Below are 55,787 nucleotides of genomic sequence, written 5' to 3'. Positions count from 1 at the left end.
TGTCGTCGACTACGTCAACCGCACCTACCGATAGTCCCAAGGCATGGCTCCCAACATGGCTCCCAGGCCGACTGCGCACCGGGTTTCGGCTCGATTGGGAAATCCGGCACCGACCGGTGTAGAGTAAAACATGTTGCGGGCGTAGCTCAATGGTAGAGCGCTAGCTTCCCAAGCTCGATACGCGGGTTCGATTCCCGTCGCCCGCTCGCACAGAACCCCGTGTGACCACTGGTCACGCGGGGTTCTTCCATGTCAGGGGTGGCTGCGCTCGCAGTTTGAGCACGACTTGAGCGCGCCCCACCGTGAATAGTCATCCACCCCGGTGCATTGCCCACCATGTGGACAGTGGTAGGGTTTCGCCTTGGCATTGTGCCCGGAACAGTATGAAACCCACATGAAAGAGAAATAATGTCTTCGACCGCATCCGCGGAGCGGACGTCGCGCAAGGGATTCTTCGGCCACCCCTGGGGGCTTGCGAACCTCGCCGGCGTAGAAATGTGGGAGCGTTTCAGCTTCTACGGCATGCAAGGGCTGCTCGCCTACTACATCTACTATGCGACGACCGACGGCGGCCTCGGCATGTCCGAAGCCGTCGCCACTTCCATCGTGGGCGCCTACGGCGGCCTGGTCTACCTCTCCTCCGTCCTCGGCGGCTGGATCGCCGACCGCGTGCTCGGTGCTGAGAAGACCGTCGTATCCGCCGCCGTCATCGTCATGATCGGCCACCTGTCCCTATCGCTGCTGCCCGGCGGCTTGGGCCTGGGCATCGGCCTGGTGTGCATCGCTCTGGGATCGGGTTCCCTCAAGGTATCGACCTCGACCACTCTGGGCGACCTCTACGACCTGAAGGACAACCGGCGCGACGCGGCCTTCTCCATCTACTACATGGGTGTGAACATCGGCGGGCTGATCGGACCGCTGGCCACCTCGGCCCTGTGGGGCTGGAAGGGCTTCCACTGGGGCTTCGGCCTGGCCGCCGTGCTGATGGCCGTCGGCCTGGTCCAGTACCTCGCGATGCGCCGCCACACCCGGACCGAATCCAGCTCGCACCCCACCAGCCCCCTGAGCCGGGCCGAGGCGCTGAAGTGGATTGTGATCGCCGTGGTCGCGATCGCCATCGTCGCCGTAGCCGCGGGACTGGGCTGGCTCAACGCGGGAAACCTGGCCAATGTGGTGGTGGTCGTGACGATCGTGGCCGCCGTCGTCCTGTTCTGCGTGATCGCGGCGAGCAAGAAGATCACCGCGATCGAGCGCAGCCGCGTGTTCGGTTTCATCCCGCTGTTCATCGGTTCGGCAGTGTTCTGGTCGCTGTTCCAGCAGCAGTTCACCGTGCTGGCAATCTACGCCGATCAGCGCCTGGACCGGAATCTGTTCGGGATCGTGCTGCCGCCGTCGATCGTCCAGTCGATCAACCCGTTCTTCATCATCGTCTTCGCCGCCGCCTTCGCCGCCATGTGGACCAAGCTCGGCGACAAGCAGCCCAGCACCCCGGTGAAGTTCTCGATCGGCACGATCGTCATGGGCATCGCGTTCTTCGTGTTCATCCCGCTGGCCGGCGGCGGCGCGAACTCCGTGCCGATGCTCGTCATGGTGCTCGTGTACTTCCTGTTCACCATGGCCGAACTGTGCCTGTCGCCAGTGGGCCAGTCCCTGGCCACCAAGCTGGCCCCGCAGGCCTTCCATTCGCAGATGGTCGCCCTGTTCTTCCTGTCGGTCGCGCTGGGCTCTGCTGCTTCGGGCTCCCTGGCCGGTTTCTACTCCGCCGACGCCGAGGTCCCGTACTTCCTTGTGATCGGCGGTATCTCCGTGATCGTGGGCATCCTGCTGTTCATCTTCCGCCGGCCCATCCTCAAGCTGATGCAGGGCGTGCGCTGAGCGTTCGCAGTTCCTCAACCACTCGATCGAGCCAGGTGCCCACATGGTGCCTGGCTCGCAGTGTGTCCGGGTACCGGCAGCGCAGGTGCAGCCCCTGGTCGTCGACGATGAACCACAGCATGACGCCGTCGGTCGAGACCCTGGCACTGACATACTGGGCGTCCAGTCCCACCGAGTCGATCCGCACGGGCAACCGGCGCAGGTCGAGCCAGCTGATGGCGAACATCTCCGGAGTCCGGGGCATGCCGCCGAACGGCGCCAGGACCTCCGCCAGCGGATGCGAGCCCAGGCCGATCGCCTCTTTCAGCGCGGCGGCTGCCGAAAGGGGGTCGGTTCCCGGCACCTCGATAACGGAATTCGTGATGAACCAGCCCACCGAGTCGTGCCAGCGCTCCTCATAGCGGCTGTGCACCGGGAACACCGCGCGCAACGGCCTGTCCGCCAGCTCCCGCGTCACCTGCGCCATGGCCGCGATGACCAGGGCCAGGGTGGACACGCCCTCGGCACGGGCCCTCTCCGAGAGGGCGGCGGCCTGCTCCCGGTCGAGCACATCGCGCACCTCGACACGTTCGGGGCCCGGCTGTGCCGCGCCCAACGGCAGGGGGAAGGTCGGCATCGCATCGCCGCCGGCGTGCAGGATCTGCGCCCACCGGCGGCGGACCCCGGCCGGGGCGGGCCGGCGCTGCGCCAGCGCCCTGGTGTGCGCGGCGAACTCCTCGGGCAGTGCGCCCCGCGGCCGTGCGGCGTCCCCCGGTTCCCCGAACCCGCGCGCGGCCTCGGTCGCAGACAGCGCCGTCAGCAGGTCGCGGACGATGACGAGCATCGACCACATGTCCACATGCGCATGATCGGCCGCGATGACCACGGTCGGCGCTGTGGCGGTCTCCACCACGCACAGCCGGTGGGAGGGTCGGCTGTAGGGCCGGCAATAGTCGTCGAACACCCGGCCCAGCGCCTCGTTGACGGCCTGCCCGGGTCCCACGGGGTGTTCCGCCCAGCCCCCGGGACCCACCTGAACCCGGTGCAATTCCGGGCCGTCGGGGCCCGGGGTGAAGACCGAGCGCAGGGTCCCGTGCCTGGCGATGACCTCGAGCCAGGCGGCGGCCAGCGCTGCGCGATCACAGGGTGCGGGCAGCGTGAAGCTCAGGGCCATCCACGAGCCCGGCCGATCCCCCTCGCCCACATGGCGCGCCTGGTCGAAGGACACCGGCAGCTCTTCGCCGGGTTCGGAGACACTGACGTCGTAGCCGAACACGCGGCCGAACGGCAGACGCAGCCAGGTGATGTTGCTCAGCCTCATAAATGTATTCTAGATCACATATAGGCATTCGAGTCCCAAGCCCATCACCCCAGGAGCAGCCCATGCCCAGGTTCACCGTCCCCGGCGCCCAGCTCGACTACGAGATCAGCGATGAGGGCGGCCACCCCGTGGTGCAATTGCACGGCCTGACCTCCAGCCGGTCGCGCGACAGGCTGATGGGACTGGACCTGGGGCGCGGACTCAACGGCACCCGCTTATTGCGCTACGATGCCAGGGCCCATGGCCGCTCCACCGGGCGCACAGAGCCCGCCGACTACCGCTGGTCGGTCCTGGCCGAGGACCTGCTCGCCCTACTCGACGCCGTCTTCCCCGGCGAGCGCGTCCACGGGGTCGGGCCCTCGATGGGCGCCGGCACTCTACTGCACGCGGCCCTGGCCGATCCCGGCAGGTTCTCCGGGCTGACCCTCATGCTCCCGCCCACCGCCTGGGAGACCCGCGTCCCACAGGCCCGCCGCTACCGCGAATCAGCCGAACTCGTCACCGCCGGCGGTCTTGCGGCATTCATGGCGGCCGATCGGGACGTGGTGCCGCCCCCGGCCACCGTCGGACGGCCGCCCAGCCCGCCGGACATCCCCGCCACACTGCTGCCCTCGGCACTGCGCGGAGCCGCACTGTCCGATCTACCCGCTCCCCTGCTCATCGCCACGATCGGCATTCCCGTGACGATTCTGGCCTGGACCCACGATCCCGGCCACCCGGTCAGTACCGCCGCAACCCTGGTCGAGGTCCTCCCCCACGCCACCTTGGAAGTCGTCAGCTCGCCCGAGGGAGTGTCCTATTGGCCCGGCGTGCTGCGCGATGACGTGGACCGCGCCGGCACCCGGTCCCTGCGACAGAGCTGAGTCCACGCCCGCCGGGCGTGCGGCCGGACCGGCGGGCGTGCTATGTTGGTCCCGTGCACGCGAAACAGACTCTGCAGAACAACTGGTGGCCCGCCTGACCGGCGGCCCATTCGCGTACTCGAATCCAGACCGCCCCGTCGTGGCGGTCTTTTTCGTTTCCCGTTCGGGGATCGCCCACGGAGCCCAACCTCCCGGAGGCACCCTTGAACCCCAGTCCCGCACCCGCTGACACTCCCACTCCCCTCCAGCGCATCACGGCGCTGCGCAGCGCGACCACTCCCTTCGCCCTCATCTCCCGCGGCAACGGCGTCGAACTCCTGACCGGCACCATCGCCGATGTGCAGCAGTTGGCCGACATCCCCCTGCACGATGACGCGGGAAGCGCCCGCGAGGTCCTGGCGATGGTGCCGTTCAACCGGATCCGCGAGCGCGGATACGCCGCACTCGACGACGGCGCACCCCTGCGCTGTCTGCTGGTCGACGAGCACTCAAGCCTGCCGCTGGCACAGACCCTGGACGCCCTGCCCAAACAGCTGCCGCGCGTACACGACGCGGGCTTCACCACCTCGGATGAGGAGTACGCGCGGATCGCCCGGCAGGTCATCGACCGGGAGATCGGCACCGGCGCAGGGGCGAACTTCGTCATCCGGCGTGATTTCACCGGGCGCGTCGACGCCGACCCGAGGACCACAGCGCTCGCCTGGTTCCGTGCCCTGTTGGAACGCGAGCGCGGGGCCTACTGGACCTTCGCCATCGTGCTGGGCGATCTGGTGGCCGTGGGCGCCAGCCCCGAGGCCCATGTCGTGGCCCGCGGCGGCGCGGTGACGATGAACCCGATCTCCGGGACGTTCCGGCATGTGAACGGCCAACCGGACCCCGCGGCCTTCGCCGAATTCCTCAACTCGACGAAGGAGACCGAGGAGCTGTTCATGGTCGTCGACGAGGAGATGAAGATGATGTCTCAGGTGTGTTCGTCCGGTGGGCGGATCAGCGGGCCCCGGCTCAAGCGGATGTCCCGGCTGACCCATACCGAGTACGTACTGCGCGGCGCCTCGCAGGAAGATCCGCGCCGAGTCCTGCGCCAGACGATGTTCGCCCCGACGGTGACGGGCTCGCCGATGCAGAACGCCTGCTCGGTCATCGCCCGCTACGAAACCTCGCCCCGTGGCTACTATTCCGGGGTTGCGGCCCTGTTCAGCCCGGAGGCCGCCGGCGGCCATGAGCTGGATGCGCCAATCCTGATCCGCACCGCATATCTGCGCGATGGCATGATGAGCGTCTCCGCAGGGGCCACCTTGGTCCGGCACTCCGATCCCCTGAGCGAGGCCGCGGAGACGGCGGCGAAGGTCTCCGGCCTGCTGCGCGCGATCGGCGTGGACATCGCGACTGCGCCGATCGGAGCCACGGCGGCTCCCTCGGCCGGACCCAGTGCTCCGCCCGCCGGCTCAACGGCACCCGGGGAACTCTCCAGCACCGAAGTCGAGGCCCTGCTGCACGCCCGGAATTCCCGACTGGCGGCCTTCTGGTTGCAACGTCAACCAGCTCTGAGCACGCGCAAGGCCCTGCGGGCGCCCTTCACGGGTTTCACCGCGGTGGTGGTCGACGCCGAGGATCGGTTCTCGACCATGTTGGCCCATCAGCTGCGCCATTTGGGGTTGGACGTCGAGGTCGTCGCCTGGGATGCGGTGACCGAGGCCAGGATCACCTCCGCCGACCTGCTCGTCGCAGGCCCCGGCCCTGGCGATCCGCGGGATCGGACCGATCCGCGGATCGCGCGGATGCGTCAGCTGATCGTTCATCGTCGGGCGGCAGGGCGGCCCCTGCTGGCGGTGTGCCTGAGCCATCAACTGCTGGCGCTCGAGTGCGGCCTCGACCTGCGGGCCCTGGACGAACCGCATCAGGGCGTACAGCTGAGTGTGCCGGTGTTCGGCGCCGACGCCCGAATCGGGTTCTACAACACCTTCGCGGCCCGGGTTGCTCCCGGCACCCTGCACGCCGGCGGAGCCGAGGTCGCGGCCGATCCGGTGACAGGGGTGGTGGCGGCACTGCGCGGGCCGGGCTTCGCCTCGGTCCAGGGGCATCTGGAGTCCGTGCTGTCCACGGACGGCTTGACGACGCTGACCCGGCTGGTCGCCCAGGCGCTGGGACACTCCAAGCCCAGATTGGAATCCGCCCCGGTGGCACCCGCGGTTCGTTAGGCTGGAACCCGACATCGGACACACGACTCAGGAGGACAGGATGACGACTCGGAAGACGGCACTGGGCGACGGGGACACGATCGGCTTCATCGGCGTGGGCGAGATCGCCCGGGCCATGGTCGAGGGCCTGGCCGGAGGGCCGGGGGCGCCCGCGATCGTACTCTCCCCCAGGTCGCGGGAGACCTCGGCCGAGCTGACCAAGCGCTATCCGCAGGTGTCCGTGGCCGCCGACAACCAGGCGGTCGTCGAGGCCGCTGGAACCATTGTCCTGGCGGTGCGGCCCGACCAGCTACACGAGGCCATCGCCGAACTGAACTTCGGTGCGGACACGCTCATCATCAGTGTGCTGGCCGGAGTCTCGGCAGCCGAGGTCGCGGCTGCCGCGGGCGGTGGTGTGGAGGTGGTCCGGGCGATTCCGATGCCACCGGTGTCCCACCGCGCAGGGCTGACGGTGGTGTGGCCCGAGCATCCTGTTTCCAATGGTCTGTTCGACCTGCTCGGCGGTGCCCTGGTCGTGGCCGATGAAGCCCAGCTCTCGGTGTTCTCCGCAGCCACCGGGGCGGTCACCGGAGCCCTGGAGTACATCCGACAGGTGGCGGTCTGGACGGCTCAGCAGGGGGTACCCCCACAGGTGGCCGAGCCCTTCATCCGCGCTACCTTCGCGGGATTGGCCCCGGCCCTGTCGGATTCCAGCCGCGATATGGCCGAACTCGTGCGCGATCATGAAACGCACGGAGGGTTGAACGAACAGCTGCGGACCGGATTCTTCGATGAGGAGGGCAGGTCCCGGCTGGTGCGCGAACTCGACGGGCTGCACACCCGTGCGGCGCAGGGCTGAAACCCTGTTCCGCAACCGGTCGTTTCACCCCGCTGCCAGCTTGGCCCCGTAGTATCACAGTATGAGATATGCGATTCTTGTCGATGCAGGTTATTTCTACTCGGGTTTGGCTACGAACATTACCGGTTCGTCGAATCGTGCGGCCGTGAAGGTCCACGAATCGTATTTGATTCAGAAGCTGGTGGAGCAGGCGCACTTCGACTGCGGAGGCGAATTGCTGCGGGTGACATGGTATGACGGTGCAAAGGACGGGATCCCCGACCATCACCAGCAGCACATCGGACAGCTGCCTGGTGTGAAACTGCGGATGGGGCGGATCAACCCCTATGGTGAGCAGAAGGGCGTCGATCTGCGCCTGGGCCTTGATCTGGTGTCGATGGCCGTCAATCGGACGGTGCAGACCGCGTATATCGTATCGGGAGACGACGACCTGTCGGAGGCCGTCGAGGACGCTCAGGATCTGGGTCTACAGGTCAAGGTCATCGGTATTCCCAAACCGGACAATGTGGAACGAGCCCTGGGCGTGGCCTACAACCTGTCGCTGGTGTCCGACGGCGTGCTGACGATCGACCCGAAGACGATCGCCACGGGGGCCCAACGCAGGTTGGCCGATAAGGAACCCGGCGAAGCACTCGAGGCGGCGCTGGATCCCGATTCCACCAGCTCGACTCCGTCATCGCCCAGTCCCAAGGACCTGGCCAAACGGCCCACCCCCGCGATGATCGCCGAACGGCAGGCACAGGCCCAGGCGAAGGCGGCACAGGCCGCGCAGATGGCGCCGACCTCCGTGCTGGCGTATTCCTCCGACGGTGGTGTGATCGAGCACGGCGGTCACGGGTCCATTCCGCTCGAGCAGATCCAGGAGGTCGCCCGGCTGACCGCCAAGGTCTGGTTGGACACCGCGACCGAGACCGAGGTGCGCCAGCTCATGCACGACAAGCCCACCGTGCCCCCGGAACTCGACCGCCTGCTGCTCAACGACCTGGCCAATGCCAGTGGCGTCTACGATGTGCCGTTCTGGGCCAGGTACGAACTGCGCGACGAGTTCTGGGTCGCGATGGATCAGTGGCGGTGACCCGGCGCTCCCCCACCGGGAGCCCCGGGGACCCGCTCCGGGACCGGGCGTGAACCCTGCTCCGGGGACGGGGCCGCCGAGGACTCAGCCGATGGCCTCGGCGATCGGGGTCGATCCCTCATAGAAGTTGACGGTCGCCCTGGAACCGGAGCCGGTGGCGATCACATGGGCGATAACCGCGGCAACGGTATCGCGAGACGTCACGGACTCCTCACGGGTGGGCTTGCGCCCGGCGATATCGCCATTGGCGTCCGCGATGGTCACCGATCCGGTGGCCGGGCTCAGAGTGAGTAGGCCGGGCCCCAGGATCGTGTAGTCCAGGTCCGTGTCCCGCAGGTGGGCGTCCGCCGCGTGCTTGGCCACGACGTACGGATAGAAGGAGTCCGCCGGATCGACCCGGTCCAGATCGATGCCCACCGTCGCATAGGACACGATGACGAATCGCTCGACTCCCGCTTGAGCTGCCGCGTCCATTGCCCGGACGGCCGCCACATGGTCCACGGCCTCCGTGCGGGCCGGGCTACCGCCGCCCGCACCGGCGGAGAACACGATCGCCGCGGCCCCGGCGAACAGTTCGGCCAGCTGATCGACCGAGGCGTCTTCGATATCGAGCACCACGGGATTCCCGCCTGCTGCCTCCACGTCTGTTGCCTGGGCCGGATTGCGGATCACGGAGTCGACCCGGTACCCGGCCGAGACCAGCCTGGGTGCGGCCAGTAGGGCGACCTTGCCGTGTCCGCCCAGGATCACCACGCGCTTTTCGTCTGTCATCTTCGCCTCCCGGCTCTCGCTGATGGGTGTACCCCATTCACCCTACGCCGTGAGTCGGACACGCCTGGCGGCCCGATACGACTCCAAACCGGCCGGACGGCCGCATCCGCCCGCACCGTCATTCGCAGGAGAAGGCCCACATGACTCCGAAGCGGTCGAACACCTGTCCGTACCAGCCGCCCCAGGGCGCCTGCTCGAATGCCATCCCCTCCTGCCCGCCCCCGGCGACGAGTTTGCCGATCAGTTCCCGGGCCTCATCCGGGGTGTCGGTCGTGTACAGCAGCGAATACGCGGTGCCCCGGACCGGGTAGTCCCCCTCGGTGTCCATTGCGTCGCCGCCGGCGATGCTGCCGCCCGGCAGGTCCAGGGTCGCATGGGCGACGGCCTGGGGATCGGGTTCGAAGGGCATTCCCTCGAGTGAGGTGTCACCGTAGCGCAGGATCATCAGCTCACCGCCGAAGACCTCGTGCCAGTGTTCCATTGCCTGCGCTGTGGTCCCAGGCAATGCGATATAGGTTGCAAGCGAGCGTGTCATGGCTCCTCCTCGGCCACACCGGCCCTACGCCACTGTGGCATCGTGCAGTGGATAGTGGAGTCCAAGTATTCCATGCCATTAGCATTCTGCCTATGGGTGATGTGCGGTTAGGACCAGTGGAGCGGGGCGACACGGACGGTCTGGCAGGCACGGAGCCGGAGGTCACGGTAGACGATCAGAACCGGATCACCTGTGGCTGAGGACCTGAGGATTCTGCCTGGGCCGGGCGCCCCCGCCGGTCTGGTGGTGCCCGCTGCCGAGCTGCTCGAACGTTTCACTCATTCGTCCGGACCCGGCGGACAGGGTGTCAATACCGCCGATTCACGGGTCCAGCTGAGCCTCGACCTGGCGACGACCTCGGCGCTGGACGATGAGCAGCGGGCCCGCGTCATGACGCGGCTGTCGACCCGCCTGGCCGGGACCGTTCTGACCGTCGAGGTGCAGGATCAGCGGGCGCAGCGGCAGAATCGAACGGTTGCCCGCGCGCGCCTGGCCGACCTGATCCGGCAGGCGCTCATCCCGCCGGTGGTGCGACGTGCGACCAAACCGACCCGGGGTTCGAAGCGGCGCAGGCTGGCGGCCAAGAAGCGCCGCTCCGAGGTCAAGCAGAACCGCCGCCGGCCCCATGGCGATTAGCCCAGCTGTTCGTCCAGCCAGGCGGAGAACGCATCCGCGTCCATCCAGGACCGGGCCCGTTAGAGGTCTTCGGGGTACTGCGTCCAGTCGGGACGCCGGGCGGAGACTTCATCGTGCATTCTCGACATGCAGCGGACACTAACACCGGAACTGTGGGCGGAATCCTCATCATCGTGCCCGATGCGTACGAGCAGGCCGGGGAACCGCGCGTTCAGGTCGTGGTGGCCGGGACGCGAATACACTTTCTTGGGATAGCCGCAGTCCGATCACACCGACCTCAGGAGATTCCCATGTACGCGACTCCCACCCGCCCCATGACCCAGGACGAACTCGACCTGATCTGCTCGGTCTGGGCCGACGCCGGCAGCGACGATCCCACTGACCAGTGGCTGGAGCTGTGGGACGGCGGCGATGCCGATGACCATGTGGAACAGCGCGATGCCATCATCGCCATCGCCCAGGATGTGGGGATCGAGTCCAGGATCGAACGCGGTGTCCTACAGGTACGCAAGACCCAGCAGCTCCACGATGAGATCGGTGAGAACTGGGCCTGACGACACGTTGGCGGTGCGTCGTTCGTCGGCGCACACGCGCTACAACCGGCCCCAGTTCATTCGATGAACCGGAGCGGCGAATAGCACGGTGTCGGGTCCGTCTGCAATCGACCGTATGTGAGGACGTCGATTCGATGGCCGTCTATCAGGAACTTGCCCCGCTCGGTCCCCTCATAGACGAATCCGGCGGCCCGGGCGACGGCTCCGGACGCCGGATTGTTGACCCTGTGGCCTAATTCCAGTCTTTCAAGTCCCAGCTCCTGCAGTGCCCAATCGGCCACCGTGGCCGCAGCGCGCTTAGCCCACCCCCGGCCTCGGGACCGGTCGGTCATCCAGTACCAGAACCAACCGTTGCGGTTGAGCGCATCGACGTCGACGCAGACCAGTCCCAACACCCCGTGCTGATCCACGATCGCCCAGGGATGATGTGCCCGGGCCGGATCGACCAACCGTTCGATGTAAAGAAGCGCCTCTTCCGCGTTCGTCACCTCGCCCTGCCTGGCCATATCCGGGTTGGAGACGAAAGCCGCGGCCACGTCGGTGGCGTCCTCGGTCCGCAGCGGACGCAGGCTGGGATCGTTGGGCCGCGCCACGGGTTCGGCTGCCTGGACCGTGTCCACGCGTGTTTGTGGGTCGGTATCCATCTGGCGACTCTAACAAAGTGACGCATTCGGAAACCGTGCATTCGGCGACTCGGGGTGAACAAGAGTAGAATGGTAGATCTTGGGCACTCGAATTCGAGTTCCCTGCGTCGTATGAACGCCTCATCATGCGGATCGACCTGCGTCATGGAGCCGGTGCCTTCGGCACCGTGCGGATGACACAGTGTACGACTGCAATTCTGAAGCACCTTCCTTGCGGCGACCGAGAGCACCGAGCGGTGCTCCCGCCCCTTACCAGGCAGCGTGCACACCCTGCACAACACACGTCCGTGTGGCTCCCTGGCGTGAAGAAAGGCTCCACCATAGCTACCTCACCGAACTCCACTGCGCCCGTCACCTTCGCCGAACTGGGAGTTCCCACTCCCCTGGTCAAGGTCCTCGGGAACAATGGGAAGACTCAGGCCTTCCCCATCCAGCAGGACACCCTGCCCGACACCCTGTCCGGCCGTGACGTTCTGGGCAGGGGCAAGACCGGGTCGGGCAAGACCCTGGCCTTCTCCATTCCCATGGTCGCCGAGCTGGCCGCCGAGGACGGTAATCGCAATCTGGCCAAGCGCCCGCGCGGCCTCATCCTCGCGCCCACCCGCGAACTGGCCACCCAGATCGATGCCGTCATCAACCCCCTGGCGGGGGCCTACGGCATGCGCACCACCACCATCTTCGGCGGCGTCAAACCGCACCGCCAGATCGTCGCCCTCAACCGTGGTGTCGACATCATCGTGGCCTGCCCGGGGCGTTTGGAGGATCTGCTCCAGCAGGACGTCCTGACCCTGGACGACATCGAGGTCACCGTCTTGGACGAGGCCGACCATATGGCGGACTTGGGCTTCCTGCCCGCCGTCACCCGGCTTTTGAAGAAGACCCCGGCCCAGGGCCAGCGGATGTTCTTCTCCGCCACCTTGGACAACGGAATCGACAAACTGGTCAAGAAGTTCCTGCACGACCCGGTCCTGCATTCGGTGGACACCCCCGATTCCCACGTGCCGGCGATGACCCACCACGTGTTCGAGGTCGACCGTGAGGATAAGAACGACCTGGTCCGCGCCCTGGCCTCCGGGATGGGCCGCAGGATCCTCTTCACCCGCACCAAGCACCAGGCCAAGCGCCTGGCCAAGCAGCTGACCAAGCGCGGCGTGCCCGCCGTGGATCTGCACGGGGACCTGTCCCAGCCGCAGCGCGATAAGCATCTGGCCGCGTTCAGCGAGGGCTCGGTCCGTGTCCTGGTCGCCACTGACGTCGCGGCACGCGGTGTGCACGTGGACGATATCGAACTGGTCGTCCATGTGGACCCGCCGGCGGAACACAAGGCGTACCTGCACCGCTCGGGGCGCACCGCGCGTGCCGGCAGTTCGGGCGACGTCGTCACGGTCATGCTGCCCGAGCAGCGCGATGACACCCAGCAGTTGCTGCGCAAGGCCAAGGTCAAGGTCAAGCCCGTCAGGGTCACGGCGGAGTCCAAACAGGTCGCCGACCTGGTGGGAGAGACTGCGCCCTATGTGGAACCGGCGGAGCCACAGCCCAAGCAGCAGCCGCGCAAGCAGTCCGGGAAGCCCTCGGGTCGTCAGCAGGGCGGTACCGCGGGCGGCGGACGCGGCGGCGCCGGCCGCAATGACAGGCGGGGTTCGGCCCGAGGCGGATCCGGCGATGCGTCCGGCCGCCGGGGCGGTTCCGGCAGCCGCAGCGGCTCTGGCAACCGTCATGCCTCCGGCAGCCGAGGCGGTTCCCGCCGTGGTTCGGGCAGCGCACTCAAGTACTCCAGCGAGACCGGGGCCCCGGCGGGATCCGGTAGCCGCGGCGGCTCGGGCCGAGGTGGCAGCGGACAGCGCGCCGGAGGGCAGCGTTCGTCCCGTGGCTCCCACAGCCGGGCCCGCTGAGCCTCTGCTGTCGACGGGGCCGGCACTCGTGCATGCGGCCCATCACCATTGCAAGCGCGGATTCACAACGTGTGAGGATATTCCCACACACGATGTGAATCCGCGCTTGCGATGCCGGGAGTACGATTGGCCGCGTGAGCACCCCCACTGCTTCTACCGCCTACCAACAGGACACCACAGCCGTTCTGAGTGATCTGGGCTCCGGCCCGAACGGCCTCACCTCCGACGAGGCCGCACGCCGCCTGACCGCCGACGGCCCCAATCGCATCGCGACGGGAAAGCAGCGCGGCTGGCCCACCATCCTGCTCGCACAGTTCCGCGACATGGTCGTCATCATGCTCTTGATCAGCGCGGTGGTGGTCGGGTTCGCCGGTGAGCTGTCCACGGCCATCGTGTTCGTCCTGCTGGTGCTGGCCAACGCCGGTATCGGATTCGTCCAAGAGCTGCGCGCCCAACGCACCATGGAAAGCCTCCAGCGCCTGGTCCACCCCAGCACCGCTGTGGTCCGCGACGGCAGGACCCAGACGATCGCAACACCGGACCTGGTCGTCGGCGATGTCGTGGAAGTCCAGGAAGGCGATTCCATCCCCGCCGACATCCGGCTCATCCGCGTCGACGGCCTTTCGACCAGCGAATTCGCGCTCACCGGCGAATCAGGATCCTCAAGGAAATCAACGGACCCCGCACACGCCGAGGCCCCACTGGCCGAGCGCCAGTCCATGGCCTTCGCCGGCACACTGGTGGCGGCCGGCGAGGGCACCGGCATCGTCACGGCAACCGCTGCGGATACGGAACTGGGCAAGATCGCGGACCTGTCATCGGGCGTGCGCGAACGCCCGGGTCCCCTGCAAAGGGAAATGGCGGCCATCACGAAGACGGTGGGCATCGGCGTTATCTGCATCACCGCGGTGCTCCTCGCGGTAGCGCTGGCCACGGCTCTGCCATTCCTCAATGCGCTGCTGTTCGCCGTTGGTCTGGCCGCCGCCCTTATCCCACAAGGGCTCCCGGCCGAGGTGAGCACGGCACTGGCGGGGGCCTCGGCCGTCCTGGCCAGGCAGAATGTCCTGGTCAAGCGGCTCAACTCCGTCGAGACACTCGGGTGCACCAGCGTCATCTGCACCGACAAGACCGGTACGCTGACCAAGAACCAGATGACGGTGACCCAGGCTGTGATCGGCGGTGTCACCGTCCAGGTGACCGGTACCGGATACAGCGCGGATGGGGCTCTGCGCCGCGGCGACACGGGAGCCACACTTACCGCCGTCGAGCACGGGCACACCGTCGACCTCGCCGAAGGCCTGGGTGCCTTCCTCGCAACCGGGGTGTTCGCCTCCACCGCCGAGGTCCTGCCACCCGACGATGACCATCCGGACCGCTATGTGCTGGGCGATCCCACCGAAGGCTGCCTGATCCCGCTGGCGGAGAAGGCCGGGCTCGATCCGCAACAGCTGCGCGCCTCGACCGAACAACTGCGGGACCTGCCGTTCGACTCCGAGCGCAAGCGCATGACGTCCGTGCGCGACGTGGACGGTTCGCCGGTGGCCTATGTCAAGGGCGCTCCGGCATCCGTGCTGGAGCGCTGTACCCGCATTCTGGTCGACGGCCCCGCAGGCACAGTGCGCGACATCACCGCCGCCGACCGCTCGCAGTTCCTCCACGAAGTCGACGAACGGGCCGGCCGCGGCCTGCGCAATCTGGCTTTTGCGATCCGTTCCCTGGACCGGGGCGAAGTCGGTGGCGACGCCGAGGCGATCGAAAGTGACCTGACCCTGTTGGGCTTGGTCTCCATGATCGATCCCCTCCACGAGGACATCCCAGCGGCGATGGACGTCACCCACGGCGCGGGGATCGCGGTCAACGTCATTACCGGCGACACCGCGCTGACCGCTGCTGCCATCGCCCAACAGGCTCACCTCAGCGGCACCGGAGTCCCGCGCACCGTCACCGACCATCGATTGCACTCCATGTCCGACGCCGAGGTACTGACGGCTGCCGAATCCGGCGGCACCGTGTTCAGCAGGGTGAATCCCGAAGACAAGATGCGCATCGTCACCCTCCTGCGCAATGCGGGCCACGTCGTGGCGGTGACCGGAGACGGCATCAACGATGCTCCAGCGCTACGCGCAGCCGACATCGGCGTGGCGATGGGCAAGGGCGGGACGGATGTCGCCAAGGACGCCGCCCAGATCGTGCTGCTGGACGATTCGTTCTCATCCTTGGTGGGCGCCGTGCGGCAGGGTCGGCGCATCTACGCGAATATCCGCAAGGGTGTGCTGTCGTGTCTGACGTCCAACGTGGCCGAGTTCGTCGTCAATGGCGTCGGTCTGGCATTGTTGGCCATCCTCGGTGTGCCTCTGCCCATCCCGGTGACGCTGTTGCTGGCCATCGACGTGCTGGGCGAGATCCTGCCGATCGCAGCGTTGGGCTCCGATCCCGAAGAAGACGAGACGCTCAAGGAGAAACCCCGCGATCCGTCCGCTCACATTCTCAACCGCTGGACCCTGCTGGATCTGGCTCTGTCCGGATTGGTCATGGGATGCCTGGCGATCGGCGGATATCTGCTGGCCTGGCGCGCACTGGGGATTCCAATCATGGCAGCAGGTTCAGCGGCCGGACAGGATGCGCAGGCGGCCGCAACGGTGACCTATGTGACCGTGTTGTGCGCCCAACTGGCGGCGATCGTCCAGCGGCGCAGCGCCCACGGGGTGTTCACGCGCTACCAGTTGAGCAATCGGATATTCTGGCTGGCGATTGGTCTGGCCGTCCTCATCATGATCGCGATCGTCTATGTTCCCGTGTTGCAGACATTCTTCAACTCCGCGGCGATTCCGCCGGTGATGTGGGCCTATGTTGCCGGTGCCGTGGTGGTCATGATCGCAGCGCGCACCGTCATCGCACGGCTGGCACGACGCTAGGCCCTGGTGCGTATCCACTCATCGTGTTTGGTCCGTCCACACCCCTCCCCCGGGTTGTAGACCAGGCCGTAGTGCAGCGCCAGTATGTTCACCCGGTGCCGGGATGACATAAGGTCTGCGCGTATGTCCCCGGCGACATGCGCGTCCAGTCCTGCAGGCAATACCGGGCCACTGCTTGCGTCCAGATTAAAAGGAGATATAGCCTGCTGTTTATCCGTGCCGGCAATTTGCCGAGCCCGCAATACCACCATGGTTGCGGCGCGCGGACCATCGAACCATGCAGTGCACGATCAAGGAGGATCACATGCAGGTATTCGGAATCGCGGAGCCGGGCGCCCCCGCCGAGGAAATCGAAATCGCAACGCCAGAGCTCACGGGGGCGTCGGTCCTCGTCAAGATAACCCATTCGGGTATCTGCCACTCCGACGTCCACTGCGCAGAAGGCTATTTCGACTTAGGGGACGCGGGCCAGATGCCCGTCACCGACGCAGGTGCCGAATATCCATTCGTGCTCGGCCATGAGATCGTCGGCGAGGTCGTAGCTGCCGGACCCGAAGCCGGCGTGGAGCCAGGAGACACGAAATACATCGTGTACCCCTGGATCGGCTGCGGTGAGTGCCAGCCCTGCCGCGACGACAACGAGAACTACTGCATCGGGGCCAAGCGAAACCTCTCGATCGCGCTCAAGGGCGGTTTCGCCCGCGAGGTCTGGGTCCCGGACTCGCGCTACCTCATCCCGGTGGGTGACCTGGACCCGGCATGGGCCGCGACACTGGCCTGCTCGGGTGTGACGGGCTACGCTGCGGTTTCCAAAGTGCTGACGGAGGAGGTCGACCGGCCGATCGCGGTCGTCGGCACCGGCGGCGTCGGACTGAGCGCGGTGGCCCTGCTGGCGGCACGCGGACACAAGAACATCGTCGCCGCCGACGTCAACGAGGCCTCACTGGAGAACGCACGGAAGGCCGGCGCGACCGCGACGGTGCTCACCACCGGCGCAGACCCCGTGACCGATCTCGTGACGGCCGGGGGCGGCAAGTTGGCCGGGGCGATCGACTTCGTCAACAACGGCGCTACCTCCGGTCTGGCGCTGGGCGCTATGGGAATCGGCGGGAAGCTCGTCAGCGTCGGCCTGTTCGGCGGTCAGTTGGCGTTCCCCACCACGGTGATGGCTCTCAACCAGCTCAAGATCGAGGGCAACTTCGTCGGCAGCCTCCCCCAGTTGCGCGCCCTGGTGGATCTGGCCAACTCCACCGAGCTGCCGAAACTGCCGATCACCGAGGCACCGTTGGAAGCTCAGACCGTCAACGACACCCTCCAGGGCCTGGCCGAGCGCACCGTCGTCGGGCGCTTTGTTATGGTCTCCTGATATCGCCGGAGCCGGGCCGGGAAAGCACCCGGCCCGGGAGCTTGCGGAAGGGGAGCGTTCTTGTCCGCCTTCACCCGATCGCCTGCGGGCCGGTTCCCGTAGTCGGTCGGGTGGCGGGCCGGGCCGAATCCAGTCGGCCCGGCCACTGATCCCAGTGCAGAATCGCCCCGCCGCAGCGCCCTGTTCCGAGCCGTCGGGGAACCGGGACTCGACCAAGTTCCGACACACTGCAACACTTGCCGTCAGGACCCGAGCACCGTGACGATGTAGTTCCTGATCACCGGAAGATCACCCACGAGGGTGTCCCAGACGGCCCCATAGTCCGTTTCCTCATATTGGTGCGCGAGGCGATCTCGCATTCGCTTGATCGGCGACCAGGGCACCTGCGGATGCTCCTCCACGAGCCCGGCGCTCAATCGTGCCACATTCTCACCGATCTTGATGATCACCGACTCCGAGGCCAGACCCGGGACATTCTCCGCGTCGCCGACGTACCAATCATGGCCGCGCGCCGCCAGCGCTTCACCGACTGAGCACAAACGCACAATCTCTCGTAGAGCGGCCTCGTCCCGCGCAATCACACGGCAACCGCTGTCCGGAGAATCTCGTGGCCCGGTGCAAGACCACCATCACTGACGACATCGACCTCGACTCCGAGCAGTTCGCTCGCCGCATCAGCGAATGAGGCAAGGCCGAGCAAGCCGACGCCCCCGGTACGCGTCACCAATAGGTCGAGGTCGCTTCCCGGATGATCGGAACCACGGGAAGCCGATCCGAACACGCGTACATTGCTGAGTCCGAATCTGCCGGCAAGGCTCTCAAGTGCTGCGGCATGCGCGGCAAGCGCCTCATGCGGCAACGGTTTGGCTGCGCGACGCAGCCGTTCGATCATCTGTGGCGATGCCCGTCGGCTCCCCGACTCATAGGCCGCAATGTTCGGCTGTGCGACGCCCGAGCGCGTTGCCAACTCCGCCTGACTCAGACCGGCGGATTCCCTGATCTCACGAACCACGGTGCTCATTCGTCCATGATATCGCGTGATATAGGTCCCCCGCGAGGACTCCCAATCGCTAGAACCGGAACTCACTCGCGCTACGTCGCTGATGGACATGATGCAGTCCGCCGACGTGGACCCCGTGATTCTATAAGGGCTCATTGCAGATAGGACGAATGTCAGCCGCCGAGGAGCGCTTCGAAACTCAGTGTCAGACGTGGAAACGGAACCCCACCACATCACCGGTTACTTCTCCTCCCGACAACGCCATGTGCAGTAACGGATACGGAAGACCCTGCTGGTCCGCCTCGCTTCGACCAACGACCACGAACCCGTGCCGACGGTAGAACTCGGAGGCCTGCGTGTTCTGCTCGTTGACGTCAACGGTTGTCACACCGTTTCTGGCGACGACGGCCTCCAACAATGCAGAACCGATCCCGCTGGCTCGCTGACAGGCGTCAACAAAGAGCATCTCCAGTCGGCGCTCTCCGACACCTGCGAACCCCGAGACCACACCGCCACGCTCTGCCACGTACACGTCGACTTCTGGCAGGTAGTCCGACTCAAGTTGCGACTGAATCTGGTCACGATGCACCGGAGCCAAGAAGTCGTGCGTCGCATCTACAGCGCTCCGCCAGATCTCGACAAGCCTGGGATACTCCCTCGCGCCGTTCACCGGCCGAATACAGACTGCAGAATCACGGCTGCGCAAACTCACTTCTTTCCTCCTCCAGAGGGGTATTCCGCTATACGTTAAACCGGAACTCCACCGAGTTCCGACACGGAGCAACCTCTACAACGCGATTAATGCTCCCTACCATCAAGGGGATCAGTTTCTAACTCTCCCGCTTCGAACCCAATACTCCAAGGTAAATACGGACCCATACCAAAAAATGTCCATCCGACTCCATTGCGCCACACCAACGTCAGAACCGTCGCACCCCGCGCCCCACAGCGCGTATCTCGATCATCGAGGAGACGAACGTATGCTATGCGAGGCGTCGGATACCAGACGTGCAGCGCTAGGTTAGCAGTTCTAAGTATTTTTCGAATTTCTAACAACTCGTCTTCGGGTGTCTCGTTCCACCCAACTGCTTGGTCAACCAAATACTCGTGAAATTGTTGATCAGCAATACTCTCATCGTTCGCAACTGTAGTAAACGCAAAGACAATTGCAAGTGGATTATATGGATTCTCGACAGGACCGGCCTGAGCCAGAGAAAATTCATCCTCGGCCTCTACCATCGCTGCTGCGATTGGCCCTTTCACTTTTTCTAGCTTTCCATCGAATTCCCGTCTCCACCGACCACCTTCGTGATCGCTGAAAACCACCTCCGCTACGAGCCCTCGGAAAGCATCATGAGCAAATTCACCAAAACCCAGCATCCCCATAGTCACGTCGTAGACAAATTCTCGCTTCGGTGGAAGGACCGGAATCACTCTCGGTGCGGATAGTGGTCCGAGTCGAATCACACCGTCACCAGTCTCGATCCCGCAAGTAACTTCAGCTTTAAAAACTGGCTCATCAGATTCATTTGCGAGATGCAGATAGACTGATCGCTGATAGTAATCTCCATCAGCACTTGGACTATAGCTGTGTTCAAGCCAAGCAGATACCAAGGAGGCGACTTTCCTCCGTGCAAAAATACGCCGGCGTACAGAAATAACAATGGCGACCGTCGCTTGGCAGAGAGCAACGACCAGAGCCACGACAACAGCGCCAACCGTCCCGATCGTAGTCCAATAGTCATAATTGACTTGGTCCATTGTCCCTCTTCACTGCTTCTCAGCGACGAACCCACGAACCCAGGTCGTCAGTGGCGTAGCTGTCATACAAGTATGCGGCCTCGGCTACTCGAAGACACCATACATCTCACTTCGCTCAGCGAGAAGTTACACATTGAACCTAAACTCCACCACATTCCGACACAAATCAATCTCTGGCACTGTCGAGCTATTTGGCACTCGTCCCGAAGGCGTAGTCCCGCCTGATTCCAGCAGTTGCATGTCCCCAGCCGCTCGTCCGCACTCACGCCTGATGAGCGTCAAACCCTGACTCATCAGCTAATCTCTCGGCAACCGACCAAATAAGCGGATCCCCCGTTTGCACAACCTCAAAGAGAAGACAGCCGGCCTCTGCCCGAGTGAGTTCAATATGTCGGGGCTGGTAACGGCAGACGGTCTCCACCTCTGCGTCGTCCGCACACCGGAGGAGACCCGCCAACTCGTTCACGCTCACGCAACCTTCAGTGGGGTAATCTCTGCGATCTGGCCGGCGGCTCGGTCCTCGGCAATTTCCAGATCATAACGAGTCTGCAGATTCAGCCAGAACTGGGGGTCCGTACCAAAGTAGCGCCCCAGCCGAAGTGCAGTGTCAGCGGTTATTGCACGCTTGCCGTGGACGATCTCATTGATTCGACGGGGAGGTACTCCAATGGACACGGCCAGCTTGTGCTGTGTGATCCCGAATCCTCCGATGAAGTCCTCCATCAAGACCTCACCAGGATGGATCGGTGGGTAGAGCTTCTCGGACATCATGCCTCCTCAGTGGTAATCCTCGATCTTCACGTCTTCTGGCCCAGCATCCGTCCAACGGAAGCAGATCCTCCACTGGTCATTGACCCGGACGCTGTACTGTCCCCGCCGGTCGCCCTTCAACGCCTCAAGGCGGTTGCCGGGCGGGACACGCAGAACTTGTAACGTCGTTGCCGCATCCAGAAGATGCAGCTTCCTGTTCTCGGCTTTGTGGATTCGCGGATCAAGTCGCTTGACAGGTTTACGGAACCACACGCGCTCCGTATCCCGGTCGGCGAACGATCTGATCATGACGAAATGCTGCCACACCTAACGCGACACGTCAATAACGCTATACGTTAAACCGGAACTCGACCACGTTCCGTAGCCGAATAACCTTTGACGTAGATTGACTCCATGAGTGCTGAGCCTCGGCGGGTCGCCGTCTACCTGCGGATCTCTCAGTATCGCGAGAACCGTCGCCTGGGCATGGACCGCCACAGGGAGGACGCCGAGGCGCTCATCAAGGCTAGAGGATGGACTCCAGCAGGGGTCTACGAGGACAACGACATCTCCGGCAATGGAGTTCTCCGATGCCGCCATCGCCCCCGCCCTGCTGGGCGAGGACCTGACGGTGGGCCCCACACGACCCCGGCGGGCACGCGCCTGCCGGCCACGCGGTGGGCAATCGCGGCGGCGCCGGCCGGTGCCAGCGGCGGCTCGAACGGCCCGGACGGCTTCCGGGTCACCGGGCGGCGCCCGCCCCCGCCACCACGAGGTCGATGAGCCGGCGGAGCACCACATCGACGTCCTCGCCGTCGATCCGTCTCTGCCGGGAGCGGTTGAGCTCGGCCAGCACCCCGGCGACGATGAGGCGGGCGCCGGCCGCCGCAGCCGCACCGGGCTCGTCGCCAGCAGTGCCTGTCGCACCGTCCCGCGCCGCTCCGATCGCACCGGAAGCGTCGGCCCGGCCGTCCTGCAGGCGCGCGGCGATCTGCTCTTCGAGGCGATCGACGTGGTCGAGGACCCGCCGGCGATGCGGCATATCCGCACCGAAGAGGATCTCGCGGGCGACCCACGTCGTGGGCTCGGGCCAGCGGCGCATCGCGGCGACGAACGGCGAGATCAGCTCCGCGATCTGGGCCGCGGTCTCCCCCGCCGCCGGCGCGGAGCGCGGCGGGGCCGTGTTCGCCTGCTCGTGGGCGCCCCAGAGCGGCTCAGCGACCATCATGAGCAGCTCCGCCTTCGTGGCCGCGTACTGGAAGACGGTCCCCTGCGCCACATCCGCGACGCGCGCGACCTCGCTCATCGACGTGCGCTCGAACCCGCGCTCCTCGAACAGCGCCAGCGCCGCGGCGAGGATGCGGGCGCGCTTGTCCGCCTTCGCCCGCTCGCGCCTGCCCGGCGCCGCCGCTTGCCCGTGCCGCATGGAATCCTGAGTCCTCACACCGCGATTGTAGTCGACTCATTATTGAGTACACTCAATTACGAGGCCGGACGACCGCCGTCCGGCCTCGTCGGGAAGGACGGACCATGGAACACACGGCAGGCAACTACGAGGCATTCGCGCGCCCCCGCCCCGCGCGGCACGCCCAGGAGACGAAGGCGTACATCGTCGGCAGCGGGCTGGCCGGGCTCGCGGCGGCCGTCTTCCTCATCCGCGACGCCGGGGTCCCCGGCGCCAACGTCACGATCCTCGAGAAGGGCGAGACCTCCGGCGGTGCCCTCGACGGCCTCGACGTCCCAGAGAAGGGCTTCGTCATCCGCGGCGGCCGGGAGCTGGAGAACCACATGGAGTGCCTGTGGGACATGATGCGCTCCATCCCCTCCCTGGAGCTCGAGGACGCCTCCGTGCTCGACGAGTTCTACTGGCTCAACAAGGACGACCCCAACTACTCGCTGCGTCGCGCCACCGTGCGCCAGGGCGAGGACGCCGGCCACGAGGGCCGCTTCGACCTGCCGAAGCGGGCGCAGAAGGACCTGTTGAAGATCTTCCTCGCCGAGCGCTCCGAGATGGAGGGCAAGCGCATCGACGAGGTGATGGGCCGCGAGTTCCTCGACTCGCCGTTCTGGATGTACTGGCGGACGATGTTCGCCTTCGAGGAGTGGCACTCCGCGCTCGAGTTCAAGCTCTACCTCCACCGCTTCATCCACCACATCGGCGGGCTGCCCGACTTCACGGCGCTGAAGTTCACGAAGTACAACCAGTACGAGTCCTTCGTCCTGCCGCTCATGCACTACCTCACCGAGCACGGCGTCGTCTTCCGCTCCGGCACCGAGGTCCTCGATGTGGACTTCGCCCACCGCAACGGCGAGATCCGCGCCACCGCGATCCACTGCCGCCGCGACGGCGCCGAGGAGACCATCGAGCTCGGCGAGCACGACCTCGCGCTCATGACGATCGGCTCGCTCGTGGACAACTCCGATGACGGCGACCACCACACGCCCGCAGCCCTCAACGAGGGCCCGGCCCCGGCCTGGGACCTGTGGAAGCGCATCGCGAAGAAGGACACGGCGTTCGGGCGCCCGGAGGTCTTCTGCTCCTCGATCGAGGAGACGAAGTGGGAATCGGCCACCGTCACGACGCTTGATGAGCGCATCCCCGCCTACATCGAGCGCATCGCCCAGCGCGATCCGTTCAGCGGCCGCGTGGTCACCGGCGGCATCGTCACCGCCGAGGACTCCTCCTGGCTGCTGAGCTGGACGGTCAATCGCCAGCCGCACTTCAAGAAGCAGCCGAAGGATCAGATCGTCGTCTGGGTCTACGGTCTGTTCGTCGACGTCGACGGCGACTACGTGAAGAAGCCCCTGGCGCAGTGCACCGGCGAGGAGATCACCCAGGAGTGGCTCTACCACCTGGGCGTGCCCGTCGAGGAGATCCCCGAGCTCGCGGCGACCGGCGCCCGGTGCGTGCCGGTCATGATGCCCTACGTGACGAGCTTCTTCATGCCCCGCCGCGCGGGTGACCGGCCGCAGGTCGTGCCGGAGGGGGCGGCGAACTTCGCGTTCCTCGGGCAGTTCGCGGAGACCGGCCGCGACACGATCTTCACGACCGAGTACTCGGTGCGCACCGGCATGGAGGCCGTTTACGAACTCCTCGACGTGGAGCGCGGCGTGCCGGAGACCTGGGGTTCCACGTACGATGTGCGCGACCTGCTCGAGGCCTCGGCGCGCATGCGCGACGGCAAGAAGGTGGAGATGCCCGGCCCGGCCGCGCTGCGCGGCTACCTGCGCGGCAGGCTCGAGCACGGGGAGATCGGCCAGCTCCTCGAGGAGCACGGGCTCATCTGAGCCCCGCCCACCGCGGGTGCGCCTCGGGCCCGGTCCCGAGGCGCGCCTAGGCTGGTCCCATGTCGCCCACCGCTCCCCTCGGCTCCGAATCCCGCCTGCCCGCCGCCTGGCGGCCCTGGCGCCGGCCCTCGCGATCGGCCTGGAAGACCGGCGAGATGCGCACGGACAGGGCGGTGACGCCCAGGCTCATGGCGGGCGTCAGCGCGCTGAAGACGAGGCCGGCCAAGGTGACCATGGCCCCGGAGATGATGCCCAGCAGCGAGCCCACGGCCCCCCGCGTCGAGCTGCGGGTAGTGCAGCGGCGGCGCGAGCGCGCGGTCGAGGGCAGGCAGCACGGCGCCGATGGCGAGCAGGAAGAGGCGCAGGGGGATGCCCCACATCGTGGGCACGCGGACGTGGCGGCACATGGCGGCCCATTCGCGGCGGTCGGCGGCTGTCTCCCGGCGGGCCGGGCCCGCCTCGGAATCGCCGTCCCTCAGCGCTGCACCCACACGGACCTCCTCGCGACCGGGCCGCCCGGCGGCGCGCCCGCCGCACCCGTGGCGCGGCAGGTCGAGCCTACCGAGCGCGGCCCACCTCCACCACAGAGCGGGCGGGACTCAGCCCTGCGGGTCGTCGTAGAAGCCGCCGCCCGCGCCGGCGCCCATGCGTCCGCGGTCGATATAGTGCTCCTTGAGCCAGGCGGCGAGGCGCTGGCTGTGCTCATCGCCGCTCGACAGGATGTTGTAGGCGGTGCCAAGGCCCACGACGTCGTAGATCTGGAACGGTCCCATGGGCGCGCCCGTGGCGATCCGCCAGACGTTGTCGACGTCCTCTGGCTGTGCGTAGCCGCCCGCCGCCAGGTCGAGGGCCGCATTGAGGAAGGGCACGAGCAGCGAGTTGAGCACGTAGCCGGGGCGCTCCTTGAGCACGGGGATGGGCACCATGCCGATGGCGCGGGCGAACTCCACGACCGTGTCGAAGACCGCGGGGCTCGTCTCCGCTGTGCCCATGACCTCGACGGTGTTGAACTTCCAGATCTGGTTGGCGAAGTGCAGGGCGAGGAAGCGGTCGGGACGCCCCGTGAAGTCCTTCATGTCGCTGGGCAGCAGGGTCGAGGAGTTCGTCGCGAAGATCGTGTGCTCGGGGGCGAGCGCCGCGAGCTTCTCGTAGGTCTCGCGCTTTATGTCGAGGCGCTCCGGGACGGCCTCGATGATGAGATCGGCATTCCCCGCGGCCTGCGCGAGGTCCGTCGTCATCGCCAGGCGCTCGAGCGCTGCCTGCGTGCTGGCCTCGGTGGAGCCCTCGACCTCGGCCCGGTAGGCGGTGACGAGCGCGTCCAGGCGCTTGCGGCCGGCGCTCAGGGCCTCGTCGCCGATGTCGTAGACGGTGACGTCGAAGCCGGAGTAGGCGGTCTGGTAGGCGATCTGGGCGCCGAGCACTCCGGCACCCAGCACGGTGACGCGGGCGATGTCGCTCATGGTGTTCCTCCTCGATGGGCCGCCGGGGCGGCAGCCGCGCAACCTGCGCGCCTATTTTTGAGCTTACTCATTTTTCCGCGCACGGCAAGGGCGCGGCCCGGCGCCCGCTCCCCTGGAACTCGCGCAGGAAGATCTGCGCCCCGGCGGGCCCAATGCCGGGAAAGGCGCGCAGCAGGCGGCTCAGGGCCGCGGGCTCCCCGTGCCCCGTTGCACGCAGCCGACGCAGGTCACCGCCGTAGTCCGCGAGCAGGTGCGCGGGCATGCGGCCCAGGCGGGTCGCAGTGCTCTCGTCGTAGCGGCGGTAGCCGGCGCGGCCCAGCGCGGCGACGCGCTGGCGGTGCGTCGAGGCGCGCATGTGCGCCGGGGGTGGTGAGGCCGGCGTCCCACAGCTCACGCGCGGCGGCCACCGCGATGTCCGCCCCATCGTGGTCCCTTCGCAGTGGAGCAGGTCCATCGGAATCTTAGCTATGGCCACCGACAACGAGAGATGTGTTCGGGCCGCAGAAGGCATCTATGGACCTATCGCCAGACGTTGGATCGGAACACTCAGACCCCTTGCCCGCAGGGCCCAAGCAACACAGCCCCTGGTCAGGCCGGCTCCCTACACATTGAAGCGGAACTCCACCACATTCCGGCACTAAGAACCATCTCGGGCTCTAGCAGATCATTTGTGTGGTGTGCTGGTCTGCCTGAGATGAGCTGTACGCGCGGCAAGTATGGCGGTCACGGCGAGTACCGAGACGCTGAGCAGGATCACCGGCAGCTGATGGTCGAGAAGCACTGCGCCCAGACCAATGAGGGCGAGTACGCCTACAGCGATAAAGCGGGACCGCGCCAATCGACCGAACCTGGAGCGCAGGAACAGGACGTTTCCGATGAGGTAGACGATCGGTCCTGCGACCGTGACGAGGACGATCGCGGGCGTGAGGTGCTCGTGTGAGAGACGCAGCTCAATGGATACCGCGACGAGGATCGCCCCCAGCACCATGAGTGCGTGCGCGTAGGCATATGCGGACCGCAGCGCACCTGTGGAGGAGTCACCCCCCGCGGTCTCCGGCCCGGCGAGGGCGAAGTAGTTCCACCAGAGGACGAACAGGGAGGCGAAGCCCACCAGCACGCTCACCGCCAGAGCGACTGTGAGTTGTCCGTGGGTGACGATTGTGCCGCCCATGAGCAGCACAGACTCGCCGAGGGCGATGATGAAGACGAGGCGGTTGCGTTCGGCGAGGTGGTCAGCGTCGGTGTCCCACGCGCTCATGGGCGCAGCACCGATCCCCGGGATCCTGTAGTCGGCCAGTGGCGCGGCGTAGTCGATGAGGACGGCGATCAACCAGGCCAGCAGCCGCCATTCGGCGGGCAGTGCAGCCCCCATGACCCAGAAGATGCCTGCGAGCAGGGTCCACAGCAGCAGCATCCGGTAGTTCGACGCGAGCTGCTGTCCGCGGTGTGCGATCATCATGAACACCGGCCGTAGGATCCCCATGAACAGGTAGCAGCCGACGAACAGCCATGCGCCGTCGCCGAACGCGCTGGGGATGGCGATGGCCATGCCGAGTGCGGCGAGCATGAGGACCCCGGAGAGCAGTTGCACGGCCGTGCGGGACGGGTCGAGCCAGTTCATCGCCCACGCGGTGTAGTTCCACCCCCACCACACTGCGGCGAAGACGACCATGGTCTGCGCTGCCCCCGTCCACGACAGGTGCTCGATGAGCAGATGTGAGAGCTGGATGATGGCGAAGACGTAGACCAGGTCGAAGAAGAGCTCGACCGGCCCGACTTCGGATCGACGGTTCCCGGGGCGTGCTAGCGGAACGATGGTCATGCGGTGGGTCCTCACAACGTGGCTCGGCACGGCAACAGCGGCAGGCGGGCGTCGACCGGATCGACGTCCGCCTGTCGCGGTCTTCAGCCTTCGCGGATGGTCATCTTGGTGAGCTTGTCGCCATCGATCTCGAAGACAAACGTCGAACGGCCGTTGGCATGGTTGGAACGCCAGTCACCGATGACGGTGACAGTGCTGCCCGTGGTTCCAACCTCTTCGACAGTCAAGGTGCCGCGGGAGCCGATGAACTCTCTATCGCTCCATGCCTTGATCTGCTCCCGGCCGGTGAACGTGCGCCCCCAATCGTCAACAGCCCCGGCGGAGGTGAAGGCGTCGAGGAATGCCTCGTCGTCGTGGGCGTTCACGCGCTCCAGGAATGACGCGACCGGCTCAGGAATCTGTTGCGTGGTCATGATGGAATTCTCCATGGTCTCGTTGTCGGTGCGGAAATGTCGGCTCAGCGGGTGGTGTATCCGCCGTTGGCCAGGATGGTCTGGCCGGTGATCCACCAGCCCTCGGTGGCGAGAAAGCGCACGATCGGGGCGATGTCCTCGATCTTGGTGAGCTGGTTGCCCATCCCCTGGGACTTATGGAACTCGACTCGCTCCGGGGTCTCCTGTCCGTAGAAGAACGGCGTGTCCATCGGGCCCGGCGTGATGGCCGTGACAGAGATCCAGCGGCCCGCGAACTCCTTGGCCGCGGCGCGGGTGAAGTGCTCGACGGGAGACTTGCCGCCGGCGTAGGTCGAGTAACCGTCGGTGAACGCTGCCAGCAGCGAGGTGACGATCGTGATGATCTTTCCACCGTCGGCCAGGTGCTTGCCCGCCTCCTGGATGAAGAAGTAGGCGGCCTTGGAGTTGATGTCGAACATCGAGTCGTACTCGTCCTCGGTGGTCTCGACGATCGGCTTTCGCAGCACCTTGCCCGCGGTGTTCACCGCCACGTCGATCGTGCCGATCGCCGCCTCCGCGTCCGCAAACAGGCGGGCGACGTTAGCCGGCACCGTCAGGTCAGCCTGGATGATCGCACCCTTGACGCCCGATGCCTCGACAGCCGCTAGCGTCTGCTCGGCATCGACCCGACTGGCTTCGGAGTTGAAGTGAATCGCGACATTTGCGCCGACCTGCGCAGCCTGGCGGGCGACGAGGCCGCCGAGGTTCTTCGCCCCGCCTGCGATCAGAACGTTCTTGCCGGAGAGTGTATGGTCCGTCATGTCAGCCCTTCGTATCATTGATATGTAACAGTATGCCACTGCTACATCAGGTACTGTATCAGCATGACAGGTGCAGTCGGAAGCGATACACGAGGACGGCTGATCGCCGCTGCGGCAGACCTGATCGCCGCCGCCCCAGGGGAGGACTTCTCCCTGCGGGCCGTGTGCGACGCCGTCGGCGTGAAAATGCCGACGCTGTATCACTTCTTCGGATCGAAGCAGGGCCTCATCGATGCTGTCGTCGAGCACGGCTTCGACCTGTACCTCGGACAGAAGGCGTCGATGGAGTCCTCCGGCGACCCCATCCAGGACATCCGAGCCGGCTGGGACGCACACGTCTCCTTCGGCCTGGCCAACCCGGGCTTCTACACGCTCATGTACGGGAAGGTGCGCCCCGGCCACTCCCCCGCTGCGCAGTCTCGGCCCAGCGAGATCCTGCGCGGCCTCGCGGCCCGCGCTGCCGCCCAGGGCCGCCTTGTCGTGCCCCCGGATCAGGCCGCTGCGCATGTGCTCGTCACCAACATCGGTGTCACGCTGCGCCAGATCATCCTTGCCCAGCCCGACCCGACGCTCTCAACCGCCGTCCGTGAGGGCACGATCGCGGCGATCACCGGCACGGACGCGCGAGCCGCGACTCCCCTGGCGACCACCATCGAGATTGCTGCCTCCCAGCCCGAGGTGCTCGGGCAGACTCAGACGCAGCTGCTCATCGAGTGGCTCACACGCCTCACCGATCAGAAGCCCTGACGCCATCCCCAGGCGATTCCCGGACAATGAGTCGACGGGGTCGAGCGAAGAGCTCGCTCCAGGATCGGCAGAGACCGCAGTCAGGGTTCCGCGAAGCGCTCCGGCTAGTCGAGCTGCACCGCTTACCGCGGCCCAGAGATCGAGCACGCCGAGCTCGGCAACGACCGTGCAGCGGTTCAGCGCTCGCGAGGGGCGAGAGCCGCGATAGCCTCATCATGAGGAAGCAGCAGATGCGCGACACGAGACCGCTCACCCTCGTCCTCTTCGTCTTCCCAGAGGTCGGTGAGCAGTTCCCGCACAAGCTCTGCGAACGTCGCGAAGACCGCATCCGGCTCATCGCTCTCGGGCCCCCAGATGAGATAACGACCTTGCCCCGCGAACGCGTGCTGCGTGCCGCACGACCACAACGGAACCAGGTCCTCAGCCGTTCCGCGCTGGATCTCCTCTGCAGGCTCGCGAAATACGGCATCGGCACGATAGAACAGTGCCGGACTGACAGACTCGCCGCCCTCAGTCGCAATGCGCGCAACTGCTTCCGGGAGACCGAGCTTGCGGATCCGTGCGGCGAGGTCAGCACTCGATGTCATACCGCCATCTTCCTCGCTCGACGGCGCACGCATCCATCGCGGAAAGGGCTCGTCGATCGCGGTACTGCGTCACCGTCGAACCACGGAGCTCACACGTTGAAGCGGAACTCCACCACATCCCCATCGACCATGACGTAGTCCTTGCCCTCCATGCGGACCTTGCCGTGGGCCTTCGCCTCGGCCATCGACCCCAGTTCGTCCAGGTCCTCAAACGACACGATCTCGGCCTTGATGAAGCCGCGTTCGAAGTCCGTGTGGATGACGCCGGCGGCCTGCGGGGCGGTGTCGCCCTGGTGGATCGTCCAGGCGCGCGATTCCTTGGGACCGGCGGTCAGGTAGGTCTGCAGACCCAGGGTGGCAAATCCCACCCGGGCCAGCTGGTCCAGGCCGGGCTCGTCCTGCTCGGACAGCTCCAGCATCTCCAGGGCCTCGTCATCGTCGAGCTCCGCCAGTTCGGACTCGAACTTGGCGTCGAGGAAGATCGCCTCGACCGGCGCCACCAGGGCGCGCAGTTCGTCCTTCTTCGCAGGATCGCCCAAGATGTCATCGTCGACGTTGAAGACGTAGAGGAACGGCTTGGCCGTCATCAGCTGCAGTTCGCGGATCGGTTCGGCGTCGAACTTGCCCTGCTGCATCTGCGAGTACAGCGTATGACCGTCCTCCAGGATCGCCTGGGCCTTCTTCATCGCATCCAGGACCTCGGGTTCGGCCTGCTTGCGCTTGACTTCCTTTTCGATCCTGGGGAGCGCCTTCTCCAGGGTCTGCAGATCGGCGATGATCAACTCGGTGTTGATCGTATCCAGGTCGGAGGCAGGACTGACGGCGCCGTCGACGTGGACCACGTCCGGATCGGAGAACCCGCGGACCACTTGGCAGATCGCGTCGGCCTCGCGGATATTGGCCAGGAACTGATTGCCCAGGCCCTCACCCTCCGAGGCACCGCGCACTATGCCGGCGATGTCGACGAAGCTGACGGTGGCCGGCAGGATCTTCTCGGAACCGAAGATCTCGGCCAGGCGGTTCAGGCGCTTGTCCGGGAGTTCGACGACGCCCACGTTCGGCTCGATCGTCGCGAAGGGGTAGTTCGCCGCGAGTACCTGGTTCTTGGTCAGTGCATTAAACATGGTCGACTTGCCGACATTGGGCAGTCCCACGATTCCGATTGTCAAAGCCACGGTCACCAAGTCTACCGGGCCGCAGGCCACACGGCGCCGGGGCCCACTATCGCTTGGGACACGTCACCGCGGGCTCCACGCCCACCGGACATGCACCTCGCTCAATCCCCTGCCTGACGGCGTATCGCCCGTCCTGCGAATTCCAGATCCGGTCATACTGCCGCAGGTCTCCGATTGCATAGTCATACGTGTCGGCATCAAACCCCTGCAGTGGCACACCCGCCGGATAATACTGCCCGAACGGGGCACCGTCCTGGTCGAACTGGAACACTCCCCCGCCCAGGTCCTTGGGCGAACCGTATCGGTCGATCCGGTAGGAGCTGCCGCTGTCGAATACGACCTTGGGCAGTTTCACTTCGAAGCAGGCGTCCGCACTATCGTCCAGATAGACATCGCACCAGTGGCCGTTGATCGCCGCGGCCCCTTCGGACTTCGTCGGGACGGCCGTCTCCCGCCCACCGGTCCTCGGCGCCGAGGACGCAGTCGGGGTGGGGACGGCATCATTGGATTTCGGTGTGGAGGAACAGGCCGAGGTGGTCATCACCACGAGGGCGACCAACGCTGGGAGGACACGGTGGGCCGACATGGCGGCCTTTCGTTTTTCACCTCACCCTAGCAAGCTCGAACCCACCACGATCCGGCCCGCAACAGCCCTGGACACAACGGAGCCGTCGAGGCGCACTCGGGCGAGTGTGCCTCGACGGCTCGGTGCCACATCCGCGACCGGCTAGGAGTTCGCGGGCTCCCAGCCCAGCTCGGGGGCGATGTACTTGGCGAAGGACTCCAGCAGGCGGGCGTTGAAGTCCACGCCCAATTGGCTGGGAATGGTCAGCATGAGCGTATCGGAGTTCATCACGGCCTTGTCCTGGCGCAATTGCTCGACCAGCTGATCGGGTTCGCCCACATAGGACTTGCCGAAGGTGGTCTGCAGCCCGTCGATGATGCCGATCTGATCCTCGGAATCACCGCCCATGGCCGAATACATGAGCCGGTCCTCCTCGGTGACGATGGGGAAGACCGAACGGCTCACGGAGATGCGCGGAGTCCAGTCGTGTCCGGCCTGTGCCCAGGCCTCCTTGTAGACCTCGATCTGGTCGTTCTGCAGATCGCCCAGCGACTGACCGGTGGCCTCTTCCACCAGGGTCGAGCTCATCAGGTTCACTCCCTGCTGCGCGGCCCATTTGGCGGTCTGGAAGCTGCCGGCGCCCCACCAGATGCGGCGGTCCAGGCCCGGCGACTGCGGTTCGACCCGCAACAGCCCGGTGCGTCCGAACTGTGCGGGATCGGCCGGGCCGACCCCGCGGCCGCGGATCGCGTCCATGAACAGTCCGAAGTGGGCTCGGGCGATATCAGTCCCCCGCACGTCCTCGGACCCGGTGTAGCCGAAGGCCTCATAACCGCGCAGGGCGGGTTCTGGTGACCCCCGGCTGACGCCGAGTGCCACTCGGTTATCGGCGATCAGGTCCAGCTGCGCTGCTTCCTCCGCCATGTACAGCGGGTTCTCGTAGCGCATGTCGATCACACCGGTGCCGACCTCGATGCGCTTCGTCGTGGCGGCGATCGCCGCCAGCAGCGGCATGGGCGATGCCGACTGCTTCTGCCAGTGGTGGACGCGGAAATACGCGCCATTGACACCCAGGTCGTCTGCCGCCTGGGCTATGCCGATGGCCTCGTGCAGGGACTGGCGGGCATCGGGGTTGCCCAACCCGCCTCCGGTCCCGTAATGGCCGAAGCTCAAGAATCCGAATTTCTTCATGTCCAGATCAACTTACTTCAACCTTTAACTATTCCGCAAGGGAAGAGATCTCGGACACCATAGAGCGCTCCGCCCGGCGGGCCTTTCCGCAACCCGGCCGAACGGAGCGCTCCTGTCGCTCACTCCTCCACGGAGGAATTCGCCTCGTGTTCGAACTCGGCCACCCGCTGTGCGACATCGTCATGGGGCAGCACCGACTTCTGCGCCCAGAAGAAGATGACGAGGCTGTAGACCAGCAGCACGGGAATCGCCCACCAGAACACCGCCGGGGTCGCATCCGAACCCTCCGGAGTATTGCGCGCGGGGTCCATCAGGAAGCTGATCAGGGCCAGGCCCGCCAGCCACACGATGGCCCAGACGCCGTTGCGCCAGTGCAGTTTGGCGATATGGTCAGCGTTCTTGCCGAAGAGGTACATGCAGGCCAGCACGATCAGGCCCAGGATGATCGCGATGAACAGCTTCTCGTTGGTCTCCCAGCCCGTCCAGTAGACGATGAGGTTGGCGAACCAGAAGGCGACCATGGCGATGAACTGCCCACCGGGAAGTTTGAATGGCCGCGGGTGCTCGGGCAGCCGTTTGCGCAGTGCGGACAGGACCAGGGGGCCGGCGGCGAAGGAGATCACCGAACCGGAGGTGATGAACCCGACCATCTCCTGCCAGGAGGGGAAGGGCATGAGCAGCACACAGCCCACGATGAAGGTGAAGATCAGGCTGCCGGCGGGAACACCGTGCTTGGAGATCTTCCCCAGGAACTTAGGCGCGTTCCCGTTGCGGGAGATCGCATAGGACACCCGTGCAGCCACGCCGACGAAGATGAGGCCGGTGTCGGCCGGCGAGACGATCGCATCGATGTAGAGCAGGGCCGTGAGCACACCCAGGCCGGCCAGCGTCGACAGAGCGGCCAGCGGGCCGAAGTCATCGTCGAAGCTCAGGCCGGTCCACGATCCCGCGCGGTCCAGGATCTCCGCGGGCACACCCACGGTGAAGGCCAACTGCAGCAGCGCGTAGATGATCGCGCACACACCCACCGACAGCAGAATCGCCAGGGGAATGTTCCGTTTCGGGTTCTTCGTCTCGCCGGCCAATTCGATCGGCTGCCGGAAGCCCGTATAGGAGAACACGATTCCCGCGGTCGCCACGGAGGTCAGGACAGCGGCGAAGCCGTGCGGGGCGAAGCCGTGGGAGGTGAAATTCGAGGGCCCGCCCATCTTCATCGTGAAGAAGCCACAGATCAGGAAGACCGCGACCACCAGGACGATCATGAACAGCTTCCACCAGACCATGACGTCGTTGATCCGGGCGAAGAGCCGGATTCCGAAGTAGTTCAGTCCGGTGAACACCGCCATCAGCACGATGCCCACGACGATCCCCATGGGAGTGAGCACATGCGAGGTGGTGCCGCTGCTGCCGACGACCGCGGTGGTGAAGGGCGCGAATTTGGTCCCGTACGTCAAGACGGCCATGACCTCGATCGCCGGCGTGGCCGCTGCGGCGACCCACATGACGAAACCAAGGGCATACGATCCCAGGGACCCCCAGACCAGGTGCGGATAGCGCACCACACCGCCGGAGACGGGGAACATCGGGCCGATTTCGGCGAAGCAGAAGGCGATCGCCAGGATCATCACCCCGCCTATCAGCCAGGAGAACACGGCCGCGGGACCCGCGATCATTGCGGCGTTATAGGCGCCGAACAGCCAGCCGGAGCCGATGATGGATCCGATGCCCATGAAACTCAGGGAAATCAAACCAAGGCGTCTCTTCATCGACGGTTGGCCTTCGAAACCGGTCGTGGGGCCGGGGCTTGCAGTGGTGCTATCAGTCACGGGGGACCTCCTTCTCACTTGAGCGTGAGCCAGATTACCCCGATATATAAAGTGGTTCAAATCACTACATGTGATGGAGTCATCAGCGCAGGTCGTGACGCCGATCCGCCCCGCCCGGCTTGTTCGAAGACGCGATGCCCGCGGCCTTGAGATCCCGGCGCAGTTCCTTGGGCAGGGCGAACATGAGGTCCTCGGTGGTGGTCTCGACCTCCTCGACTTCGTCGAATCCGTACTCGGCCAACAGTCCCAGCACATCACGCACCAGGGCCTCGGGGACGCTGGCCCCGCTCGTCACCCCCACGGTGGCGACATCGTTGAACCACCCCTCATCGATCTCGCCCGCGTTGTCCACGCGTTTGGCAACCCGCGCACCGGAGAGCCGTGCGACCTCGGCCAGGCGCACGGAATTCGAGGAGTTCGCGCTGCCGACCACGATGAGCAGATCCGCCCGCTGCGCGATCGACTTGACTGCGGCCTGGCGGTTGGTCGTGGCATAGCAGATGTCATCGCTGGGCGGATCGACCAGCTCGGGGAACCGACCTCTGAGCACGGCGACGGTCTCCAGCGTCTCGTCCACGCTCAGGGTCGTCTGTGAGATCCACACCAGGGGCACCCCTGCCGGCAGTTCGACACTGCGGGCCTCAGCCGGATTCTGTACCAGGGTGATCAGCCCTGGGGCCTCTCCCATCGTGCCCTCGACCTCCTCGTGCCCGGCGTGGCCGATCATCACCATGTGATAGCCCTGCCTGGCGAACCGCACCGCCTCCCGATGCACCTTCGTGACCAGGGGGCACGTCGCATCGATCGCGTCCAGCTCCTGTTCCCTGGCCTGATCCAACACCGCAGGCGACACCCCATGGGCGGAGAAGACGAGCCTGGCCCCGGTGGGCACTTCGTCCAATTCGTCGACGAACACCGCACCGCGGGCCGCCAGGGTCTCGACCACGTGCCGGTTGTGCACGATCTCCTTGCGCACATAGACGGGTGCGCCGTAGTGTTCCAGCGCGCGTTCGACGGTGATCACGGCGCGGTCGACACCCGCGCAGTAGCCGCGCGGGGCGGCCAACAGGACGCGCTTGCGAATGCCCTGCGGGCTGCGGATCGCCGAGGCGGGGGCCCGGTGTCGCGGCACCGCCGGGGTGGGCAGGAGTACAGTGCTCATCCGGCCATTGTAAAAGGCGTGACAGTGCCTCGGGTTAGTGTTGTCTGGGACAAGCACGGGCCGCGCACCCAGCGGCCGGGATGGAGGAATAACCATGGTCGAACGGATATCGGGCACACCCGGGACCGTCGGTGCACCGCAGACTCCCGCCCTGGCGCCCACCGCAGCCCAGACTTCGCCGGACAATCCCTGGCCCCTGGCCCTGCTGAGCTCCAATATGAAGCGCTACATCGACAAGATGTCAGCGGTGTGGATCGAGGGACAGGTCATCGAGTTCAATCGGCGCGGCAAGGTCTCGTATCTGACCCTGCGCGATTTGAACGATGAGATGTCTCTGCCCGTCCAGGTCTTCAACAACGTCCTCGACAGGATGCCGACGCAGCCGCAGGAAGGCGCCCATGTCATCGTCAACGTCAAGGCGGACTTCTGGCTGCGTGCCGGACGCCTGTCGATGCGGGCCAATGACATCCGCGCCGTGGGATTGGGCGACCTGCTCGCACGCCTGGAACGCCTACGGGGACAACTGCGCAACGAGGGCCTGTTCGCGCCCGAGCACAAGCGCCGCCTGCCCTTCCTCCCCTCCCGCATCGGACTGATCACCGGACGGGATTCCGACGCCCAGAAAGACGTCGTGCGCAATGCCACGCTGCGCTGGCCGGCCGTGGAATTCGAGATCCGCAACGTGGCGGTACAGGGCAATGGCGCGGTGCCCCAGGTGATTGCGGCCATGCAGGAACTCGACGCCGACGAGGCGGTGGACGTCATCGTCATCGCCCGTGGCGGTGGCAGTTTGGAGGACCTGCTGCCCTTCTCCAATGAGGCGATGATCCGTGCGGTGTACCAGGCCACCACGCCGGTGGTATCGGCTATCGGGCACGAGGCGGACAACCCGATCCTCGACGAGGTCGCCGATCTGCGCGCCTCGACGCCCACGGACGCCGCCAAGCGGATCGTGCCGGACTACAACGAGGAACAGCTGGGCATCCTGCAGATGCGGGCGAACCTCGACGGTGCACTGGCCAGGCTGCTCGACCGCGAGGCACAGGGACTCGCATCGGTGCTGAGCCGTCCAGTGTTCGCCCAGCCCTCCAGGTTGATCGACGACCGTGCCGCTGACATGCTCACCTGGCGCGACCGGTCCACGCGCGCCATGTCGGGCCTGGTGGACGGCGCCCGGCTGACGATCGACGGCCTGCGCACCCAGGTCCGATCCCTCTCCCCACTCAACACCCTGGCACGCGGCTATGCCGTGGTCCTGGACCCCAGCGGTGGCGCGGTGCGCGACGCGGCGCACGTCTCCCCGGGTGACGCCCTGTCGATCACCGTGGCCAGGGGCAAGATCTCCGCGGACGTCACGGCGACCAGCCTGCCGGACCCCACCGAACCACCCACCGCCCACTGACATCGTCGAACCAACGCGAAAGGCACTCATCATGAGCGAACCCTCACAGCAGACCACCCCGCAGCCCGTACCGCCCGTGGAAGACGTGGCTTCGTTGAGCTACGAACAGGCGCGCGAACAGCTGGTCAACACCGCTCAGCGATTGGAGGCGGGCAATCTGACCCTGGAGGAATCACTGTCCCTGTGGGAGCGGGGGGAGGCATTGGCCGACCGCTGCCAGGCATGGCTTGACGGCGCCAGGGACCGGCTGGAGAGCGCCCAGGCCGCTCGCCGCTCATCCATGGATTCGCCCGAATAACACCGGGACCGCAGCCGGCCCGGCGGCTACTTCTTCGTCTGTTCCACGGCCTGCTGGGCGAAATCGGTGAAGCTCGTCCAATCGGCGGTACCGAGGAACACCAGGGTGGACTTGGCGACGGTACCCGTGAGGATCTGCTTCTGATCCGGGGTCTCGTACCGGGTGAAGGTCACACCGCCGATCCTGTCCTCGCCGATGGGTGCCATGTTCTCCGCCTGTGACTTCACCCAGCGCTCATCGCCCTTCGCCTGCCTGATCGACACCCACTGGTCATCGGGGCCCAGCATCGAGACGTACCAGGTATCCAGGGTGGGCGAACCCATCTGGCTGACCCCGGCATCATTGGCATGCCAGCCACTCGGAAGTTCGGGGACGAACAGCTTGAAGGGCAGTCCGCTGGACTGCTGCGCCGCCTGCCCGACGTCGACGGTGCGCTCACTGGCGGTGTCCGGTTTGGGCGCCATCATGACCGCGAACAGCACAACGATCATGCACGCTGCCAAGGCGATGACCATGTTCACCCAGTTGTAGGTCCGGCGGATCTCCCGCATTTCGGCCCTGGAACCGGGCTTGGGCTTCTTCTGCTGCTGTGTCGACACCCCTCTATTGTGCCAAGTTCCGCTGGGAACCTACAGCCGACGGCCGGTCATATGTGCCACTCCGGCGGGAAATGAATCATATGGAGGTGGCACAATTGGAATCATGAGCGAATCTCACGCACAGCACACCCCCACGGAGAAGGCCCACCACAACGGAGGTCGTGCAACGGAGGAACCCGTTGCCGTGACCGACGAATGGACCCAGCGCCTGCAGGTGTCCGAAGGCCAACCCGACCGCAACCTGGCACTCGAACTCGTCCGAGTGACCGAAGCCGCCGCCATCGCCGCTTCCCCCTGGGTGGGCCGTGGCAACAAGCTGGCCGCCGATGGCGCCGCCGTCGCCGCGATGCGCAACGTCATCTCCACCGTCCACATGAATGGCACTGTGGTCATCGGAGAGGGCGAAAAGGACGAGGCCCCCATGTTGTTCAACGGCGAGACCGTGGGCGACGGACAGGGTGCCAACTGCGACGTCGCAGTCGACCCGATCGACGGAACCACCCTGACCGCCAAGGGCATGCCCAACGCGGTGTCCGTTATGGCGGTCTCCGACGGCGGATCGATGTACGATCCGTCCGCCGTGTTCTACATGGACAAGCTGGTCGCAGGGCCCCAGGCGCGCGACTACGTCGACCTGCGCCTGCCGGTGGCCGAGAACATCCGGCGTGTCGCCAAGGCCAAGGGATCACCCGACGACATGTCCTCGGTCACCGTCGTGGTGCTGGACCGCCCGCGTCACGACACTCTGATCGAAAAGATCCGCGCCGCCGGGGCCCGGATCAAGCTCATCTCCGACGGCGATGTCGCCGGCGCCATCGCCGCCTGCCGCCCCAATACCGGTATCGACCTGCTGATGGGCACCGGCGGCACCCCCGAGGGCATCATCACCGCCTGTGCCGTCAAAGCCCTCGGCGGTGTGATCCAGGGACGTCTGCACCCCCAGTCCAAGGAGGAGCGCCAGGCCGCCATCGACGCCGGACTCGACGTCGACGCGGTCCTGACCACAGACGACCTGGTGACCGGCGACAACACCTACTTCGTCGCCACCGGCATCACAGACGGCGACCTGCTCGACGGCCTGCGCTACGAAGACGGCCGGGTGCTCACGCACTCGCTGGTGATGCGCTCGAAGTCGGGGACCGTGCGCAGCGTCTACGCCGAACACCGCCTGGACAAGACCCATTCCTACGTCGAAGCGGCCAGGGAAGCGGCACGCCGCGGCCTGGTCTGAGGAAACAGCCGTGTCGACCATCCCCCCTCTCAAGTCCGACCACAATACGCCGCGCAAGGTCCTGGAGCGCCTGCTCCAGGGCAATGAGCGCTTCGTCAACAACACCCCGGAGCACCCCAATCAGGACGCCGCCCGCAAGCATGCCCTGACCGGGGGGCAGCACCCCTTCGCGACCCTGTTCGGCTGTGCCGATTCACGGGTCGCGGCGGAGATGATCTTCGACGTGGGCCTGGGCGATATGTTCGTTGTGCGAACCGCCGGCCAGGTCACAGACGCGGTCACCCTGGGCAGCCTGGAATACGGCGCGGTCAGCGTGGGGACCCCGCTGTTGATCGTGCTCGGTCATGACTCCTGTGGAGCCGTGACCGCGGCGATCGAATCTTACGATTCGGGTACCACGCCCGAGGGCTTCGTCGCAGACATCGTCGCCCGGCTCCTGCCCACCGTCGTCGAATCCCGCAAGGCCGGCCACCAGGACGTCAACTCGACCGTGGCGTTGAACACGATCAACACCGCCCGGATGCTCTACAGCCGGTCCCCCGTCCTGGCCCGCCAGGTCGACGCCGGCAAGCTCATCATCCTGGGCATGACGTACAGTCTCGACGACGGCCACGTGCACATCGTCGAACGCATCGGCGCCACGGCCCCCACGGACTGAACCCAGACCACCCTCGATCAGTAGTTTCCACCGACCACATCAAAAGGAGTAACACGTGAGCGAAGAGTACCGCATCGAACACGACACCATGGGTGAAGTGAAGGTCCCGATCAATGCCCTGTACCGTGCGCAGACCCAGCGCGCGGTGGAGAACTTCCCGATCTCCGGCAAGACCCTGGAGCGCCAGCACATCGCGGCGCTGGGCCAGGTCAAGAAGGCCGCCGCCCGTGCCAACGAAGAACTGGGCGTGCTCGACGCACAGCGGTCCAAGGCGATCCAGGACGCCGCCGACGTCGTCATCGCAGGTGATGTCGACGGTGACTTCCCCATCGACGTGTTCCAGACCGGTTCCGGCACCAGCTCGAATATGAACACCAACGAGGTCATCGCGACCCTGGCCAGCCGGGCCCTGGAATCCGCCGGCGTCGAGGTCCACCCGAACGACCACGTCAACGCCTCCCAGTCCTCCAACGACGTCTTCCCCACCTCCGTGCACGTGGCAGTCACCGGCGCCTTGGTGGGCGACCTGGTCCCCGCCTTCGAACACCTGGCGACCTCGCTGGAGGCCAAGGCCGTGGAGTTCAAGGACATCGTCAAGTCCGGCCGCACGCACCTGATGGACGCCACCCCCGTCACCCTGGGCCAGGAATTCTCCGGTTATGCAGCGCAGGTCCGCTACGGCATCGAGCGCGTCCATGCCAGCCTGCCGCGCGTCGCCGAGGTCCCCCTGGGCGGCACCGCCACCGGCACCGGCATCAACACGCCCGCCGGTTTCTCGGCCCGCGTCATCGAGCTGCTGGGCGAACAGACCGGCCTGCCGATCACCGAGGCCCGCAACCACTTCGAAGCACAGGCCAACCGCGACGGTCTGGTCGAGGCCTCCGGCCAGCTGCGCAACATCGCCTACAGCCTGATGAAGATCTGCAACGACATCCGCTGGATGGGATCGGGCCCCAACACGGGCCTGGGCGAGCTGCACATTCCCGATCTGCAGCCCGGTTCCTCGATCATGCCCGGCAAGGTCAACCCGGTCATCTGCGAGGCCACGATCCAGGTCGCTGCACAGGTCATCGGCAACGACACCACTGTGGCATTGTCGAGCACGAACGGCGCCTTCGAACTCAACGTGGGCATCCCCGTGATGGCAGCGAACCTGCTCGAGTCGATCCGCCTGCTGGCCAACGCCGCGAGCGTGATGGCGGACAAGATGGTCGACGGGCTGATCGCCAACGAGGAGCGCGCCCGCTTCCTGGCAGAGGCCTCGCCGTCGATCGTGACGCCATTGAACAAGGTCATCGGCTACGAGGCCGCGGCCAAGATCGCCAAGCACGCCGTGGCCAACAAGCTCACGGTCAAGGAGGCGACGATCGATCTGGGCTATGTCGCCAATGGGACCGTCACCGAGGCGCAGCTGGATCAGGCGCTGGACGTGATGACGATGGTCGGCGACTACAACCGCTGATCGCCAGCCGGCTCATCCGCTGACGCGACACGGCCGCCGAGGTTCTTAGAACCTCGGCGGCCGTGTCGCGTCAGTATGCTCCCGGCAGCCGGGCTACTTCCCGTAGCGCCTGCCCCGGGAGGAGAAGTCGCGCACCGCGCGCAGGAAATCGGTCCGGCGGAAATCCGGCCAGTAGACCTCGCAGAAATAGAACTCGGAATACGCGCTCTGCCACATCATGAATCCCGACAGGCGCTGTTCCCCCGACGTCCTGATGATGAGGTCGGGATCCGGCTGGCCCTTGGTGTAGAGGTGTTCGGAAATCCTCTCGGGGGTCAGATCGTCGATCATCTGCTGCATGCTCAGGCCCGCCGCCTGCGATGAGCGCATCCAGGACTTCACCGCGTCGACGATCTCCTCACGCCCTCCGTAGCCCACTGCCACGTTCACGGTCAGCCGGGCCCTGCCGGTCGCAGGAGTGCGCTGCTGGGCGGCGGCCAGTTCGCGACGCAGGTCGTCGGGCAGCAGTCGCAGGTCACCGACCAGTTTGACGGCATAGGACTCCGTGTCGGCGATCTGATCGACCAGATTGGAGATGATCCGCTTGAGCGGACCCAGTTCCGACTCGTCCCTGGTCAGGTTCTCCTTGCTGAGCACATAGAGTGTGACGACGGAGATCCCCAGTTCCGAACACCATCCGAGGAACTCGATGATCTTATTGGCGCCCGCCTGATGTCCGTGCGCCGTCGTCGTGCCGAATTCCCGGGCCCAGCGGCGATTGCCGTCGGTGATCACCCCGACATGGTGAGGGATGGCATCGGTGCGGGCCAGCTGCCGAAGCACCTTGCGTTCGTACATCCGATACAGCCACGCGGGCCGGTACATATGAGTCCTCTCCATGCCGACCACACGGCCGACGATCCTGCACAAGCCTACCGAATGTCCCGCGGTACCCGTGACGGTACCGTGCTTTCGGATCGGGTATTCCCAGACTCCGCTCCTACGCTTGGTTCATGACAGGAATCCCCCAGGCACCGGCTCCCACCCCCGATCGGCACACGGGGCACGACCGACTCGCCGAACCAGTCCCCGCCGCCGGACGCCGCCATCGCGCCCTCATGCACGAGGTGCGCAAGCTCATGGGTCAGGCCAAGCCCAGTTGGCGCGGATGGATCCATGCAGGGGCCTTTCCCGTGTCGGTGCTCGGCGGCCTGGCCCTGGTCATCCTCTCGCCCACGATCGCCTCCCGGCTGGCCGCCGCGGTGTTCGCGCTGACCGGCATGATGCTCTTCGGCACCTCGGCGGCCTACCACCGAGGGAAGTGGCGGATGCGCATCCGGCTGCTGCTGCGCCGGATGGACCATGCGAACATCTTCCTCATCATCGCCGGGACCTACACCCCGTTGGCCGTCCTGCTGTTGCCCCTGAAGAGCTGCATCATCCTGCTGTCCATCATGTGGGCGGGCGCGATCGCCGGGGTGGTCTTCCGACTCGTCTGGACGGCGGCCCCGCGCTGGCTGTTCGTGCCGGTCTACGTGGGCATCGGAGTCGCGGGCGTCGGCTATGTGCCCGCCATGTGGGCCGCACACACCGCGGTGGGCATCCTCATCGTCACAGGCGGCGCCCTCTACATCGCAGGCGCCGTGGTCTACGGGGTCAAGCACCCCGACCCCGTGCCCACGGTCTTCGGCTTCCACGAGGTCTTCCACACGTGCACGGTGCTGGGCTATGGCTGCCATCTGGCAGCGGTGCTGGTCGCGGCCGTGGCCGCCGACCTCCAGCTGCTCTAGCCGGCCGTTCTAGCCCCGGTTCCCGTCCTCCGGGTCCTCGGCCCCGGCTGCACCCTCGGTCTCGTCGCCGACCGTCCGTTCGTCGGCCGGCGGCAGATCGCTGCGGTTGGGCACGGCGTGCGGGCTGCGCAACGGGATCGAGTACTCGGTCTCCGCATCGTCGCGTGCCCGCACCCGGCGGACCCGGCGCATCGCATCGCGCATCAGGAAGATCGCGGCGATGACGATCAGGATCGTCACGACGAACCCGATGGTCCCCGGGGTGACTTTCGCCGCATCGGGATAGGACACGCCGCCCGTCGTGGGAGTCGGAGTGGCGGCGGCCAGCGCCAGATACAGATCGCTCACTGCAGACCCTCCGGTTCACGCCAGCCATTGGCGTCGACGATCGCATCGAGCCGGTCCTCGGGGACCCGGTGTCCCGCATCGTCGGTGACGCCGGCGAACAGATCCGATTCCACATAGTCCCGGTGTTCCAAGGGACCGCGGCCCGTCATGTCCACGACGAGTTCGAAGTCCTCGGTGGGCAGCACGCGCTTGGCGGCCCGTCTGGTCGCGGAGAAGAACCCGCCCTGCGGGTCGATCTGGGTCCGGTGCGCCAGCAGTGCCTGTTCGGCGGTGTCGACGAAGGGCCCGCAGGTGATGACCGTGGACAGCCAGGAATCCCGCTCCAGCCGGCCGGCCCAGTGTTCGAGGATCTCGGCGAAGGGCGATTCCAGACCGCGAGCGCGCACGGTCTCGTCCAGCAGGCGCCACTTCTTCGGTGACAGGTCCTGGTTGTAGTACACCTTCTGGACCTGCCAGGCCGCGCCGAGCTCCGGATGGTAGTCCGGCTGTGCCGCCGCCTCGACCGCCGCCATCGTCACAATGTGTGCCTTGATGTGATCGGGGTGCGGGTAGCCGCCCTGTTCGTCGTAGGTCGTCACAACCTGCGGCCGGAACTGCCGGATCAGGCCGACCAGGGGTCGGGCGGCCACATCGGTGGGCACTTTGTAGAAGCAACCATGCGGGGTCTGGGTTTCGAAGTCGCCTTCGGGCAGCCCCGAGTCGACGAAACCGATCCAGCGCTGCTCGGCGCCCAGGATCGCGGCCGCATTGGCCATTTCCTCGCGCCGCAGTCCGGCGATGTCCCGGATGGCCGCCGGTGACTGCGCTACAGCTGGGTTGAGGATGTCGCCGGCCTCGCCGCCGGTGAAGGTGGCGATGAGCACCTGAGCGCCCAAGGAGGAGTACAGGGCGGTGGTACCGGCTCCCTTGGAGGATTCATCATCGGGATGGGCGTGCGCCGCCAGCAGGCGCAGTCCCTCATACGGCCGTTCGTCCAATCGGTTCACACTCACATCCAGGTCCGTGCAGGGGCGTAAAAGTTCCTCCCCTAGACTAGTACGCGAGTGCCGCGCGGGATACAGTAGCGTACCCTTTGCAGCTCTAGACATCGGTCCCAGCATTCGGAGAATACGACGAATTCCTCACTCGAGGCCAGGTACGGCCGCACCACGCACGCACAGGCGGCACCCACCGCGGCCACCGCCACCCGACGCCGCCGCATGGTCGTCATCACGGCCGTGCTGCTGGTGCTGTTGACCGCCGCGGTCGCCTGGCTCTCCTTCCGTCCCAAGGGCAGCCCCCAGACGGCGACGAACGTCGGGTACTCGGTCCCCGACGACTCCCGCACCGAGGTGACCATCGCCCTGGTCCCCGATGCGCATAGGACCACCAGATGCGGAGTACAGGCCAAGAGCGTCCAGGAAGCGGTGGTCGGTTACCGGGAGGTTGACATCGCGCCCGACCCACAGGCGGACAAAGCGAATCCCGTGCATGTCACCGCCCATCTGCGCACGACGCAGAAGGCCGTGCAGGGCATGTTGGATCGCTGCTGGTACGTGGTAGAATAAAAGTTCAATGTTTATCCCGGGTGACCCTGTTCACCCGGGATAAACCATTGCTAGGGGCCTGCACATTCGATCGGGCCCGACACTGTCCATCTACAAGGAGCGATCATGACCGAGCAGTCCGCTGAGACCACATGGCTGAGCCAGGCGGCATACGACCGTCTGTCCAAGGAGCTCGAAGAGTTGTCCGGCCCCGGTCGCCAGGCTGTCGCGGAACGCATTGAGGCCGCCCGCGACGAAGGCGACCTGAAGGAGAACGGCGGTTATCACGCAGCGCGTGACGAGCAGGGCCAGCTGGAGGCCCGCATCCGCCAGCTGGAGGTGCTGCTGCGCAACGCCGAAGTCGGCGAGGCCGATTCGGACACCAGCATCGTCACCCCGGGCAAGGTCGTCGTCGTGACCCTGGGCAAGAAGGACCGCCGGTTCGTTCTGGGCTCGCGTGAGCTGGCTGGCGGGGGCGAGGACGTCGAGGTCTTCTCCGAGAAGTCTCCGCTGGGCGCAGCCGTCAACGGTGCCAAGGTCGGTTCTACGGTGTCTTATGAGGCACCCAATGGACGCACGATCGAGGTCACCATCAAGTCGGCCGAGGCCTTCTGAGCACAGAACGCCGAAGAGACGGGGCGGGCCGGGACACAAGTCCCGGCCCGCCCCGTCTCTTCTGTGCAGTCTGCCCGCCTAACCGTGCGCCGCCCGCTTGGCTTCCTTCTTCCGCCGCTTCTCCTCCTTGGCGGCAGCGGCTTTCGCCTGGTTCTCCGCGATCGGATCACGACCGGCCAGCGACTGCACCACCGTGTTCCCGCACGCCACCAGGGGCACCGCGAACAGGGCACCCAGAATTCCGAACATGAAGCCGCCGGCCGAGACCGCCAGGACGACGGCCAGCGGGTGCACGGAAACGGCCTTGCCCATCACGAAGGGCTGCAGGACATGGCCCTCGATCTGCTGCACCGCCAGGACGACGATGAGCATGATGACGGCCGAGACGATCCCCTTGGACACCAGGGCGACGACGACGGCGACGAAGCCGGTGACCACGGCACCGACGATCGGGATGAACGATCCCAGGAACACCAGCACCATGAGTGGGATGACCAATGGGATCTGCAGGCAGATCGCACCGATCCCGATACCCACGGAATCCACCGCCGCGACCAGGATCTGCACCCGCACGTACTGCACCAACGACCACCAGCCGGTCACTCCGGCCTTGTCCACGCGGTCCCTGGCCCGTGCGGGCAGCAGGCCGACCAGCCAGGGGAAGATCTTGTGTCCGTCATAGACGAAGAAGAACGTGGTGAACAGGGTCAATACCAGGCCCGTCATGAAGGTGCCGACGCTGCTGGCAGCGCCCAGGGCCCCACTGGCGATCTCCCCGCTCTGTGATTCGAGTACGCTCGTGACCTTCTCCAGGCCCATGTTGACGTATTCGGACAGGCGACCCGAATCCAAGCCCCAGGGATTCGAGCCCAGCCAGGTGGAAATCGCCTCGACGCCCTCTTTGACCTGATCCCACAGGCTGGAGAACCCCGCATAGATCTGCTGGCCCACCAGGGTCAACAGGCCCAGCACCACGACGATCATGCCGACGAACACAGTAGCGGCGGCCAGGCCGCGCGGCCACCCGTGGCGCCCCAGGAAGGCCGCCATGGGCGTGAGCAGGGCCGACAACAGCAGGGCGATGAGCACCGGCATGACGATGATGTCGACCTTGGACAGCAGATATAGGGCGACGAAGGCCGCCGCCACGATGACCAGGCCCCGCCACGACCAGGCAGCGGCCAGGCGGACTCCGGAGGATACATAGGGACCCTCGCCCTTTGGCGAGGTCGACTCCGAGGAGAACTCAGTGTGCTGTTCACTCATGGACCCAGCATACGGAGATCGGCCTATCCGCGCACGCTAGACTTGAGATCCCGGTAAGGAGGAGCCCGAATGAAACGCAGCGCGCGCACGGCACTGGCGGTGGCCGCGGCCGGACCCATCGTCCTGGGTGCCGTCAGCGGACTGTTCTACCGGCAGTCCCAGCGACTGCGCCGGGCCCTGGCCGTCGATTCCGAACGCCTGGTGCCCGTCCTGCATGAACTCCACAGCGCGCACGGCCCCGCGCGCCCGATCACCGACGACGACGGCGACACACCTGCCCTCGCACTCCTCGGCGACACCTGGCTGGCCGGAAACGAAGCGGTCCGCCCCGGCCGACTCATCGCCAGTGGCCTGAGCCGGATGTTCGAATCACCTGTGCGCCTGTCCGATCAGGCCTCCCCCTCCGCCCGGGCCGAGGACGTGGCCGCACAGGTCGCGGATCTGCTGCGCCATCACGGTATGCGACGCTCCAAGACGGGTCCGTCGGCTCCCCGCTACGCCGTCGTGTCCATGGGTATGAACGATGTCATCCACCCGGTAACGGGATCACTGAGTCTGCCGGTGCTCACCAGCGCGATCTCCCGGTTGCAGCGCGAGGGCGGCTACCGCATCATCGTCCTGACCTGCCCGGATCTGGGCGGACTACCGCAGGTCAAACGGCCCCTGCAGGGCGTGCTGCGCCGGTCCTCCCGCGTGCTCTCGGGTTCCCAATGGGTCACCACCGCGGCCGCCGGGGGCCTACCGGTGTCCATCCACCAAAGCCTCGCCGGCACCACCAGGGTCGGCCTGCTCAGCCATTCCGGCTTGGCCCCCAGCACCCTGGGCTTCCAGCAGATCGCGGCGACCGTGCTCAGCCGGATCGCCCACGACCGGGGTCTGGTCGTCGTCTCGACCCCGCCACAGTCCTGTGAAGGAGAAGAATGAACCGCGTCGTCCTCGCATCCTCGTCCCCGACCAGGCAGGCCATTCTGCGCGCCGCCGGCATCACCCCTCTCATCCTCGTCCCGGATGTGGACGAGGACGCGGTGACTGCGGCCGAGTCCCCCGGCTCGGTCGCCGAACAAGTCCAGATCCTGGCCGATGCGAAGTCGGCGGCGGTCCTCGAGCGGCTCATTGCGGACCCCCGCCCCGTTTCCACCGCCCCCGGTGACGTCCTGGCCGTCATCGCAGCGGACTCCCTGCTCGAACTCGACGGGCGGCCGATCGGCAAGCCACACACCGCCCAACGTGCCAGAGAGGTGTGGCATGCCATGGCCGGCCGGACCACCCACCTGCACACCGGCCATGTGCTCACCCGGCTCGAATCCGGGCCCACGGGTCTGCAGCGGATCGGCACACAGCGGGCGACCAGCACGACCACCGTGCACATCGGCCGGATCACCGATGCCGAGCTGGAGGCCTATATCGCCACCGGCGAGCCCCTGGAAGTCGCAGGGGCGCTGACGATCGACGGCTATGGCGGTGCCTTCGTCGACTCCCTCGAGGGTGATCACCTGGGTGTCCTCGGCTTGAGCCTGCCCACCCTGCGACGCATGTCGGCGGCTCTCGACCTGGCCTGGACCAGCCTCTGGGACACGCCCGGGAGCTGAGTTCGGCGGGAAAGTTTTACGACCGACCTTTTGTCGGATGGCGACAAGGCCTTGGACCGAGGAACTACATTGTGGTCGTTCCCACTCATCGGTTCAGGAGTTTTGATGGTCGACTTACAGGACTACTCGACGCACGTCATCCGACGCCCCTTCACCAGGGTGCTCATCGCCAACCGCGGCGAGATCGCACTGCGCGTGATTCGCGCCTGCCACGATCTGGGCCTCAAGGCGATCGCCCTCTACACCTCCGCCGACGCCGCCGCCGATTACGTCGAGCTGGCCGATGATGCCTGGTTGCTGCCCGGCACCACAGCCGCCGAAACCTACCTCGACGTCCCCACCCTGGTCGATCTGGCCCAGCGCGCGGGCGCAGAGGCCGTCCATCCCGGCTACGGCTATCTCTCCGAAAGCCCCGACTTCGCCCAGGCCGTCATCGACGCCGACCTCGTGTGGGTCGGTCCGCCGCCGGCTGCCATCGCCCGCCTCGGCGACAAGTCCGGCGCCAGGGCCGTGGCCCAGCGGGTGGGAGCGCCCATCACACGGGGCTCCGACGGTCCCGTCGCATCGGCCGCCGAAGCGCTCTCCATCGCCGAGCGGATCGGTTATCCGGTCGCGGTCAAAGCCGTCTACGGCGGAGGTGGCAGAGGTTTCCGCACGGCGGCCTCGGCCGCCGAACTGCCCGAGGCGCTGGCCAGCGCAGCCCGCGAGGCCAAATCCGCCTTCGGGCGCTCCGAATGCCTCATCGAACAGCAAATCATCAAGCCCCGCCACGTCGAAACCCAGTGCATGGCCGATGGGACCGGCCGGGTGCTCGTCGCCTCGACCCGTGACTGCACCCTGCAGCGACGCAACCAGAAAGTGCTCGAGGAGGCCCCGGCCCCGCACCTGAGTTCCGAACAGCTGGACACGATCACGCGGGCCTCTCAGAGGATCCTCGCGGAGGTCGGATATGCGGGCGCCGCCACCTGCGAATTCCTCTTGGGCTCCGACGGCCGCCTGACCTTCATGGAGGCCAACGCCCGGATCCAGGTCGAGCACACCGTAACCGAGGAAGTCACCGGCGTCGACCTCGTGACCTGGCAGCTGCGAATCGCCGCCGGCCAGACCCTGCCGGAGACCTTCCCAACGCCCCGCGGACACGCGATCCAATTCCGCATCAACGCCGAGAACCCCGCCCAGAACTTCTTCCCGGCCACCGGCACCATCTCCCGCCTGCGCGAGCCTGCCGGGCCCGGGGTACGGATGGATTCCGGGGTGCGCCAGGGCACCGTCGTCGGCACCGACTTCGATCCCATGCTCGCCAAGCTCATCGTCACCGGGCCCGACCGGGCGACCGCCCTGGCCAGGGCCCGCCGGGCCCTGGCCGAGTACGCACTCGACGGGGTGGCCACACTCCTGCCCCTGCACCGGGCTCTGCTCGAGGCGCCGGCCTTCACCACCGACTTCACGGTTGACACGAAATGGCTGGAGACCGACTTCATGCCCGGCTTCACCGCCGACGAGGTCGCACCGGGCACCGCGGCGCCGGCCGACGAGACTACCGACGTGGTCGTCGAGGTCGACGGGCACCGGCTGACCGTCAAGGTCCCCAGTGCTCTGCTGACATCTGTGTCCGGCACTACGGTTCCCGCCCGCCCCACCGGACTGGGTGGCTCCCGGCTGCGCCGACGCGGCTCGAACCGGACCGACGATGCGAGCGCCCTCACCGCTCCGATGCAGGGCACGATCGTCTCCGTCAACGTCACCGACGGCGATACCGTGTCCGCGGGAGACACCCTGGCGGTGATCGAGGCCATGAAGATGGAACAGCCGCTGAAGGCCACGCACGACGCCGTTGTGGCCAGCGTCGGAGTCTCCTCCGGAGACACCGTGAAAGCAGGCACCCCCATCGTCACCTTCGCCTGAGCGGAACACACAAAGCTGCCGGGGCCGGGGATGATCGTTCATCCCCGGCCCCGGCCGCGTTCTGCGCCTCTGTTCTCCTGCTCAGCCGCGGTGGTGCAGTTTGCGCGCGGCCTCGGTCAGGGAGCCCGACAGCGAGGGGTACACGGCGAACGAGGAGGCCAGTCGGTCGACGTTGATCCGGTTCTCCACCGCCAGGGTCAGGGGCATGATGAGCTCACTGGCCTTGGGACCCACCACGACGCCGCCGACGATCGTGCCTGATCCACGGTTCGCGTAGATCTTGACGAAGCCCTCGTCGATTCCCTGCATCTTCGCCCTGGCGTTCGTGGCAAGCGGCTGCATGACCACCTCGACCGAGTGTCCGTTGTCGCGCAGATCCGCCTGGGTGAACCCGACGGTCGCGATCTCCGGGGCAGTGAACACATTCGAGGTGACATTGCGCAGTTTCAACGGGGCCACGGCATCACCGAGCGCGTGCCACATCGCAATGCGCCCCTGCATCGCGGCCACCGATGCCAGGGGGAATACCGGCGTACAGTCGCCGGCGGCGTAGATCCCCTGCCGCGAGGTCCGGGAAACCCCATCGACGACCACATGGCCGGAGGGTTCGACACTCACACCTGCGCGCTCCAGACACAGGTCCGCGGTATTGGGGATCGAACCGACCGCCATCAGGCAGTGAGAACCGCGCACCTTGCGCCCATCGGCCAATTCGACCAGGACCCCATCGCCGTCGCGCACGACGGACTGGGCCCGCGAACGGGACAGCACGTGCATGCCGCGCCGGCGGAAGGCCTGTTCCAGGACCTCGGCCGCGTCCTCGTCCGTGCCGGGCAGCACCCTGTCACGGCTGGACACCAGTGTGACCTCGGCGCCCAGGGCGTTGTAGGCGGAGGCGAATTCCGCACCCGTGACGCCGGAGCCGACCACGATGAGGTGTTCGGGCAGTTCGTCGAGGTCGTACAGCTGCTTCCACGTCAGGATCCGTTCGCCATCTGGCTTCGCAGAGTCCAGTTCGCGGGGGCTGGCCCCCACCGCCAACAGGATGGTGTCGGCCCGCAGGGTGTATTCCGTGCCGGTGTCCTCGACGACGCCCACCTCGTCACGACCGGTCAGGGTACCGGTGCCGTGGATGATCTTGACGCCCGCATTGATCAGCCCCTCCTGGATGTCGGCGGCCTGCGCGGCGGCCAGGTGTTTGATCCTGGCATTCATCACGGCGATGTCCGGGCGCACGTTCATGCTAGGACTGACCGGGGCGTCCGCCACGGTGGGGCCGGAGGAGGTCAGGCCCAGGGTCGCGGATTCGCTGATCTCCACCATGCGCTCGGCGGTGGCGATAAGCGACTTCGAGGGAACCACATCCGTGAGCACCGCCGCACCGCCGGTCTGTCGCCGTTCGACGAGCATGACGTCGGCACCCAGCTGAGCGGCGACGAGCGCGGCCTCATAACCACCGGGCCCGCCACCGATGATGACAACACGATTCTGCGAAGGATCAAGAACGTTATTCACGAATCCATTGTCCTACAGGCGTGCGCATCGGCGCAGTTCAGGTGGTGATAATCTCGCCGTGCTCGCGATGCAGGACGCGGATCTTCTCGTAGTTCTTCGCATTGCCCAGAACCCTGGCGATGTCCTTCTCCCCCATGGCACGGCGGACCTTGGCGGGGACCCCTGCGACCAGCGACTCCGGCGGGATCACCGCGTCCTCGAGCACCACCGCGCCGGCTGCGATGAGGGATCGGGAACCGATGTGTGCCCTATTGAGCACCGTCGCGCTCATCCCGATCAGGACGTCGTCGTCGACCGTGCACCCGTGGACCAGGGCGCGGTGACCGATCGATACCCTGGCCCCGACCGTCACCGGCTTTCCGGGGTCCGAGTGCATGACCGTGTTGTCCTGGACATTCGAGCCCTCGCCGATACTGATCGTCGACCCTTCGGCCCGCAGCACGCACCCATAGTAGACAGCTGCTCCCGCCGCCAACCGGACGTCTCCGATCAGGGTGACTCCGGGAGCCACGAAGGCTTCGGGGTGAATCGTCGGGGCCACGCCGTCGATCGCTATCAGGGTCACATCGGCCAAGTCGCCCGGCCGTCTTTTCGCTCCATCGCTCATAGGGGATACATAAGCAGGGAATGACGTGGAGCACAAGCTTCGAAGTGGATGCGGAGTTTGTCAGAAAGTTCACACAGCCCACCTCTTGTGTGCGTCCGCGCACATGTGTGAACCTTAGGGGGTACGAGATCTGCGGATCATCCCGCAGGTCTCCTGTTTTTGTGGGCGCTAGGGCGCACACAGTCGTTTGATGAAAGGACACCATGGACTGGCGTCATCGTGCCGAATGCCTGAACGAGGACCCCGAACTGTTCTTCCCCATCGGGAACACGGGGCCGGCGCTTCTGCAGATCGAAGAGGCCAAGAGTGTCTGCCGCCGCTGCGAGGTCGCCGAGACCTGCCTGCAGTGGGCTCTGGAGACCGGCCAGGACGCCGGCGTCTGGGGTGGCCTGTCCGAGGACGAGCGCCGCGCCCTCAAGCGCCGCGCTGCACGCGCCCGCCGCGCGGGCTGAGCGCACTCGGCTGGCTACCCGGCGTCTGAGCGCCGAATATATGACTGGGCCCCGTCCATCCGGACGGGGCCCAGTCATATCTTCGGCGGGACCGCTGCCGGCCCGCACGCTCAGACGCCGTCGCGCAGCGGCACCTCGATGACCGCCTCGGTCCCCCCGCCGGGGCCCGGCCGCCAGGTGATGTCCCCGGACAGATCGGTCTTGATCAGTGTCTTGACAATCTGCGTGCCCAAGCCGTTGCCGGGGCCCCCACCGGGAGGCAGCCCCACCCCGTCGTCGGAGACCGTGACGGTCAGCTGCTCACCGTGGCGCACCGGCCTGACCACGACCTCGCCGGTGATCGTGTCATCGGGTCCCAGCCCGTCCACCGGAAAGCCGTGTTCGACGGCATTGGCCACCAGTTCGTTGAGCGCCAGAGCCAGAGAGGTGGCATCGGCCGAGGAGATCGAACCGAACGATCCTTCCCTGCGCACGTGCACGCTCGCCTGTGCCGTAGCCAGTTCGGGAGCCATCTGCATGCCCTTGTCGATGATCTCGTCGAAGTCCACGGATGATTCGATGCCCTTGCTCAGCACATCGTGCACCGTGGCGATCATCTGCACCCGGCGCATCGCCTCGCCCACCGCGGCCTTGGCCTCGGGGGACTTCAGGCGCCGTTCCTGCAGACGGAGCAGCGCGGAGACGGTCTGCAGGTTGTTCTTCACCCGATGGTGCATCTCGCGGATCATCGCATCGCGACTGAGCAGTTCACGTTCCCGGCGCCTGACTTCGGAGACGTCGCGGACGAGCAGGATCGCCCCGGTGCGCACTCCGCCGCGTTTGAGTGGAATGGACCGCAGGGACACACTGATCCGGCCCTCTTCGATCTCCGCGCGCCACGGCGCCCGGCCCGTGAGCACCATCGGCAATGCCTCATCGACCTGGCGAACCTGGTCGATCAGCGAATCCACGACCTCGTTGAGGTAGCGACCCTCGATTTCACCGTCGTGGCCCAGCCGGTGCAGCACCGACATCCCGTTCGGCGAAGCATAGCGAACCCTGCCCTCGCGGTTGAGTACGAGCAGGCCATCGCCCACCCGGGGCTCCCCGCGACGCACCCCCGACGGCACATTCTGCTGGGGGAACTCGCCCTCGGCGATCATCGACAACAGCATCATCGCCGAGGACCGGTAGTTGCGTTCCAACCGTGAGGCGCCGATCCGGCGCCCCTCCTCTGTATGTCGGGTCAGCAGGGCGATCACCTGCCCTGCCCGCACCACCGGGATCGCCTCGGCACCGGCCAGGGCCGGTACCGTGTCGCCCGCAGCGACTATCGCCTTGGCGTCGACCGCCCGCTGCAGGAATCCACGTTCCTCCTCATTGGCCAGCGTGCCGACCTCGTCGTGCGGGTAGACCGTCGAGCCGGTGGTCGGCCGGCAGTGGGCCACCACCCGGAACGCCCCGGCTCGATCGCCTTCCAACAGGGTGGGAACCCACAGCACCAAATCGGCGAATGAGAGATCGGCGATCAGCTGCCAGTCCCCCACCAGGAGGTGGAGCCATTCGACGTCCTCGGGGTCCGTCACCCCCTCCGCTGCCAGTTGATCGGTCAACAGGCTCATTCGCCGGCTCCACTGTTGAACCGGGTCGAGCGGACCAGCGAGCGCATCATCCGCAGCAGGACGGACAGCGGTGCCTGTCCGGCCTGTTCGAGGCCGAGCACTTCATCGGTGGTCGAGCGCACCGCGTCCAGGGCCGTCTGATTCTCCACCTGCCACTGGGCGATCCGCTCATCCGCCCGCTCCTCCGGGGTCGGGTTGGCCGATGTGGTGGTGCCCAGCACCACCAGGGCGATGGAGTGAACGGCCTGGTAGAAGTCATCGCGCAGCGCGCCGCGGGCCAGTGCCGACCAGCGGCTGGACCTGTCCAGCGCGCCGATGCTCACCAGCAGGTCCTGCCCGCGCAACAGGTCCGTCACACCGTAGTAGACCTCGGCCACGTCCCGCGCCTCCAGTCCCGTGCGCTCGGCGACGGTGGCGACATCCAGGAGGGCGAACTCGTCGAGCAGCGAGCCAGTGCGCCAGGCCAGGTCGGCCGGCACACCCGCGGCGATATAGGCCGCCGCCTGCTCTTCGACGGCCGCCCGGTCCGCACCGCGCAGCATCCCCTGCAGCTGGGGCCGCAGGCTGCGGACCACCGGCTGGAGACGCGCGATCTGGGCCGGCACGTCAATGGCCTCCGGAGAGAGGTTGAGCAACCAACGCGAGGCCCGGTCGAGCAGGCGCACGTATTCGTGCACGAGCTTGATCTGCACCTGGCTGGGCACGATATTGTCCAGGGCCGAGATCGTATCGAAGTGTTCGTCGAGGTCGAAGATCTCACTGACCGCTGCGAAGGTCCGCGCGATCTGCGGGATCTTGGCCCCCGTCTCCTCGATGATCCGGAAGATGTAGGTCAGGCCCGAGCGGTCGACCATCCGATTGACCAGGTGGGCCGTGGCGATCTCGCGGCGCAGCGGGTGTCCTGCCAGATCGGCCGCGTCGACGTCGAGGCCACT

General features: G+C 66.2%; 58 protein-coding genes and 1 tRNA gene (2 of these 59 cut by a window edge). 26 read left to right on the top strand and 33 right to left on the bottom strand.

Features of this window, described 5'->3' with window-relative positions; genetic code table 11:
• The 3 genes from NQ038_RS02245 to NQ038_RS02235 all read left to right on the top strand — a co-directional run.
• On the top strand, positions 1 to 34 hold the 3' portion of the coding sequence (locus tag NQ038_RS02245) for a hypothetical protein (RefSeq protein ID WP_257047149.1). 353 nt of this gene lie to the left of the window's left edge; 34 of the gene's 387 nt are visible here — the last part of the coding sequence; the start codon falls outside the window, past its left edge; the stop codon is at positions 32 to 34.
• 101 nt (positions 35 to 135) lie between these two features.
• A tRNA-Gly gene (locus NQ038_RS02240) sits at positions 136 to 206 on the top strand.
• Positions 207 to 408: 202 nt separating this feature from the next.
• Complete coding sequence (locus NQ038_RS02235) at positions 409 to 1,875, top strand: peptide MFS transporter (RefSeq protein ID WP_257047148.1); 1,467 nt, start codon at positions 409 to 411, stop codon at positions 1,873 to 1,875.
• Here NQ038_RS02235 and NQ038_RS02230 read toward each other — a convergent pair.
• Positions 1,850 to 3,175, bottom strand: a complete 1,326-nt coding sequence (locus NQ038_RS02230) for a peptide synthetase (RefSeq protein WP_257061738.1) — start codon at positions 3,173 to 3,175, stop codon at positions 1,850 to 1,852. The genes NQ038_RS02235 and NQ038_RS02230 overlap by 26 nt on opposite strands.
• Positions 3,176 to 3,237: 62 nt before the next feature.
• On the opposite strand from NQ038_RS02230, the gene NQ038_RS02225 reads away from it, so the two are divergent.
• The 4 genes from NQ038_RS02225 to NQ038_RS02210 all read left to right on the top strand — a co-directional run bounded on the left by NQ038_RS02225 (position 3,238) and on the right by NQ038_RS02210 (position 8,149).
• Entirely contained in the window at positions 3,238 to 4,038 is an 801-nt protein-coding gene (locus tag NQ038_RS02225; RefSeq protein ID WP_257061737.1) for an alpha/beta fold hydrolase, read from the top strand.
• A 203-nt stretch (positions 4,039 to 4,241) separates the two neighbouring features.
• Positions 4,242 to 6,236: an anthranilate synthase family protein gene (locus tag NQ038_RS02220; RefSeq protein ID WP_373456765.1), complete on the top strand. Its 1,995-nt coding sequence runs from the start codon at positions 4,242 to 4,244 to the stop codon at positions 6,234 to 6,236.
• A gap of 40 nt (positions 6,237 to 6,276) precedes the next feature.
• On the top strand, positions 6,277 to 7,074 hold the full coding sequence (locus tag NQ038_RS02215; RefSeq protein WP_257061736.1) for an NAD(P)-binding domain-containing protein: 798 nt from the start codon (positions 6,277 to 6,279) through the stop codon (positions 7,072 to 7,074).
• A gap of 61 nt (positions 7,075 to 7,135) precedes the next feature.
• Complete coding sequence (locus tag NQ038_RS02210) at positions 7,136 to 8,149, top strand: NYN domain-containing protein (RefSeq protein ID WP_257061735.1); 1,014 nt, start codon at positions 7,136 to 7,138, stop codon at positions 8,147 to 8,149.
• Between the two features lie 84 nt (positions 8,150 to 8,233).
• Here NQ038_RS02210 and NQ038_RS02205 read toward each other — a convergent pair whose 3' ends face one another.
• Entirely contained in the window at positions 8,234 to 8,920 is a 687-nt protein-coding gene (locus tag NQ038_RS02205; RefSeq protein ID WP_257061733.1) for an NAD(P)H-binding protein, read from the bottom strand.
• Positions 8,921 to 9,038: 118 nt separating this feature from the next.
• Positions 9,039 to 9,455, bottom strand: a complete 417-nt coding sequence (locus tag NQ038_RS02200; protein WP_257061732.1) for a VOC family protein — start codon at positions 9,453 to 9,455, stop codon at positions 9,039 to 9,041.
• 192 nt (positions 9,456 to 9,647) lie between these two features.
• Here NQ038_RS02200 and arfB point away from each other — a divergent pair, with 192 nt between their 5' ends.
• Both arfB and NQ038_RS02190 read left to right on the top strand, forming a co-directional pair.
• On the top strand, positions 9,648 to 10,091 hold the full coding sequence (arfB, locus tag NQ038_RS02195) for an alternative ribosome rescue aminoacyl-tRNA hydrolase ArfB (RefSeq protein WP_257061730.1): 444 nt from the start codon (positions 9,648 to 9,650) through the stop codon (positions 10,089 to 10,091).
• A 290-nt stretch (positions 10,092 to 10,381) separates the two neighbouring features.
• On the top strand, positions 10,382 to 10,645 hold the full coding sequence (locus tag NQ038_RS02190; RefSeq protein WP_257061727.1) for a hypothetical protein: 264 nt from the start codon (positions 10,382 to 10,384) through the stop codon (positions 10,643 to 10,645).
• A 56-nt stretch (positions 10,646 to 10,701) separates the two neighbouring features.
• Here NQ038_RS02190 and NQ038_RS02185 read toward each other — a convergent pair whose 3' ends face one another.
• Positions 10,702 to 11,289: a GNAT family N-acetyltransferase gene (locus NQ038_RS02185; RefSeq protein WP_257061726.1), complete on the bottom strand. Its 588-nt coding sequence runs from the start codon at positions 11,287 to 11,289 to the stop codon at positions 10,702 to 10,704.
• Positions 11,290 to 11,591: 302 nt separating this feature from the next.
• Between NQ038_RS02185 and NQ038_RS02180 the strand changes: the two genes are divergently transcribed.
• The 3 genes from NQ038_RS02180 to NQ038_RS02170 all read left to right on the top strand — a co-directional run bounded on the left by NQ038_RS02180 (position 11,592) and on the right by NQ038_RS02170 (position 17,462).
• Positions 11,592 to 13,181, top strand: a complete 1,590-nt coding sequence (locus NQ038_RS02180) for a DEAD/DEAH box helicase (protein WP_257061725.1) — start codon at positions 11,592 to 11,594, stop codon at positions 13,179 to 13,181.
• Between the two features lie 134 nt (positions 13,182 to 13,315).
• Positions 13,316 to 16,096 (top strand): cation-transporting P-type ATPase, encoded by a 2,781-nt coding sequence (locus tag NQ038_RS02175; RefSeq protein WP_257061724.1) that lies wholly within the window; start codon positions 13,316 to 13,318, stop codon positions 16,094 to 16,096.
• Positions 16,097 to 16,400: 304 nt separating this feature from the next.
• Positions 16,401 to 17,462: an alcohol dehydrogenase gene (locus tag NQ038_RS02170; protein ID WP_257061723.1), complete on the top strand. Its 1,062-nt coding sequence runs from the start codon at positions 16,401 to 16,403 to the stop codon at positions 17,460 to 17,462.
• Between the two features lie 242 nt (positions 17,463 to 17,704).
• Here the strand turns inward: NQ038_RS02170 and NQ038_RS02165 are convergent, their stop codons facing one another.
• The 8 genes from NQ038_RS02165 to NQ038_RS02135 all read right to left on the bottom strand — a co-directional run bounded on the left by NQ038_RS02165 (position 17,705) and on the right by NQ038_RS02135 (position 22,399).
• A complete protein-coding gene (locus tag NQ038_RS02165; RefSeq protein ID WP_257047135.1) occupies positions 17,705 to 18,043 on the bottom strand; it encodes a HepT-like ribonuclease domain-containing protein in 339 nt (112 codons plus the stop codon).
• Positions 18,040 to 18,483 (bottom strand): helix-turn-helix domain-containing protein, encoded by a 444-nt coding sequence (locus NQ038_RS02160; RefSeq protein WP_257061722.1) that lies wholly within the window; start codon positions 18,481 to 18,483, stop codon positions 18,040 to 18,042. Before NQ038_RS02160 ends, NQ038_RS02165 begins: the two co-directional genes overlap by 4 nt.
• A gap of 184 nt (positions 18,484 to 18,667) precedes the next feature.
• On the bottom strand, positions 18,668 to 19,174 hold the full coding sequence (locus NQ038_RS02155) for a GNAT family N-acetyltransferase (protein WP_257048635.1): 507 nt from the start codon (positions 19,172 to 19,174) through the stop codon (positions 18,668 to 18,670).
• Between the two features lie 86 nt (positions 19,175 to 19,260).
• Positions 19,261 to 20,223 carry a hypothetical protein gene (locus tag NQ038_RS02150; protein WP_257048636.1) on the bottom strand — a complete coding sequence of 321 codons (963 nt, stop codon included), beginning with the start codon at positions 20,221 to 20,223 and terminating at the stop codon, positions 19,261 to 19,263.
• A gap of 262 nt (positions 20,224 to 20,485) precedes the next feature.
• Positions 20,486 to 20,644, bottom strand: a complete 159-nt coding sequence (locus tag NQ038_RS15540; protein WP_373456770.1) for a putative quinol monooxygenase — start codon at positions 20,642 to 20,644, stop codon at positions 20,486 to 20,488.
• 47 nt (positions 20,645 to 20,691) lie between these two features.
• The gene (locus tag NQ038_RS02145) at positions 20,692 to 20,991 is read right to left on the bottom strand and encodes a HigA family addiction module antitoxin (RefSeq protein ID WP_257048752.1); all 300 of its coding nucleotides are present in this window, start codon (positions 20,989 to 20,991) and stop codon (positions 20,692 to 20,694) included.
• A 9-nt stretch (positions 20,992 to 21,000) separates the two neighbouring features.
• Positions 21,001 to 21,282 (bottom strand): type II toxin-antitoxin system RelE/ParE family toxin, encoded by a 282-nt coding sequence (locus NQ038_RS02140; protein ID WP_257048637.1) that lies wholly within the window; start codon positions 21,280 to 21,282, stop codon positions 21,001 to 21,003.
• Positions 21,283 to 21,715: 433 nt separating this feature from the next.
• On the bottom strand, positions 21,716 to 22,399 hold the full coding sequence (locus NQ038_RS02135; protein ID WP_257061836.1) for a TetR/AcrR family transcriptional regulator: 684 nt from the start codon (positions 22,397 to 22,399) through the stop codon (positions 21,716 to 21,718).
• A gap of 104 nt (positions 22,400 to 22,503) precedes the next feature.
• On the opposite strand from NQ038_RS02135, the gene NQ038_RS02130 reads away from it, so the two are divergent.
• Entirely contained in the window at positions 22,504 to 24,261 is a 1,758-nt protein-coding gene (locus NQ038_RS02130; RefSeq protein ID WP_257061720.1) for an oleate hydratase, read from the top strand.
• Between the two features lie 46 nt (positions 24,262 to 24,307).
• Here the strand turns inward: NQ038_RS02130 and NQ038_RS02125 are convergent, their stop codons facing one another.
• From NQ038_RS02125 to NQ038_RS02100, 6 genes are all read right to left on the bottom strand, one after another.
• A complete protein-coding gene (locus tag NQ038_RS02125) occupies positions 24,308 to 24,529 on the bottom strand; it encodes a DUF2254 domain-containing protein (protein WP_257061718.1) in 222 nt (73 codons plus the stop codon).
• A gap of 331 nt (positions 24,530 to 24,860) precedes the next feature.
• Positions 24,861 to 25,721, bottom strand: a complete 861-nt coding sequence (locus tag NQ038_RS02120) for a 3-hydroxyacyl-CoA dehydrogenase (RefSeq protein WP_257061716.1) — start codon at positions 25,719 to 25,721, stop codon at positions 24,861 to 24,863.
• A 67-nt stretch (positions 25,722 to 25,788) separates the two neighbouring features.
• Entirely contained in the window at positions 25,789 to 26,115 is a 327-nt protein-coding gene (locus NQ038_RS02115; protein ID WP_257048643.1) for a hypothetical protein, read from the bottom strand.
• Between the two features lie 270 nt (positions 26,116 to 26,385).
• A complete protein-coding gene (locus NQ038_RS02110) occupies positions 26,386 to 27,543 on the bottom strand; it encodes a low temperature requirement protein A (protein WP_257061714.1) in 1,158 nt (385 codons plus the stop codon).
• A gap of 83 nt (positions 27,544 to 27,626) precedes the next feature.
• Positions 27,627 to 27,956 carry a nuclear transport factor 2 family protein gene (locus NQ038_RS02105; RefSeq protein ID WP_257048648.1) on the bottom strand — a complete coding sequence of 110 codons (330 nt, stop codon included), beginning with the start codon at positions 27,954 to 27,956 and terminating at the stop codon, positions 27,627 to 27,629.
• Positions 27,957 to 28,000: 44 nt separating this feature from the next.
• Entirely contained in the window at positions 28,001 to 28,756 is a 756-nt protein-coding gene (locus NQ038_RS02100; RefSeq protein WP_257061713.1) for an SDR family oxidoreductase, read from the bottom strand.
• A gap of 63 nt (positions 28,757 to 28,819) precedes the next feature.
• On the opposite strand from NQ038_RS02100, the gene NQ038_RS02095 reads away from it, so the two are divergent.
• Positions 28,820 to 29,503, top strand: a complete 684-nt coding sequence (locus tag NQ038_RS02095; RefSeq protein ID WP_257048650.1) for a TetR/AcrR family transcriptional regulator — start codon at positions 28,820 to 28,822, stop codon at positions 29,501 to 29,503.
• A 176-nt stretch (positions 29,504 to 29,679) separates the two neighbouring features.
• On the opposite strand, the gene NQ038_RS02090 is transcribed toward NQ038_RS02095, so the two are convergent.
• From NQ038_RS02090 to NQ038_RS02065, 6 genes are all read right to left on the bottom strand, one after another.
• Complete coding sequence (locus tag NQ038_RS02090; protein WP_257048651.1) at positions 29,680 to 30,090, bottom strand: hypothetical protein; 411 nt, start codon at positions 30,088 to 30,090, stop codon at positions 29,680 to 29,682.
• Positions 30,091 to 30,179: 89 nt separating this feature from the next.
• Positions 30,180 to 31,265 (bottom strand): redox-regulated ATPase YchF, encoded by a 1,086-nt coding sequence (ychF, locus tag NQ038_RS02085; protein ID WP_257048652.1) that lies wholly within the window; start codon positions 31,263 to 31,265, stop codon positions 30,180 to 30,182.
• 46 nt (positions 31,266 to 31,311) lie between these two features.
• On the bottom strand, positions 31,312 to 31,851 hold the full coding sequence (locus tag NQ038_RS02080; protein ID WP_257048654.1) for a hypothetical protein: 540 nt from the start codon (positions 31,849 to 31,851) through the stop codon (positions 31,312 to 31,314).
• A 141-nt stretch (positions 31,852 to 31,992) separates the two neighbouring features.
• Positions 31,993 to 33,021, bottom strand: a complete 1,029-nt coding sequence (locus NQ038_RS02075; protein WP_257048656.1) for an LLM class flavin-dependent oxidoreductase — start codon at positions 33,019 to 33,021, stop codon at positions 31,993 to 31,995.
• 119 nt (positions 33,022 to 33,140) lie between these two features.
• Complete coding sequence (locus NQ038_RS02070) at positions 33,141 to 34,847, bottom strand: APC family permease (RefSeq protein ID WP_257048657.1); 1,707 nt, start codon at positions 34,845 to 34,847, stop codon at positions 33,141 to 33,143.
• 82 nt (positions 34,848 to 34,929) lie between these two features.
• On the bottom strand, positions 34,930 to 36,009 hold the full coding sequence (locus NQ038_RS02065) for a 4-hydroxy-3-methylbut-2-enyl diphosphate reductase (RefSeq protein WP_257048658.1): 1,080 nt from the start codon (positions 36,007 to 36,009) through the stop codon (positions 34,930 to 34,932).
• A gap of 94 nt (positions 36,010 to 36,103) precedes the next feature.
• Here NQ038_RS02065 and xseA point away from each other — a divergent pair, with 94 nt between their 5' ends.
• On the top strand, positions 36,104 to 37,411 hold the full coding sequence (xseA, locus tag NQ038_RS02060; protein ID WP_257048659.1) for an exodeoxyribonuclease VII large subunit: 1,308 nt from the start codon (positions 36,104 to 36,106) through the stop codon (positions 37,409 to 37,411).
• A gap of 31 nt (positions 37,412 to 37,442) precedes the next feature.
• On the top strand, positions 37,443 to 37,709 hold the full coding sequence (locus NQ038_RS02055; protein ID WP_257048660.1) for an exodeoxyribonuclease VII small subunit: 267 nt from the start codon (positions 37,443 to 37,445) through the stop codon (positions 37,707 to 37,709).
• A 26-nt stretch (positions 37,710 to 37,735) separates the two neighbouring features.
• On the opposite strand, the gene NQ038_RS02050 is transcribed toward NQ038_RS02055, so the two are convergent.
• Positions 37,736 to 38,308, bottom strand: coding sequence for a DUF4245 domain-containing protein (locus NQ038_RS02050; protein WP_257048661.1), 573 nt, complete (start codon positions 38,306 to 38,308; stop codon positions 37,736 to 37,738).
• 103 nt (positions 38,309 to 38,411) lie between these two features.
• Between NQ038_RS02050 and glpX the strand changes: the two genes are divergently transcribed.
• The 3 genes from glpX to NQ038_RS02035 are packed head-to-tail and all read left to right on the top strand — an operon-like array spanning position 38,412 to position 41,659.
• Positions 38,412 to 39,539: a class II fructose-bisphosphatase gene (gene glpX / locus NQ038_RS02045; RefSeq protein ID WP_257048662.1), complete on the top strand. Its 1,128-nt coding sequence runs from the start codon at positions 38,412 to 38,414 to the stop codon at positions 39,537 to 39,539.
• Between the two features lie 10 nt (positions 39,540 to 39,549).
• On the top strand, positions 39,550 to 40,197 hold the full coding sequence (locus NQ038_RS02040; RefSeq protein ID WP_257058528.1) for a carbonic anhydrase: 648 nt from the start codon (positions 39,550 to 39,552) through the stop codon (positions 40,195 to 40,197).
• Positions 40,198 to 40,252: 55 nt separating this feature from the next.
• Positions 40,253 to 41,659, top strand: a complete 1,407-nt coding sequence (locus NQ038_RS02035; RefSeq protein WP_257048664.1) for a class II fumarate hydratase — start codon at positions 40,253 to 40,255, stop codon at positions 41,657 to 41,659.
• Between the two features lie 93 nt (positions 41,660 to 41,752).
• On the opposite strand, the gene NQ038_RS02030 is transcribed toward NQ038_RS02035, so the two are convergent.
• Positions 41,753 to 42,523: an isoprenyl transferase gene (locus NQ038_RS02030; RefSeq protein ID WP_257048665.1), complete on the bottom strand. Its 771-nt coding sequence runs from the start codon at positions 42,521 to 42,523 to the stop codon at positions 41,753 to 41,755.
• Positions 42,524 to 42,651: 128 nt separating this feature from the next.
• Here NQ038_RS02030 and NQ038_RS02025 point away from each other — a divergent pair, with 128 nt between their 5' ends.
• The gene (locus NQ038_RS02025; RefSeq protein WP_257048666.1) at positions 42,652 to 43,428 is read left to right on the top strand and encodes a hemolysin III family protein; all 777 of its coding nucleotides are present in this window, start codon (positions 42,652 to 42,654) and stop codon (positions 43,426 to 43,428) included.
• A 9-nt stretch (positions 43,429 to 43,437) separates the two neighbouring features.
• Here NQ038_RS02025 and NQ038_RS02020 read toward each other — a convergent pair whose 3' ends face one another.
• The gene (locus NQ038_RS02020; protein ID WP_257058526.1) at positions 43,438 to 43,776 is read right to left on the bottom strand and encodes a hypothetical protein; all 339 of its coding nucleotides are present in this window, start codon (positions 43,774 to 43,776) and stop codon (positions 43,438 to 43,440) included.
• Complete coding sequence (gene mca, locus NQ038_RS02015) at positions 43,773 to 44,762, bottom strand: mycothiol conjugate amidase Mca (RefSeq protein ID WP_373456764.1); 990 nt, start codon at positions 44,760 to 44,762, stop codon at positions 43,773 to 43,775. The genes NQ038_RS02020 and mca overlap by 4 nt, the downstream gene beginning before the upstream one ends.
• A gap of 213 nt (positions 44,763 to 44,975) precedes the next feature.
• Between mca and NQ038_RS02010 the strand changes: the two genes are divergently transcribed.
• Together NQ038_RS02010 and greA are read left to right on the top strand one after the other, a co-directional pair.
• Positions 44,976 to 45,323: a DUF4307 domain-containing protein gene (locus NQ038_RS02010; protein WP_257048668.1), complete on the top strand. Its 348-nt coding sequence runs from the start codon at positions 44,976 to 44,978 to the stop codon at positions 45,321 to 45,323.
• Between the two features lie 105 nt (positions 45,324 to 45,428).
• On the top strand, positions 45,429 to 45,917 hold the full coding sequence (greA, locus tag NQ038_RS02005; protein WP_257048670.1) for a transcription elongation factor GreA: 489 nt from the start codon (positions 45,429 to 45,431) through the stop codon (positions 45,915 to 45,917).
• A gap of 78 nt (positions 45,918 to 45,995) precedes the next feature.
• On the opposite strand, the gene NQ038_RS02000 is transcribed toward greA, so the two are convergent.
• Positions 45,996 to 47,183 carry an AI-2E family transporter gene (locus NQ038_RS02000; protein ID WP_257048672.1) on the bottom strand — a complete coding sequence of 396 codons (1,188 nt, stop codon included), beginning with the start codon at positions 47,181 to 47,183 and terminating at the stop codon, positions 45,996 to 45,998.
• A 69-nt stretch (positions 47,184 to 47,252) separates the two neighbouring features.
• On the opposite strand from NQ038_RS02000, the gene NQ038_RS01995 reads away from it, so the two are divergent.
• The 3 genes from NQ038_RS01995 to NQ038_RS01985 all read left to right on the top strand — a co-directional run bounded on the left by NQ038_RS01995 (position 47,253) and on the right by NQ038_RS01985 (position 50,677).
• A complete protein-coding gene (locus NQ038_RS01995; RefSeq protein ID WP_257048673.1) occupies positions 47,253 to 48,107 on the top strand; it encodes an SGNH/GDSL hydrolase family protein in 855 nt (284 codons plus the stop codon).
• Positions 48,104 to 48,772, top strand: a complete 669-nt coding sequence (locus tag NQ038_RS01990; RefSeq protein ID WP_257061712.1) for a nucleoside triphosphate pyrophosphatase — start codon at positions 48,104 to 48,106, stop codon at positions 48,770 to 48,772. Before NQ038_RS01995 ends, NQ038_RS01990 begins: the two co-directional genes overlap by 4 nt.
• Positions 48,773 to 48,877: 105 nt before the next feature.
• Positions 48,878 to 50,677 carry a biotin carboxylase N-terminal domain-containing protein gene (locus NQ038_RS01985; RefSeq protein WP_257061711.1) on the top strand — a complete coding sequence of 600 codons (1,800 nt, stop codon included), beginning with the start codon at positions 48,878 to 48,880 and terminating at the stop codon, positions 50,675 to 50,677.
• A gap of 81 nt (positions 50,678 to 50,758) precedes the next feature.
• Here NQ038_RS01985 and NQ038_RS01980 read toward each other — a convergent pair whose 3' ends face one another.
• Positions 50,759 to 52,192 (bottom strand): NAD(P)H-quinone dehydrogenase, encoded by a 1,434-nt coding sequence (locus tag NQ038_RS01980; RefSeq protein ID WP_257061710.1) that lies wholly within the window; start codon positions 52,190 to 52,192, stop codon positions 50,759 to 50,761.
• Positions 52,193 to 52,229: 37 nt separating this feature from the next.
• On the bottom strand, positions 52,230 to 52,799 hold the full coding sequence (locus NQ038_RS01975; protein WP_257061709.1) for a gamma carbonic anhydrase family protein: 570 nt from the start codon (positions 52,797 to 52,799) through the stop codon (positions 52,230 to 52,232).
• A 203-nt stretch (positions 52,800 to 53,002) separates the two neighbouring features.
• Between NQ038_RS01975 and NQ038_RS01970 the strand changes: the two genes are divergently transcribed.
• Entirely contained in the window at positions 53,003 to 53,251 is a 249-nt protein-coding gene (locus tag NQ038_RS01970; protein WP_257048678.1) for a WhiB family transcriptional regulator, read from the top strand.
• Positions 53,252 to 53,361: 110 nt separating this feature from the next.
• On the opposite strand, the gene NQ038_RS01965 is transcribed toward NQ038_RS01970, so the two are convergent.
• Both NQ038_RS01965 and NQ038_RS01960 read right to left on the bottom strand, forming a co-directional pair.
• A complete protein-coding gene (locus NQ038_RS01965; RefSeq protein ID WP_257048679.1) occupies positions 53,362 to 54,852 on the bottom strand; it encodes a sensor histidine kinase in 1,491 nt (496 codons plus the stop codon).
• On the bottom strand, positions 54,849 to 55,787 hold the final stretch of the coding sequence (locus tag NQ038_RS01960) for an NAD-glutamate dehydrogenase (protein ID WP_257061708.1). Its footprint extends 3,948 nt past the window's final position; only the last 939 of its 4,887 coding nucleotides appear in the window; its start codon lies off the right edge, out of view; the stop codon is at positions 54,849 to 54,851. The genes NQ038_RS01965 and NQ038_RS01960 overlap by 4 nt, the downstream gene beginning before the upstream one ends.

The organism is Brevibacterium sp. 50QC2O2 (assembly GCF_024580675.1).
Taxonomy (GTDB): Bacteria; Actinomycetota; Actinomycetes; order Actinomycetales; family Brevibacteriaceae; genus Brevibacterium; species Brevibacterium moorei.
The sequence above is the reverse complement of the archived record's forward strand: the minus strand, read 5'-3'. Positions and strand labels throughout refer to the sequence as shown.

Bases quoted from the DNA above. Each gene is read 5' to 3' on its own strand.
- NQ038_RS02145 (WP_257048752.1), bottom strand. From the start codon at position 20,991: ATGTCCGAGAAGCTCTACCCACCGATCCATCCTGGTGAGGTCTTGATG.
- NQ038_RS02135 (WP_257061836.1), bottom strand. From the start codon at position 22,399: ATGCGGCACGGGCAAGCGGCGGCGCCGGGCAGGCGCGAGCGGGCGAAG.
- NQ038_RS02075 (WP_257048656.1), bottom strand. From the start codon at position 33,021: ATGAAGAAATTCGGATTCTTGAGCTTCGGCCATTACGGGACCGGAGGC.
- NQ038_RS01970 (WP_257048678.1), top strand. From the start codon at position 53,003: ATGGACTGGCGTCATCGTGCCGAATGCCTGAACGAGGACCCCGAACTG.
- NQ038_RS02120 (WP_257061716.1), bottom strand. From the start codon at position 25,721: ATGAGCGACATCGCCCGCGTCACCGTGCTGGGTGCCGGAGTGCTCGGC.
- NQ038_RS02205 (WP_257061733.1), bottom strand. From the start codon at position 8,920: ATGACAGACGAAAAGCGCGTGGTGATCCTGGGCGGACACGGCAAGGTC.
- NQ038_RS02055 (WP_257048660.1), top strand. From the start codon at position 37,443: ATGAGCGAACCCTCACAGCAGACCACCCCGCAGCCCGTACCGCCCGTG.
- NQ038_RS01995 (WP_257048673.1), top strand. From the start codon at position 47,253: ATGAAACGCAGCGCGCGCACGGCACTGGCGGTGGCCGCGGCCGGACCC.
- NQ038_RS01965 (WP_257048679.1), bottom strand. From the start codon at position 54,852: ATGAGCCTGTTGACCGATCAACTGGCAGCGGAGGGGGTGACGGACCCC.
- NQ038_RS02110 (WP_257061714.1), bottom strand. From the start codon at position 27,543: ATGACCATCGTTCCGCTAGCACGCCCCGGGAACCGTCGATCCGAAGTC.
- NQ038_RS02140 (WP_257048637.1), bottom strand. From the start codon at position 21,282: ATGATCAGATCGTTCGCCGACCGGGATACGGAGCGCGTGTGGTTCCGT.
- NQ038_RS02010 (WP_257048668.1), top strand. From the start codon at position 44,976: ATGGTCGTCATCACGGCCGTGCTGCTGGTGCTGTTGACCGCCGCGGTC.
- NQ038_RS02230 (WP_257061738.1), bottom strand. From the start codon at position 3,175: ATGAGGCTGAGCAACATCACCTGGCTGCGTCTGCCGTTCGGCCGCGTG.
- NQ038_RS01985 (WP_257061711.1), top strand. From the start codon at position 48,878: ATGGTCGACTTACAGGACTACTCGACGCACGTCATCCGACGCCCCTTC.
- NQ038_RS02065 (WP_257048658.1), bottom strand. From the start codon at position 36,009: ATGAGCACTGTACTCCTGCCCACCCCGGCGGTGCCGCGACACCGGGCC.
- NQ038_RS02025 (WP_257048666.1), top strand. From the start codon at position 42,652: ATGACAGGAATCCCCCAGGCACCGGCTCCCACCCCCGATCGGCACACG.
- NQ038_RS02215 (WP_257061736.1), top strand. From the start codon at position 6,277: ATGACGACTCGGAAGACGGCACTGGGCGACGGGGACACGATCGGCTTC.
- NQ038_RS02080 (WP_257048654.1), bottom strand. From the start codon at position 31,851: ATGTCGGCCCACCGTGTCCTCCCAGCGTTGGTCGCCCTCGTGGTGATG.
- NQ038_RS01990 (WP_257061712.1), top strand. From the start codon at position 48,104: ATGAACCGCGTCGTCCTCGCATCCTCGTCCCCGACCAGGCAGGCCATT.
- NQ038_RS02170 (WP_257061723.1), top strand. From the start codon at position 16,401: ATGCAGGTATTCGGAATCGCGGAGCCGGGCGCCCCCGCCGAGGAAATC.
- NQ038_RS02100 (WP_257061713.1), bottom strand. From the start codon at position 28,756: ATGACGGACCATACACTCTCCGGCAAGAACGTTCTGATCGCAGGCGGG.
- xseA (WP_257048659.1), top strand. From the start codon at position 36,104: ATGGTCGAACGGATATCGGGCACACCCGGGACCGTCGGTGCACCGCAG.
- NQ038_RS01975 (WP_257061709.1), bottom strand. From the start codon at position 52,799: ATGAGCGATGGAGCGAAAAGACGGCCGGGCGACTTGGCCGATGTGACC.
- NQ038_RS02210 (WP_257061735.1), top strand. From the start codon at position 7,136: ATGAGATATGCGATTCTTGTCGATGCAGGTTATTTCTACTCGGGTTTG.
- NQ038_RS02095 (WP_257048650.1), top strand. From the start codon at position 28,820: ATGACAGGTGCAGTCGGAAGCGATACACGAGGACGGCTGATCGCCGCT.
- greA (WP_257048670.1), top strand. From the start codon at position 45,429: ATGACCGAGCAGTCCGCTGAGACCACATGGCTGAGCCAGGCGGCATAC.
- NQ038_RS02190 (WP_257061727.1), top strand. From the start codon at position 10,382: ATGTACGCGACTCCCACCCGCCCCATGACCCAGGACGAACTCGACCTG.
- NQ038_RS02150 (WP_257048636.1), bottom strand. From the start codon at position 20,223: ATGGACCAAGTCAATTATGACTATTGGACTACGATCGGGACGGTTGGC.
- NQ038_RS02090 (WP_257048651.1), bottom strand. From the start codon at position 30,090: ATGACATCGAGTGCTGACCTCGCCGCACGGATCCGCAAGCTCGGTCTC.
- glpX (WP_257048662.1), top strand. From the start codon at position 38,412: ATGAGCGAATCTCACGCACAGCACACCCCCACGGAGAAGGCCCACCAC.
- NQ038_RS02160 (WP_257061722.1), bottom strand. From the start codon at position 18,483: ATGAGCACCGTGGTTCGTGAGATCAGGGAATCCGCCGGTCTGAGTCAG.
- NQ038_RS02030 (WP_257048665.1), bottom strand. From the start codon at position 42,523: ATGTACCGGCCCGCGTGGCTGTATCGGATGTACGAACGCAAGGTGCTT.
- NQ038_RS02200 (WP_257061732.1), bottom strand. From the start codon at position 9,455: ATGACACGCTCGCTTGCAACCTATATCGCATTGCCTGGGACCACAGCG.
- NQ038_RS02130 (WP_257061720.1), top strand. From the start codon at position 22,504: ATGGAACACACGGCAGGCAACTACGAGGCATTCGCGCGCCCCCGCCCC.
- NQ038_RS02000 (WP_257048672.1), bottom strand. From the start codon at position 47,183: ATGAGTGAACAGCACACTGAGTTCTCCTCGGAGTCGACCTCGCCAAAG.
- NQ038_RS02225 (WP_257061737.1), top strand. From the start codon at position 3,238: ATGCCCAGGTTCACCGTCCCCGGCGCCCAGCTCGACTACGAGATCAGC.
- NQ038_RS02105 (WP_257048648.1), bottom strand. From the start codon at position 27,956: ATGACCACGCAACAGATTCCTGAGCCGGTCGCGTCATTCCTGGAGCGC.
- NQ038_RS02185 (WP_257061726.1), bottom strand. From the start codon at position 11,289: ATGGATACCGACCCACAAACACGCGTGGACACGGTCCAGGCAGCCGAA.
- NQ038_RS02235 (WP_257047148.1), top strand. From the start codon at position 409: ATGTCTTCGACCGCATCCGCGGAGCGGACGTCGCGCAAGGGATTCTTC.